At 61.8% G+C, this 57186-nt stretch carries 51 protein-coding genes and 1 tRNA gene (2 of these 52 running past the window's edge); 12 read left to right on the top strand and 40 right to left on the bottom strand.

Translation table 11 applies throughout. From position 1 onward, the window contains the following. The 5 genes from gldG to BEN47_RS05335 form a co-directional block, all read right to left on the bottom strand. Positions 1-1204 carry the 5' portion of a gliding motility-associated ABC transporter substrate-binding protein GldG gene (gldG, locus tag BEN47_RS05355; RefSeq protein ID WP_070725841.1) on the bottom strand. It extends 527 nt beyond the left edge of the window, so 1204 of the gene's 1731 nt are visible here — the first part of the coding sequence; its start codon is at positions 1202-1204; its stop codon lies beyond the left edge, outside the window. Then, a complete protein-coding gene (gene gldF, locus BEN47_RS05350; protein WP_070725839.1) occupies positions 1204-1929 on the bottom strand; it encodes a gliding motility-associated ABC transporter permease subunit GldF in 726 nt (241 codons plus the stop codon). Before gldF ends, gldG begins: the two co-directional genes overlap by 1 nt. A 155-nt stretch (positions 1930-2084) precedes the next feature. Then, complete coding sequence (gldA, locus tag BEN47_RS05345) at positions 2085-2993, bottom strand: gliding motility-associated ABC transporter ATP-binding subunit GldA (protein ID WP_083322135.1); 909 nt, start codon at positions 2991-2993, stop codon at positions 2085-2087. A 26-nt stretch (positions 2994-3019) separates the two neighbouring features. Continuing rightward, entirely contained in the window at positions 3020-4141 is a 1122-nt protein-coding gene (locus BEN47_RS05340; protein ID WP_083322134.1) for a TlpA family protein disulfide reductase, read from the bottom strand. A gap of 42 nt (positions 4142-4183) precedes the next feature. Continuing rightward, complete coding sequence (locus tag BEN47_RS05335) at positions 4184-4879, bottom strand: SDR family oxidoreductase (RefSeq protein ID WP_070725832.1); 696 nt, start codon at positions 4877-4879, stop codon at positions 4184-4186. Between the two features lie 27 nt (positions 4880-4906). Here BEN47_RS05335 and BEN47_RS05330 point away from each other — a divergent pair, with 27 nt between their 5' ends. Continuing rightward, positions 4907-5704: a GIN domain-containing protein gene (locus BEN47_RS05330; protein WP_125921511.1), complete on the top strand. Its 798-nt coding sequence runs from the start codon at positions 4907-4909 to the stop codon at positions 5702-5704. A gap of 4 nt (positions 5705-5708) precedes the next feature. Here the strand turns inward: BEN47_RS05330 and BEN47_RS05325 are convergent, their stop codons facing one another. After that, on the bottom strand, positions 5709-6431 hold the full coding sequence (locus BEN47_RS05325; RefSeq protein ID WP_070725829.1) for an SDR family oxidoreductase: 723 nt from the start codon (positions 6429-6431) through the stop codon (positions 5709-5711). A 101-nt stretch (positions 6432-6532) separates the two neighbouring features. Between BEN47_RS05325 and BEN47_RS05320 the strand changes: the two genes are divergently transcribed. Together BEN47_RS05320 and BEN47_RS05315 are read left to right on the top strand one after the other, a co-directional pair. Continuing rightward, entirely contained in the window at positions 6533-7264 is a 732-nt protein-coding gene (locus BEN47_RS05320; protein WP_070725827.1) for an MlaE family ABC transporter permease, read from the top strand. A 101-nt stretch (positions 7265-7365) separates the two neighbouring features. Then, complete coding sequence (locus tag BEN47_RS05315) at positions 7366-8181, top strand: ABC transporter ATP-binding protein (protein ID WP_070725825.1); 816 nt, start codon at positions 7366-7368, stop codon at positions 8179-8181. A gap of 199 nt (positions 8182-8380) precedes the next feature. On the opposite strand, the gene BEN47_RS05310 is transcribed toward BEN47_RS05315, so the two are convergent. The 4 genes from BEN47_RS05310 to BEN47_RS05295 all read right to left on the bottom strand — a co-directional run bounded on the left by BEN47_RS05310 (position 8381) and on the right by BEN47_RS05295 (position 11654). Beyond that, positions 8381-8911 (bottom strand): YfiT family bacillithiol transferase, encoded by a 531-nt coding sequence (locus BEN47_RS05310; protein ID WP_070725823.1) that lies wholly within the window; start codon positions 8909-8911, stop codon positions 8381-8383. A 78-nt stretch (positions 8912-8989) separates the two neighbouring features. Beyond that, positions 8990-9625 (bottom strand): bifunctional nuclease family protein, encoded by a 636-nt coding sequence (locus tag BEN47_RS05305; protein ID WP_070725820.1) that lies wholly within the window; start codon positions 9623-9625, stop codon positions 8990-8992. Between the two features lie 214 nt (positions 9626-9839). After that, a complete protein-coding gene (locus BEN47_RS05300; RefSeq protein ID WP_070725819.1) occupies positions 9840-10817 on the bottom strand; it encodes an electron transfer flavoprotein subunit alpha/FixB family protein in 978 nt (325 codons plus the stop codon). 96 nt (positions 10818-10913) lie between these two features. Then, positions 10914-11654 (bottom strand): electron transfer flavoprotein subunit beta/FixA family protein, encoded by a 741-nt coding sequence (locus BEN47_RS05295; protein WP_070725816.1) that lies wholly within the window; start codon positions 11652-11654, stop codon positions 10914-10916. 85 nt (positions 11655-11739) lie between these two features. Between BEN47_RS05295 and BEN47_RS05290 the strand changes: the two genes are divergently transcribed. Beyond that, positions 11740-12078 carry a tetratricopeptide repeat protein gene (locus BEN47_RS05290; RefSeq protein WP_070725814.1) on the top strand — a complete coding sequence of 113 codons (339 nt, stop codon included), beginning with the start codon at positions 11740-11742 and terminating at the stop codon, positions 12076-12078. A 374-nt stretch (positions 12079-12452) separates the two neighbouring features. Here BEN47_RS05290 and BEN47_RS05285 read toward each other — a convergent pair whose 3' ends face one another. From BEN47_RS05285 to pseB, 14 genes are all read right to left on the bottom strand, one after another. Next, positions 12453-13946, bottom strand: coding sequence for a lipopolysaccharide biosynthesis protein (locus BEN47_RS05285; protein ID WP_070725812.1), 1494 nt, complete (start codon positions 13944-13946; stop codon positions 12453-12455). Between the two features lie 83 nt (positions 13947-14029). Next, positions 14030-15403: a DUF7033 domain-containing protein gene (locus BEN47_RS05280; protein ID WP_125921510.1), complete on the bottom strand. Its 1374-nt coding sequence runs from the start codon at positions 15401-15403 to the stop codon at positions 14030-14032. 42 nt (positions 15404-15445) lie between these two features. After that, a complete protein-coding gene (locus BEN47_RS05275; protein WP_239691505.1) occupies positions 15446-16744 on the bottom strand; it encodes a glycosyltransferase family protein in 1299 nt (432 codons plus the stop codon). Then, positions 16744-17787, bottom strand: coding sequence for a pseudaminic acid synthase (gene pseI, locus BEN47_RS05270; RefSeq protein ID WP_070725806.1), 1044 nt, complete (start codon positions 17785-17787; stop codon positions 16744-16746). Before pseI ends, BEN47_RS05275 begins: the two co-directional genes overlap by 1 nt. Before the next feature lie 314 nt (positions 17788-18101). After that, entirely contained in the window at positions 18102-18995 is an 894-nt protein-coding gene (locus tag BEN47_RS05265; protein WP_125921509.1) for a hypothetical protein, read from the bottom strand. A 30-nt stretch (positions 18996-19025) separates the two neighbouring features. Continuing rightward, positions 19026-19700: an HAD family hydrolase gene (locus BEN47_RS05260; RefSeq protein ID WP_070725802.1), complete on the bottom strand. Its 675-nt coding sequence runs from the start codon at positions 19698-19700 to the stop codon at positions 19026-19028. Between the two features lie 94 nt (positions 19701-19794). Further along, positions 19795-21741 carry an NAD-dependent epimerase/dehydratase family protein gene (locus BEN47_RS20105; protein WP_204378280.1) on the bottom strand — a complete coding sequence of 649 codons (1947 nt, stop codon included), beginning with the start codon at positions 21739-21741 and terminating at the stop codon, positions 19795-19797. Continuing rightward, complete coding sequence (locus tag BEN47_RS05250) at positions 21725-22318, bottom strand: GNAT family N-acetyltransferase (protein WP_070725799.1); 594 nt, start codon at positions 22316-22318, stop codon at positions 21725-21727. Before BEN47_RS05250 ends, BEN47_RS20105 begins: the two co-directional genes overlap by 17 nt. Before the next feature lie 158 nt (positions 22319-22476). Further along, entirely contained in the window at positions 22477-23220 is a 744-nt protein-coding gene (locus BEN47_RS05245; RefSeq protein WP_070725796.1) for a class I SAM-dependent methyltransferase, read from the bottom strand. Between the two features lie 89 nt (positions 23221-23309). Next, entirely contained in the window at positions 23310-24233 is a 924-nt protein-coding gene (locus BEN47_RS05240) for a class I SAM-dependent methyltransferase (RefSeq protein WP_070725795.1), read from the bottom strand. Further along, positions 24230-24964, bottom strand: coding sequence for a cytidylyltransferase domain-containing protein (locus BEN47_RS05235; RefSeq protein WP_070725793.1), 735 nt, complete (start codon positions 24962-24964; stop codon positions 24230-24232). Before BEN47_RS05235 ends, BEN47_RS05240 begins: the two co-directional genes overlap by 4 nt. Further along, positions 24964-25617: a pseudaminic acid biosynthesis-associated methylase gene (locus BEN47_RS05230; RefSeq protein ID WP_070725791.1), complete on the bottom strand. Its 654-nt coding sequence runs from the start codon at positions 25615-25617 to the stop codon at positions 24964-24966. Before BEN47_RS05230 ends, BEN47_RS05235 begins: the two co-directional genes overlap by 1 nt. A 131-nt stretch (positions 25618-25748) precedes the next feature. After that, positions 25749-26939, bottom strand: coding sequence for a UDP-4-amino-4,6-dideoxy-N-acetyl-beta-L-altrosamine transaminase (gene pseC, locus BEN47_RS05225; protein ID WP_070725789.1), 1191 nt, complete (start codon positions 26937-26939; stop codon positions 25749-25751). A gap of 16 nt (positions 26940-26955) precedes the next feature. Continuing rightward, on the bottom strand, positions 26956-27975 hold the full coding sequence (pseB, locus tag BEN47_RS05220; protein ID WP_070725899.1) for a UDP-N-acetylglucosamine 4,6-dehydratase (inverting): 1020 nt from the start codon (positions 27973-27975) through the stop codon (positions 26956-26958). 117 nt (positions 27976-28092) lie between these two features. On the opposite strand from pseB, the gene BEN47_RS05215 reads away from it, so the two are divergent. Then, positions 28093-29562 carry an MBOAT family O-acyltransferase gene (locus BEN47_RS05215; protein ID WP_070725786.1) on the top strand — a complete coding sequence of 490 codons (1470 nt, stop codon included), beginning with the start codon at positions 28093-28095 and terminating at the stop codon, positions 29560-29562. Between the two features lie 8 nt (positions 29563-29570). Beyond that, entirely contained in the window at positions 29571-30533 is a 963-nt protein-coding gene (locus BEN47_RS05210) for a hypothetical protein (protein ID WP_070725784.1), read from the top strand. A 16-nt stretch (positions 30534-30549) separates the two neighbouring features. On the opposite strand, the gene BEN47_RS05205 is transcribed toward BEN47_RS05210, so the two are convergent. Continuing rightward, positions 30550-31863 (bottom strand): glycosyltransferase family 4 protein, encoded by a 1314-nt coding sequence (locus BEN47_RS05205; protein WP_239691504.1) that lies wholly within the window; start codon positions 31861-31863, stop codon positions 30550-30552. 156 nt (positions 31864-32019) lie between these two features. Here BEN47_RS05205 and ffh point away from each other — a divergent pair, with 156 nt between their 5' ends. Continuing rightward, positions 32020-33378 carry a signal recognition particle protein gene (gene ffh, locus BEN47_RS05200; protein WP_070725782.1) on the top strand — a complete coding sequence of 453 codons (1359 nt, stop codon included), beginning with the start codon at positions 32020-32022 and terminating at the stop codon, positions 33376-33378. A 697-nt stretch (positions 33379-34075) separates the two neighbouring features. Here the strand turns inward: ffh and BEN47_RS05195 are convergent. Beyond that, positions 34076-34441, bottom strand: a complete 366-nt coding sequence (locus BEN47_RS05195; protein WP_070725778.1) for a hypothetical protein — start codon at positions 34439-34441, stop codon at positions 34076-34078. A gap of 78 nt (positions 34442-34519) precedes the next feature. Beyond that, positions 34520-34711, bottom strand: a complete 192-nt coding sequence (locus tag BEN47_RS05190) for a DUF2256 domain-containing protein (protein WP_070725776.1) — start codon at positions 34709-34711, stop codon at positions 34520-34522. Positions 34712-34854: 143 nt separating this feature from the next. On the opposite strand from BEN47_RS05190, the gene BEN47_RS05185 reads away from it, so the two are divergent. Together BEN47_RS05185 and BEN47_RS05180 are read left to right on the top strand one after the other, a co-directional pair. Next, positions 34855-35601, top strand: coding sequence for a class I SAM-dependent methyltransferase (locus tag BEN47_RS05185; protein ID WP_070725774.1), 747 nt, complete (start codon positions 34855-34857; stop codon positions 35599-35601). Positions 35602-35671: 70 nt separating this feature from the next. Next, positions 35672-36100: an acyl-CoA thioesterase gene (locus BEN47_RS05180; protein ID WP_070725771.1), complete on the top strand. Its 429-nt coding sequence runs from the start codon at positions 35672-35674 to the stop codon at positions 36098-36100. Between the two features lies 1 nt (position 36101). Here BEN47_RS05180 and BEN47_RS05175 read toward each other — a convergent pair whose 3' ends face one another. Continuing rightward, positions 36102-36668, bottom strand: coding sequence for a DinB family protein (locus tag BEN47_RS05175; protein ID WP_070725768.1), 567 nt, complete (start codon positions 36666-36668; stop codon positions 36102-36104). A 160-nt stretch (positions 36669-36828) separates the two neighbouring features. Here BEN47_RS05175 and BEN47_RS05170 point away from each other — a divergent pair, with 160 nt between their 5' ends. Further along, positions 36829-38241 carry a hypothetical protein gene (locus BEN47_RS05170; protein WP_125921508.1) on the top strand — a complete coding sequence of 471 codons (1413 nt, stop codon included), beginning with the start codon at positions 36829-36831 and terminating at the stop codon, positions 38239-38241. Between the two features lie 74 nt (positions 38242-38315). Here BEN47_RS05170 and BEN47_RS05165 read toward each other — a convergent pair whose 3' ends face one another. Both BEN47_RS05165 and BEN47_RS05160 read right to left on the bottom strand, forming a co-directional pair. Continuing rightward, positions 38316-39368, bottom strand: coding sequence for a pyruvate dehydrogenase complex E1 component subunit beta (locus BEN47_RS05165; protein WP_262490379.1), 1053 nt, complete (start codon positions 39366-39368; stop codon positions 38316-38318). A gap of 83 nt (positions 39369-39451) precedes the next feature. Further along, positions 39452-41260, bottom strand: coding sequence for a tetratricopeptide repeat protein (locus BEN47_RS05160; RefSeq protein ID WP_125921507.1), 1809 nt, complete (start codon positions 41258-41260; stop codon positions 39452-39454). 162 nt (positions 41261-41422) lie between these two features. Here BEN47_RS05160 and BEN47_RS05155 point away from each other — a divergent pair, with 162 nt between their 5' ends. After that, positions 41423-41641 carry a PspC domain-containing protein gene (locus tag BEN47_RS05155; RefSeq protein WP_070725759.1) on the top strand — a complete coding sequence of 73 codons (219 nt, stop codon included), beginning with the start codon at positions 41423-41425 and terminating at the stop codon, positions 41639-41641. A gap of 159 nt (positions 41642-41800) precedes the next feature. Here the strand turns inward: BEN47_RS05155 and BEN47_RS05150 are convergent, their stop codons facing one another. The 10 genes from BEN47_RS05150 to BEN47_RS05105 all read right to left on the bottom strand — a co-directional run bounded on the left by BEN47_RS05150 (position 41801) and on the right by BEN47_RS05105 (position 56921). Further along, positions 41801-42850 carry a glycosyltransferase family 2 protein gene (locus BEN47_RS05150; protein WP_239691503.1) on the bottom strand — a complete coding sequence of 350 codons (1050 nt, stop codon included), beginning with the start codon at positions 42848-42850 and terminating at the stop codon, positions 41801-41803. Then, positions 42840-43178 carry a YbaB/EbfC family nucleoid-associated protein gene (locus BEN47_RS05145; protein WP_070725757.1) on the bottom strand — a complete coding sequence of 113 codons (339 nt, stop codon included), beginning with the start codon at positions 43176-43178 and terminating at the stop codon, positions 42840-42842. Before BEN47_RS05145 ends, BEN47_RS05150 begins: the two co-directional genes overlap by 11 nt. Before the next feature lie 149 nt (positions 43179-43327). Beyond that, the gene (locus tag BEN47_RS05140) at positions 43328-45322 is read right to left on the bottom strand and encodes a T9SS type B sorting domain-containing protein (protein WP_158010857.1); all 1995 of its coding nucleotides are present in this window, start codon (positions 45320-45322) and stop codon (positions 43328-43330) included. Positions 45323-45444: 122 nt separating this feature from the next. After that, positions 45445-46938 carry a histidine ammonia-lyase gene (gene hutH, locus BEN47_RS05135; RefSeq protein ID WP_070725753.1) on the bottom strand — a complete coding sequence of 498 codons (1494 nt, stop codon included), beginning with the start codon at positions 46936-46938 and terminating at the stop codon, positions 45445-45447. A 228-nt stretch (positions 46939-47166) separates the two neighbouring features. After that, positions 47167-48585, bottom strand: a complete 1419-nt coding sequence (gene hisS / locus BEN47_RS05130; protein ID WP_070725750.1) for a histidine--tRNA ligase — start codon at positions 48583-48585, stop codon at positions 47167-47169. Positions 48586-48938: 353 nt separating this feature from the next. Then, on the bottom strand, positions 48939-51488 hold the full coding sequence (locus tag BEN47_RS05125) for a TonB-dependent receptor domain-containing protein (RefSeq protein WP_083322132.1): 2550 nt from the start codon (positions 51486-51488) through the stop codon (positions 48939-48941). Between the two features lie 581 nt (positions 51489-52069). Continuing rightward, entirely contained in the window at positions 52070-53515 is a 1446-nt protein-coding gene (locus BEN47_RS05120; protein ID WP_070725745.1) for a toxin-antitoxin system YwqK family antitoxin, read from the bottom strand. A 119-nt stretch (positions 53516-53634) separates the two neighbouring features. Further along, positions 53635-54819, bottom strand: coding sequence for an acetyl-CoA C-acyltransferase (locus BEN47_RS05115; RefSeq protein ID WP_317039460.1), 1185 nt, complete (start codon positions 54817-54819; stop codon positions 53635-53637). A 137-nt stretch (positions 54820-54956) separates the two neighbouring features. Continuing rightward, complete coding sequence (locus BEN47_RS05110; protein ID WP_070725742.1) at positions 54957-55316, bottom strand: hypothetical protein; 360 nt, start codon at positions 55314-55316, stop codon at positions 54957-54959. A gap of 651 nt (positions 55317-55967) precedes the next feature. After that, complete coding sequence (locus tag BEN47_RS05105) at positions 55968-56921, bottom strand: VWA domain-containing protein (protein ID WP_125921505.1); 954 nt, start codon at positions 56919-56921, stop codon at positions 55968-55970. Between the two features lie 184 nt (positions 56922-57105). Between BEN47_RS05105 and BEN47_RS05100 the strand changes: the two genes are divergently transcribed. Then, positions 57106-57186 (top strand) — tRNA-Ser (locus BEN47_RS05100); it runs 7 nt beyond the window's last position.

Genomic DNA, 57186 nt, shown 5'->3' with positions numbered 1-57186 from the left:
GGGTGTAGCGCGAGGTGGTGAGCAAGGCCGTTTTGCGGATGCCAGTGGCCTTCACCGTATCGAGGCTGCCCGTGAACTTCAGGTACACCGCGTCGAGGTTGCGGGTGATGGGATGGGCGCTGAATTTGTTGATGAGCGGGTAGAGCTGCCAGGGCATAGGCTCAATTTTGGGCTTGTTGCCGTCCATGCCAGTCACTAGCGGGATTTGGCCGCTGTTGAGGTCAAGCAGCAGGTTCTGGTTCAGACGCAGGCCGTACTTGAAAAAAAGGTCGTCGAGGTTAAGGTCGTAGGGCGTGGCCAGGGCCACGCCATTGCGGCTCACGCTGTCCAGGTCCACGCGCAGGGCATCGACGAAAAACAGCGCCCGGCCGCCCTGGGTGATAAACTGGTCGAGCTTGAATTTTTCATCCTCCGAATACGGGGTTTTGGGCTGGGCAATTACTATGGCGTCGAGGGCGCTCAGGTCCTTTACCTTGCTAAGCGTGACGCGGAACACGTCGTACTGCTGCTGCCAGGAGCCGAGCATGTCGCCGGCCTGTACGTTAGTGAGCTCGCCGTGGCCTTCCACCACGCCAATGCGCTTGCGCAGCGCGGGTACCAGCGCGCGAACGGTGCTGGCCAACTCATATTCCAGCCCCTCAATGCTTTGGTTGAGGCGCACGTCGGCCGGGGCGGCCTGGTTGCCGCGTAGCAGCAGCACGTTGCGGTCCTGGCCGCCCACGCTCACCACGGCGTAGGGGAAGATGATTTTCTCTACGCGCTTGCCGTTTTCGGTGGCGCCGAGGTTGGTGGGTTTCAGCCCTTTTTTGAGCAACGACTGATAGAAGGCGTCGCGGGCGGCGGGCGTGCTGGCCGCGCTGGGGTCGATGAAAATGTAGTTCAGGTTGGCGCCGCCGTACACCTGGAACTCGGTCAGGGTTTCGCGCACGCCCTGTTCCAGGCGGCGGAAAGCGGGCGGGAAGTCACCGGTGAGGTACACCGTGATGGTGACGGGCTGCTTAAGGTCACGCAGCAGCGTTTTGGTAGCCGGCGACATGGTGTAGCGCTTTTCCTCGGTCAAATCGAGGCGAAAGAAAAAGCGTTGGGCAACGAAATTGAACAGCAGCAAGCCCCCCAGCACCGCCGCAAAAAACAACAAGTCCTGCCGCTTGCGGGAAGCCGGAACCGGGGCCGCCACCGGCCACTCTGTGAGCGTATTTTCCATTACCAATTCCGGCTCCGTAGTACCAGGCGGGTTGCTTGCAGGGCCACCGCAACCACGCTGAAGAAATAAACCAAGTCCCGCGAATCAACCAGCCCCTTGCTCAAGTCGCGGTAGTGCGCCGCAATGCCCAGCTGGCCCACGTAGTACGCCGCGCTGCCTTCCAGCACCGAGGCCAGGGAGTCGAAGCCGGAGTAAATGAGAAAGCACCCCACCACGGCCACCAGAAACGCAATAATCTGGTCGCGCGTGAGGGCCGAGGCCAGCACGCCAATGGCCGCAAACACCGCCGCCAACAACGCCAGGCCCACGTACGAGCCCACCGTGGCCGCCGAGTCGATGTTGCCTTCCGGATTACCCAGCTTATACACAGAATAGTAGTACAGGAGCGTGGGTACCAGCGCCAGCAGAGCCAGCAGGAGGCAGGCCAGGTACTTACCGCCGATTATCTGACCATCGGTAAGCGGCCGGGTCAGGAGCAGCTCAATGGTGCCGGCTTTCTTTTCCTCCGCAAACGTGCGCATAGTGATGGCCGGAATCAGGAACAGGAATATCCACGGGGCCAGGTTGAACAGCGTTTGCAGGTCGGCATACCCGTAGTCCAGCACGCTGCTGTCGGGAAACACCCAGACGAACAAGCCGGTCGCAATCAGAAAAACCCCCAGCACCACGTAGGCCACAGGGGAGTTCAGAAAAGCGTTGAATTCTTTTTGGAGGATGGTTAGCATAGGGCGTTAATACCAATAAAAGGACGTCATGCTCATCTGGCGTCCGCGCAGCCGAAGCATCTCTACCGAGAGAGTAAATAATTACTATTGCGGTAGAGATGCTTCGGCTGCGCTCAGCATGACGTTCCTGTTTGTCATTCTCTGTCTGGTCGTTCTTACTTCGTCAATTCCCCGAATACCTCCTCCAGGCTCTGCTGCTCCTGGCGCAGGCCCAGCAGAATCCAGCCTTCCTGGCCGGCCAGGCGCGATACGGCGGCGCGCACGTCGGTGCCCGGTGCGGTGCGCAGCAGTACCGCGCCATCGGGGGCGGTTTCGACGTGGCGCACGTTGGGCAACTGGGCCAGCTTGGCGGTGTCCACTGGGCCTTCAAACTCGGCGCGCACCACGGTTTCGCCGGCGGCGCGGGCGGCCAGCTCGGCCACGGGGCTGTCGGCCACCAGCTTGCCCCGGCTGATGATGAGCACGCGGGAGCACAGCGCCGTGACTTCGGGCAGAATGTGGGTACTGAAAATGACGGTCTTATCCTCGCCTACCTCGCGGATGAGCTGGCGGATTTCCAGAATCTGGTTGGGGTCGAGGCCGGTGGTGGGCTCGTCGAGAATGAGCACGTCGGGGTCGTGAATGAGGGCCTGGGCCAGGCCCACGCGCTGCCGGTAGCCTTTGCTCAACGCGCCAATCTGCTTGTTTTGCTCGCGGCTCAGGCCCACGCGGCGCACCAGCTCGCCCACGCGGTTGCGCAGGCCCGCGCCCCGCAGCCCGTGCACCGACCCGATGAATTCGAGGTACTCGTGCACGTACATGTCCAGGTACAGCGGGTTGTGCTCGGGCAGGTAGCCTACGTGGCGGCGCACGTCGAGGCTGTGGGTGAGCACATCGAACCCGGCCACGCGCACAGTGCCGGCAGTGGGCGGAAGGTAGCCGGTGGCAACCTTCATGGTGGTGCTTTTGCCCGCGCCATTCGGCCCCAGAAAGCCCACTATTTCCCCCTTGCCAGCGGTGAAGCTGATGTTGTCCACGGCGTTTTGGGCGCCGTAGGTCTTGGTCAGGTTTTCTATTTCTACCATCAGAAGAGCAGTGTTGGCTCGCTAAATTATTCTTTCAAGGCTGCTTTGATGGCCGCTTCAAGTTGAGGAGTATACCCGGATTCATCAAGAACTACTTTGCCGTTTTTGCCAATGAGCACATAGCGGGGAAAGGAGTTTAGTTGGTACGCCGCTTCCACCGCCTCGCTGCCCAGCACGGTGGCGTAGCGGGCTCGCTGCCGCTTCATGATTCCCTGCGCTCGTTCCGCACTTTTCGGGTCCATCAACACGCCCAGAACGACGAATCCCTGTTTGGCGTATTCGTCCTGCAAGTGTTGTATTTCAGGCATCGCCGCAATGCAAGGGCTGCAGGAAGTGGTCCAGAAGTCAAGCAGCACAGTTTTGCCGCGGTAGCTGCTAAGCTGAACCGGCGCTTTAGCAAAGTTGACCAGCTTGAACGCCGGCGCAGGCTTCCCCACAAGTGCCAACGCCTTGCGCGGCTCTTCGGCCACGACGGGAGCGGCCGTGTGGGTCGTCAGAAACGACTTGCTTGCCAGGACTTGCTCGTCAAGGGGATTATTGACTCGGGTTTCAGACAAAATCTTGATGATACTCGACTGGCCCCCGGCTTTTTGGCTTACCGTGCGCACCATTTTCGGGCGTTTGGTAGCTTCGTCCAGCACGAGGTAGGTGTAGCGGTTCCGCTCGTCAACGTTGGGAAGGTCGGGGTAGTGCAGCCGTAGGATGGCTCCCTGTGGCCCGGTTTGGTAGGTCACGGATTCGTAGCCCGGCTCAATGGCCAGAAGTTCCGGAACCAGCATCTGTCCGCCGGGGCTACCTGGTAGGCCGGGGGCATAAGGGTTGTTTTCTAGTCTGAAAGTCTTGGCTTTATCATCCAACTCGTAGCCGACTTTGCCGTCGTACCAGTACCCTCGTGCCGCGTCGAAGCGGGTGCCCAGAAACCGCGCTCCGAGGACACTGCTCGCGGCGTCGCGCTGCATAATGGCCTGCCCCTTGCGGTTCCAAACAGATTTGTTGGGGAACGTATCAATTCGCTGCACGTGGTAGGCCACCGTATTGAGCGTGCCCAGGGCAGCCCGGTACTGCGCCAGCGCCTGCTCGCCGGTTTGGGCGTGGCCAATTTCGGCAACGCCAAGAACGGCTACAACGGCGGCGAACATTCTTTTCATGGGTAGAAAACGAAGTATTTAAAAGGACTAGGCGATGCCGGGTTACTTCTTTGGTTGGAGTGGCCGCATTTCCACTTCCACCACGTGAAAGTTAAAAGGCGTTTCCAAAGAGTAGATAATAAAACCGGCAATGTCGGCCGGGCTCATCATCGAGTCGTTGGGCGTGGCACCCGGAATGTCGTCGAAGAAGTTGGTCTGCGTCGAGCCCGGACTAACACACGTGACTTTGATGCCATCGTTGCGCACCTCCTTAAATAAGGACTGCGAAAAGCCGCGCACCGCAAATTTGGTGGCGCAGTAGCCGGCCATGTTCTCGATGCCGGTGGTACCCGCAATGCTGGCAATGTTGATGATGTGGCCCAGCTGCTGGCGCTTCATCTGCGGCAGCACGGCGCGTGAGCAGAAAAAAGTGCCGTGCACGTTGGTGTCGAACATCAGCTTCCAGTCTTCGGACTTAAACCCGTCAACAGCTCCCGCAATGCCCAGGCCCGCGTTGTTCACCAGCACGTGAATGTCGGGGCCCAGCTCGCGCAGGGTGTTGGTCAGGGCTTCGGCCACGGCCACTTCGTCGCGCACGTCGCACTCAAAAAACTGAAACCGCTCATGCACCAGGCCTTCGGGGGCGGTGCGGCCCCAGCCGGCTACGGCGGCACCGCGGGCCAGCAGCGCTTCCACGGTGGCGCGGCCTATTCCTTTGCTTGCGCCGGTAACGATGGCGACTTTGCCGGTAAGGTCCATTTATCTTTGATAAAATTTGAAAAGCAAATGCGTGATACGAGTTTGCGGCCGCAAGTTAGCCGCGCCGGAGGGTTTGGGGGGCGGGCTCTGGTGGGTCGGGCCATAGCGGGCCTGGCGTTGCTGGCGGGCCTGAGCGCCTGCGGGCCCGGCCACGGCGGCGACTGCCTGAAAAGCACCGGCCCCATCATCACCGAACGCCGTGCCGTGGAAGCCGGCCTCGTCACCGTAACGGCCTACGACAACGTGGACCTGCGCCTGGTGCAGGACACCCAAACCTATGCCGAGGTGCGCGCCGGCAAAAACCTGATTGGCGACATCGAATTCACCCGCAAGGGCAACAGCCTGGAAATTGCCAACACCAGCCGCTGCAACTGGGCCCGCCGCTACGACTCGCCCCGGGTGGTCACGCTGCACCTGCCCAGCATCACCAACGTGTTTTTGCGGGGGCAGGGCAACGGCAGCACTGTGGGCCAGTTCGTGCAGGACACTATTTTCTTCCACAACATCGGCTCCGGCGATTACGACATCGACGTGAAAGCCAAGCTGCTCTTCCTCGACCAGTACGAGCTGGGCGACATCAATGTGCGCGGCACTGCCGAGGAAATGAACTTCACCCTGGGCGGCATCGGCCGGCTGTTTGCCCAAAATCTGGCCCTGCGCCGCTGCTATTTCACGATGACACGCGACAGCGGCGGCGATGCCCACGTGCGCGCTTCCGACGCCGTGGCCGGTACCCACGCCGGCACCGGCACGCTCTACTATGGCGGCAACCCGGCCTTTACCGAAATTAGGATTACGGGCAAGGGGAGCCAAAAAACCGAGTAAAACCCTACAAATCTCCCAGTTGGGGCCGAATCAACAACTCCTCAATCACAGCCTGGGGCGAGAGGGAATACGCCGCAAACAAGGCCTCGGCTACGTCTTCGGATTTCACGAACCGGTCGGCGGGCAGGTCTATGCCCTCCCAACTAGCCGTCAGGGTGGGGCCGGGGAGCACGGCCGTCACACGCACCCCGCTGGGTTTGAGCTCCTCGCGCAGGTTTTTGGTGAAGCCCAGCAGCGCGTGCTTGGCAATGCCGTAGGAGCCGCCGTTGGGGTAGGCCGTGATGCTGGCTGTGGAGCAAATGGTAAAAATGTGCCCGCGGCGCCGGCCAATTAAGCCCGGCAGCAGGGGCAAGGTCACGTCGTAGGCACTCAGCAGGTTCACGGCCAGCATCTGGCGGAGCTGCGAGCCGTCAGCGGGCTCGTCCTGGAGGCGGCCGGGGACGAAGGCGCCGGCGTTGTTCACCAGCACTTCCACGGGCAGGCCCAGCGCCAGCACGAAAGCCGCGAAACGCGCGCAGTCTTCGGCCCGGCTGAGGTCGGCCGGCAGGGTATGAAGTATGGCGCCGGGAATAACGTCCCGCATGGCGGTTGTAAGGGCAGCCAAATCGTCGGCCGACCGGGCGCAGGTGGCCACTGGGTAGCCCGCCTGCAGAAAGCGCGACACTACGGCGCGGCCAATACCTTTGCTGCCGCCGGTGACGACAATTAATTTTTCGTTCGTTTGCACTTTTTGCTTCTGATTTTACGTAAGGTGCCGCATTGCACCGCCTCTCGCTAGCAGCAACACGGCCGCCCAAACTTCGGTTTTTATTCCCCAACTCCTGCCCAATGCTCAAAACTTTTGGTACGTTCGTCCTTTTTCTACGTGGCATGGTCACGCGCACCGAGAGTTTTCGGGTGCTCTGGAACCGCACCATGGAAGAGGCCATGCTCATCGGGGTCGACTCCATCGTCATTGTCTCCATCGTTTCGGCGTTCATCGGGGCCGTTACCTGCGTGCAGATTGCCTACAACCTCACCAACCCGCTCATACCGCAGTCCACCATCGGCTTCATGGTGCGCGAAATGACCATTCTGGAGCTTGCCCCCACCATCACCAGCATCGTGCTGGCCGGCAAAGTGGGCAGCAGCATTGCGGGCGGCTTGGGCACCATGCGCATCACCGAGCAGGTGTCGGCGCTCGAAGTAATGGGCATCAACTCCACGTCTTACCTGGTGCTGCCGCGCATCATTGCGGCCTTGCTCATGTTCCCGTTGCTGGTTATTTTGGCCATGATGCTATCCATGGTGGGCGGGTTCTTGGCGGGCACCCTCACGGGCGTGATGACCTCGCAGGATTACATTGAGGGCATTCGCACGGATTTCATTCCGTACAACATCTTGTTTGCCCTCATCAAAGCAGTAGTATTCGCTTTTCTAGTCTCCGGCATTTCGGCTTTCAAGGGCTACTACACCACTGGCGGCGCCCTCGAAGTAGGCGCAGCCAGCACCGGCGCGGTAACCAACTCCATCATTGCCATTCTGCTTGCTGACTTTGCGTTGGCGGCGTTGCTGCTATGATTTAGTTGTCTGTTGCTCGTTGTTCGTTGTCAGGCAGTACCTGACGGGCAACGGTGCAACGCTGGCAACCAATAACGAGCAACTATCAACGGACAACTAACATGATTGAAGTATCCAATATTGAAAAGTCCTTCGACGGCACGCCCGTGCTCAAGGGGATTTCATGCGTGTTCGAAACCGGCAAGTGCAACCTGCTGCTGGGCGGTTCCGGCACCGGCAAAAGCGTGCTGCTCCAGTGCATTGTGGGCCTGATGAAGCCCGACATCGGCTCCATCACCTTCGATGGCACAATATACACCAACAGCAAGGTCGATATCCGGCAGGAAATCCGGCGCAAAATCGGGATGCTCTTCCAGGGCTCGGCTCTGTTCGACTCCATGACGGTGGCCCAGAACGTAGAATTCCCGCTACAAATGCTGACGCCCGAAATGACCCCTGAAGAGCGGCGCGACCGGGTAGAATTCTGCCTGAAGCGCGTGGGCCTGGAAAACGCCGGTAACAAGATGCCCGCCGAGATTTCGGGCGGCATGAAGAAGCGCGTGGGCATTGCCCGGGCCATTGCCCCGCAGTGTACCTACCTGTTTTGCGACGAACCCAACTCCGGCCTCGACCCCGCCACGAGCATCAAAATCGACCAGCTCATTCACGAAATCACCCACGAATACGATATTACCACCGTCATCGTGACGCACGATATGAACTCCGTGATTGAGATTGGGGAGCACATCATTTTCCTGCACCAAGGCAAAAAACTCTGGGACGGTACCAAGGAAGAAATTCTGAACGCCACGGTTCCCGAGTTGAGAGACTTCATCTTCAGCAGCAGCCTGGTGCGGGCAGCCAAGCGCATCGACGACGAAACCGAAGGCGGCATCGCCGCCTTCGCGGAAGAAGGCGACGCCGGCGCCGGCATCTAGTCCCCGCCAGAGCGTATCCAAAAAGCAGCGCCCTCTGAGTTGAGCACGCAGGGGGCGCTGCTTTTTGCGTTGCTAAACAGCCGTACAACCGGCGCAAGTGCACGCCTCACTCCCCCTCTCTTTCTTGGAGAGGAAGCCGGGGGGGGAGGCGTCTGATTAATCGACCAGCTAAAGCATTTTGAAAGCTGCTACGAAACCCCTACTCCAGCAACAGTTTCAGGTGGCCCAAGTGGTGCTGACCGTGCCAAGCATACATCGCCAGGGCTTGGTCGAGGGTAAAATCGCGCTTGGTGCCCGGATGGTAGAACGTGCGCTGCCACTGCTCGGCGCTCATGTGGTGCAGCAGCGTCACCCAGCGTGTGTGCAGGGGTTCCAGCAGCGTTAGTGACACCGTGATGGGCGTGGCCGCTACATCGGGCAGCTCGGCCCAGGCTTGCTCGTCGTAGGGGCGCACGGTGGGGTTGTCCTCCGTCAGAGCCAGGCGGAAACGGAAGTAGCAGTTCATGTGCGAGTCGGCCAGGTGGTGAATTACCTGCCGGCCGTTCCAGCCGCCGGGGCGGTAGGGGCGCTCCAGGCCCGTGCCGCCTATGGCCTTGGCCACGGCCGTGAGCTGCGCCGGCAGGTCGGCAATCTGTTGAATAAGGGCCGTGCGCTCGGCCGGGTTAAGGGCGCCTTCGGGCAGCTGCGCGCGGCCAATGGGAAAGCTGAGGGATTCGGTGGTTGGGTTCATGACGGTAAAGAAAGCAAAAACGCTGCTCCCGGGCTGGGAGCAACGTTTTTAGTAATGGTTCGGGGACGAAAGCAATGTTTAGCCGTTGCGCTTGTTCAACTCGTCGCGGATTTTGGCGGCTTTCTCATAGTCTTCTTTCTCCAGGGCCTGGGCGAGCATCTTGGTGAGCTCATCCAGCGAGACCTGGCCGCTCGGGTCGCGGGGCTCTGGCTGCGCGCGGCTGGGCCGCGGCGAGTCCGAATCAGTGTCGTCTTCGTCGTCATCCTCGTCTTCATCGTCGGTTTCGCCTTCAGCTTCGTCAAGGTCAGAGAGAATGATGCCGGCTTCGCTGAGCACGCTTTCAACCGTGAAAATGGGCACCCCAAACCGCAGGCCAATGGCAATGGCATCGGAGGGGCGGGCGTCGATATCGAAAGTCGTGGCCCCATCGGAGCACACAATGCGGGAATAAAAGACGCCCTCTTTCAAATCAGAAATCACCACTTCCAAAATCACCACGTGCACGTGCTCGGCAAAGGATTTGAACAAGTCGTGGGTAAGCGGCCGGTTGGGGCTGATTTTTTCGATTTGGATGGCAATGCTTTGCGCTTCGAACATGCCAATGATGATGGGCAAACGGCGGTTGCCGCCCTTCTCGCCCAAAATCAGCGCAAAGGAGCCAGATTGTGACTGGCTGGACGAAAGGCCCAGGATTTCAAGCTGGATTTTTTTCAAGGGAATGGGGAAGTTGGGTCTTGGTGCTGGGGAAGGGTGGGCGGTGCGCCGTGGCGGCGGGGCCAGGAGATGTACGTGCAAATAAAGAAAAGTCCGGTTACCAAGCGCGGAAATCTTCCTTCGGCGGCCGCTTATCAAAACATTTGGGGACTCAGGCCCCTGGTTTTCCTGCGAAAACCAGCCCCCCGAGTCCCCAAATGATTGAAAAAAAATATTAGCCTAGCGCTTTTACGGCGGCAGTCAGCTTGGGCAGCACGTCGAATACGTCGCCCACAATGCCGTAGTCGGCCGCTTTGAAGAAAGGCGCTTCGGGGTCTTTGTTGATGACCACAATCACCTTGCTGCTGTTCACACCGGCCAGGTGCTGGATAGCGCCCGAAATGCCGCAGGCAATGTATAAGTTAGGCGAAACCGTGATGCCGGTCTGGCCCACGTGCTCGTGGTGAGGGCGCCAATCGACGTCCGACACCGGCTTGGAGCAGGCCGTAGCCGCGCCCAGGGCCTTAGCTAGTTCCTCAATTAGGCCCCAGTTCTCGGGGCCTTTCATGCCGCGGCCACCGGATACCACCAAGTCAGCCTCGGGCAGCAGCACGCCGCCGGCTTGGTCCTGCATCACCACCTGGGTGGGGGCATCGGCGAAGTCAGCGTCCGTGAGCTGGGCCGAGAAGCTGGTTACTTCCGCCGTTTTGCCGGCTTCGTGCTTGGCTTCGGTCGAGTTCTTTTTCACGGCGATGATTTTACGGTCGCCGCTCAGCACCACGTCCGAAAACGCCTTGCCCGAGAAAGCACCGCGCCGCACCACAAACTGGCCGTCGGCCGTTTTGGGCAGCTCCACCACGTTGGTGGCTAGGCTGGCTTTGAGCCGCACCGACAGGCGCGAACCCACTGCCGCGCCAATGTTGGAGTTGGCGAGGATGATGATTTTAGCCTGCTCCTGCTCGGTCGCCGTGGCGATGAGCTTGGTGTAGGCATTGTTGACAAAGTCTTTCAGGCGCGGCTCAGCGTCATAAAGCACCTTGCTGATGCCCTGCTCGCCCAGCGTGGCCAGATTGGCCGTGGTGGCTTCGCCCACCGCAATTGCGGTGGCGGTGGTGCCCAGCATGGCGGCCACCTCGGCCCCGTAGGAGGCCACTTCCAGCGAGGACTTTTTTACTTCGCCGTCGGCGCATTCAACTACTACTAATACTGACATTTCTTTTTAATGAAGAATGAGGAATTAAGAATGAAGAATGAGAAAATTGAAGTCAGGCTTACTAGCAATTCTTCATTCCTCATTCTTCATTCTTCATTAAATAACCTTGGCTTCGTTGCGCAGCAGCTTGATGAGCTCGCCGGCGTTTTCGGCATCAATGAGCTTCACGCCCTGCTTCTTCGCGGGCAGCGCAAACTCGGCCACGGCGGTGCGGGCGGGTTCGCCCACGGGCTCTACCACTTTCAGGGGCTTGGTGCGGGCCGTCATAATACCGCGCATGTTGGGGATGCGGGGCTCGCACATGGGCTGCTGGCAGGAGGCCACGAAGGGCGTGTTGACGCTCACAATCTCCTTGCCGCCTTCAATTTCGCGCTCCAACGTGGCGGTGTTGCCGCTCAGGTCCAGCTTCATGGCCGGGGCCACCGTGGGAATGCCCAGCATTTCGCCCACCATGCCGTGCACCTGAAAGCCGTTGTAGTCGATGCTCTCTTTGCCCATCAAAATCACGTCGTAGGCGCCTTCTTTGGCGATGGCCGCAATCTGCTCGGCTACGAAGTAGGCGTCCTGCGGAGCAGCATTCACGCGAATGGCGTCGTCGGCGCCAATGGCCAGGGCCTTGCGGATGTTCGGCTCGGTGTCGGCTTCGCCCACGTTGAGCACGGTGACGGTGCCGCTGCCGGCGGCCTCTTTCAGCTCAATGGCGCGGGTGAGGGCGTATTCGTCCCAAGGGTTAATTACGAACTGCACCCCGGCCTTGTTAAACTCCTTGTTATCGGGCGTGAAGGTGATTTTGGTGGTCGTGTCGGGCACGTTACTGATGCAAACGAGAAATTTCATGCAAGCGGGCTGAAACGAAAGAAAATGAGATGCTACGCGGAAAAACCGCAAATTTGGCGCAAAGATAACCCGAAACCACCCCCGAATGAACACACCGCCCACCCGTTTGCAGCAACTGCTGGCCTTCTACGACGCCGACCCCAACGATGCCTTTACCATTTATGCCCTGGCTACCGAATACCGGGCGCAGGAGCCGGAAAAGGCCTGGGGGTATTATGAAAAACTACTTGCCGAGCATCCTGATTACGTGGGCACCTATTACCACGCGGGCAAGCTACTCGAGCAGTTTGATAAGAAAAACGAAGCCGAAAAAGTTTACCGCACCGGTTTGGTGGTGGCCCGCAAAGCCGGCCAGCAGCACGCAGCCAGCGAACTCATGCAAGCCTTGAACGCCTGCCTGGGCCTGGATTATGAGGACGACTAGCGCATTGGGCCTTAAAAAACGCATGTATCAAGCCGGATAAAGTGTGCTCAGCGGTTACTTGACTTGGCCAGAACAGATTAGGAGCCAGGGCGTAGTAGCGCGTGCTTTCGCTGCAGAACCTGAAAAGTGTCGTGTGTGGCGTGCTTCCCTTTGGCTTCCATGCCTTGCCAAATTGGTACGGCCGGGAGGCATTGGAACGGCCGCCGCCCACAGCGCCTGGGGCAGATTCCGGCTGAGCACTTCTTCTAGGAAGGCACCGGTACCAGCCCGCCTGCGGTGGTATCAAACCCCACTGGCACTGGCCAGATTCGTTTTTTTGCTGACTCTCATGCTGAGCTATGCATTGCACGAACAAGACAATAAATCCGCCGGCATCAGCTTTTTACTAAGCGCGCCTTCAGGCTGCCGAGCATGCCGGTGAGCTCGGGGGCGGTGCGCGTGAGCAGCACTCCGGCGGCGTAGAGCACCGTGAGGGTGCCTCCCCGCAATAACAGGTTGAGCCAGGCATTGGCCAGGTCGGGCATCAGCCAGGCGGTGGTGCCGGCTACGGCAGCCACTATCAGAATCCTCAGGATGCGGCCATCGAAGGGCTGCAGGCCGTAGTGGCGCCACACAAACCACGTGCGGGCGATGTTGATGCTGACCAGAGCCGCGCAGTACGCCAGGGCCGCGCCCTCCAGCTGCATGCGCGGAATCAGTATCCAGTTTAGGGCCACCACGGCGGCGGCCAGGGAGATGTTGAACACCAAATCGAAGCGGTAGCGGGGCGAGGTAGCCACGATGATGCCATTCACGCCCGTGATGCCATCTACCAGCCGCCCGGCCAGCAGCAGCAGCACCGCGCTGGTGCCCACCGCGTATTCGGGGCGGTCAATCAGCCCGTAGATGAAATCCAGATTCAGCCCAATGCCCAGCGCCAGGTAGCAGCCCAGCAGGGTGTTGATGCGGGTGCTGCGGCGGTAAAAATCGGCCATCTTGCCCATGTTGCCTTCCTTCCAATATTCGGCAATGAGTGAAAAGGCGGTTTTGTAGAGCGCCCGAAAGGGCAGGACCAGCGCCGTGCTGATGTTGGTGGCAATGAGGTAGACGCCGGCGGCGGCTAGGCTGAGCTTGGTGCCCACCAGCAGGGTGTCAATGTTGAGCAGCACAGTGCCCGAAATGTTGCTCAGCAGCATAAACCCGCCGAAGCCCAGCATCTCGCGCAGGGGTTTGATGCGCAGCGCCGCCCTAGTGGGCCGCAGGTGTAGCTCGCCAATGGCGGCCAGGTAGCAGGCCAGCAGCACCGCCACCACCGCATAGGCCCCGGTGTAGGCCAGCACAAACTCGTGGAAACTGATGTAGTGCCGGCTGTAGGCCACCGCCGCCCCCACGAGCATGAGCCGCAGCAGAATTTCCTGCGCGAAAGACGAGAAAGACGTGTGAAACAGTGACTTGAGGTACGCATCCTGCAGTGAGCCCAGCATGATGCAGCCCGCCAGGCCAATGGCCACCGTGTAGTGCGCGGCCAGCAGGGCCGCATCGGCGCCCGAGGCGTACCACTGAATAACCAACGGCTTGCCAACCCACATGAGAAGCGCCACCACCACAAACCCGAGCAGCGGCGGCCCCAGCAGCAGCGGAAAAAAGCCGCCGTGGTTGCGCCCTTGGTTCCGGAAAAACGGGAAGTAGCGCATGCCCGCGCTGGCAAATCCAAAGGCCGCCACCTGCGCGCCAATGGTGGCCAGGGGCACCAGCACGCCGGCCGTCAAACCAATCTGGCTCGACGACAGCAGCCGGGGCAGTATCAGGATGGTGTTGGCAAAGCCAATGGCCAGGCCGATGTAGGAAATCAGGGTATTACGAATGCCCTGGCGCTGAACGATACCCAATTGGAGGGAGGAGTAAAGGAATGTAGCACATGCATTAGCTTGTGCATCGTACAAAGGCACAAGTTAAAGCATGTGCCACGAGCTCAAAGTTCGGCCACAATCTGGCTTCCGGTCAGAAAAACCGCGCCGTGCTGCTGCAAGTAGCGCATGATTTCGGCGAACTGGCGCGGGCCGTTGATGGTATTGGCCGGGTCGAAGTGGTTGTTGTGCCAGAGCAGGGTGGCCACGCCCCCAAACTTCTCGATTTCCGCGAACATCGGCCGCAGGGCCGGTAGGATGTCGGCGGCCTGCAGCTGTAGGTAATGCGGGTGGTGCAAGGTGGTGTCCATCACGTTAAGCGGGATTTCGAGGAAGCCAAGCTCGCCGCCGGTGGCAAAATTAAAGGGGTAAAACGGGTGGCAATAGGAATTCCGAAAGCCGAAATGCTCGGCAAAGCCCAGGCTCGAATCGTAGCGAAAGCACCTGGCCGCATCCACCAGCGCCGGGGTGCGGCGCGGTTCCCAGCGCAGGTAGTGAAAGCGCAGCCCCGGGGGGCCGGGTTGATGGCGCCCCACTTCCGCCAGCAGGTGCGGCGCCTCCGTGGCGGTGCCGATGCTGCCGTGCAGGCTGATTTCGCAGCCCTGCCGCTTCAGGGCATCGAGGCGCCCCTGTAGCGCCTCCGAAACGGAGTAATCGGCGTTGGGCGTGCCGTCGGCGCCGGGCCGGTGCTCGGGAAGGATGAAAAAAGTGGACCTGGCCCCGTAGGCGGCCACCGCGGCGGCTACCGCTTCCAGGTTATCCCAGGCATCGGGCCGGGTGAGATGATGCCACAGCTGGTGCCCGAACTGCAGCAGGCGGCCCCGTTGCAGCGCAGCTTTGGCGGACCCTTTCCAACCGCCGCGCAGGTTGTCGATGTCGTGGGTGACAAAGGCTGCGAGCGGCGCGCCTCCCCGCCAGGTCTGGGGCTTCAACGCCTGCCCGCTGACGTGCTCCACGGCCGTTTTCAAGACCTCAAAGTAGTAGTTCACCACCGGCAACGCCACAAAGCCGTACTGGTGCTGCACGCTGGCCGCGTAGGGAAAGCGCCCGTGCCGGTCACGGGCATCCGAAAAATATTCCTGCCAGCCACTAAGCAGATAGAAAGCCGCCGAGATAATGTCGGCGCCGATTATGACTTGCCCCGCGTGCAGCTCCAGCAGAGGCGCATCCGGTTCCGAATCAAAAAAAAATGGCACCCGTTGGCCCTTCCATTCCCGGAAACTGGGCGCTGGCGGGTAGGGTGTGAGCTGCTGAAAGAAGTCCGCGGAGCCCGCTGCTACCCGAATGGAAAGGGACTTGTCATGGTAGCCAATGGATACCGCCGGCACATTGGTATACGCCAGCTGGAAGTGCCGTAGCACATACGCCAGCCGCATTTCCTCAGAGACGGGTGCGGCCACTGGCGGCGGCAGGGCAGATGAATGGGCAGGGGAAGGCATAGCAGTAAAAGTACAGCGGTGCCTGCTGGCCTCCGCAGGGGGCTAGCGCGGCGCCTGGAGCCACTCGTTGAGCAGGGCCAGGGTACGGGGCTGGCTGCGGCCCTCGTCGGGGGTGCCGAGCGTGGCATTGTAGTAAGCGGCGCGGCGGTACAGGTCGGCGGGCTTGCTGGCGGCGTACCGGCGCAGGCAGGCAGCCAGCTCTGCCGGGGTATCGGCCCGCGCTACCAGGCCGCGGGCCGCGTACCCGTAGTAGTCATCGGTCAGCGGATTGGTGCCGAAACGGTAGTACACGCTGGCCACATTCAGGAGGGTGGCTTCCAGGTGCGTGGAGGTGTCGGCGGCCACTAGGGCATCCTGCTGCAGGAGAAAGTCGAACACGTTTTCGGTGCGGGCACTCGACCATTGCAGACCGGGCACCAGCTGCCGCAACGGCGCAAAATCGCGGCCGTCGCTGGGGTGGGGGCGCAGGGTGAAGGTGAGCTCCGGCAGCTCCCTGGCCAGGAACGCCACGGTGGCGGTCAGGGCCGGCAGGGGGTCGTGCACGTTGCAGGCAATGCCCACGCGGCGCACGGCCGGAACGGTATTGCGGCGGGCCAGGTAGGTATCGGCTTTGGGCATGCCCACCAACTCCACTCGTCCGTGCACCGGGCCGCACAGGCGGTATTTGTCGAGGGCATCCTGGCCTTCCAGCAAGCTGAGGTCGAAGCCGAGCGGCGGGAAATTGGCGCTCACGCTGGCGTGCTGCACGTAGGCGGTGGGCACGCCCTCGGCCCGGCAGGCCAGCAGTAGCGAGCGGGTGTCGTCGTTGTGGTCGTTGGAAAACACCACGGCCCGGGGCTGGTGCTGCCGCAGCGCCCGGCGGTACACCTCGTAGTACCCAATGGCGTAAAAAATGAAATCGAAAAACCGCCACGCCCGCCGGCCTTCCGTGCGCAGCAAGCCTGCCAGAGCAACCGGAAATTGCCAGTAGTATAGCAGCTTGCGCCGCAGGGAGAGGCGGTTTACGGCGGCATTGTAGCGCCCAATGTGCTTGGCCTGGCCCGCCACCAGCACCGCATTGGGCCGGGCCTCTTTAATGAAAGCCAGGGCGTCGTAGTTATTGGCGCTCACCACGTACAGCCACACTTTACCCTGCAGCTCTTCCCGGTTATTAATGGGGCTAAAAATATTGCCTATCAGCCGTAGCCCCGCGTAGCCGGCCACCCGCGCCAGCCGCTTCACGGGGTTGGCGGGCGAAATATCAGCCAGCGCCGCTGGGGGCAGCGCCGCAAACACCGCCGTAAATCGCAGCTGCAAAATGTCGCGCAGACGCGCTAGGAGCGGCAGGTTGGGCGCGGGCATTACAATGCTTCCCAGGTGAGCGGGGTGCCGGGCTGGAGGGGCTGGGTGGCCCGGCGGCCCAGCACCACGTCCCAGTGCCGGGGCCAGAGCCCGTCACCGGGGCGGATGATTTTCAGGTTGTCGGTGGTGAATTCCTCGCCCGCCGCTATGGGCTTGGCCACGTAAATGCTGCGCTTGTAGAGGCGGCTTTTCTCTTCGCCGGCCTGAATGCAGAGCTGCACCGTGCCCAGGGCCTGGTGCGCCCGCTCGGTTTCCTCCACCAGGGCTTTCAGCTCGTGCGGCTCCAGGGAAAAGGCGGAATCCACGCCGCCCTCGGCGCGGCTCAGCGTGAAATGCTTCTCGATGACGCAGGCTCCCAGAGCCACGGCCGCCACGCTGGCGCCCACGCCCATGGTATGGTCGCTCAGGCCAATGGGGCAGCCGAAGGTTTCGGCCAGCACCGGGATGGTGCGCAGGTTGGTATTGGCGGGGGAGGCGGGGTAGGTGCTGGTGCATTTTAGCAGCACCAGCTCGCGGCAGCCGGCTTCGCGTAGCACCCGCACGGCATCGTCGATTTCGGCCAGCGTGGCCGCGCCGGTGCTCACAATCACCGGTTTGCCGGTGGCGGCCACCTTGCGCAGTAGCGGCCAGTGCGCGTTTTCAAACGAGGCAATTTTGTAGGCCGGCACATCCAGCTGCTCCAAAAAGTCCACTGCCGTTTCATCAAACGGGGAGCTGAAGGCCAGCATGCCGTGCTGCCGCGCCCGCGCAAACAGCTCGGCATGCCACTCCCAGGGCGTATGGGCTTCCTGGTAGAGCTTATACAGGTTCTTGCCTTCCCACAGCGACTGGCCTTCTTCGTCGATGGCAAAGCCGGTGTCCATGGTGATGGTATCGGCGGTGTAGGTCTGCAGCTTGAGGGCATCGACGCCGGCGGCGGCGGCGGCATCCACTAGGGCCAAAGCGCGGTCCAGGCTCTGGTTGTGGTTGCCCGACATTTCGGCGATGATAAACGGCTTGTGCGCGGGGCCGACGGGCCGGCCGCCGATGGTAATTTCAGTCATGTTCAGGGAAAGCCAATCAGGCCCGCAAAGGTAGGGCTTACGGGTTCCTGGCGGCGCTGCTCGTGGTAAGAGGCTTACGCACTGTATTCTAAAAATCCTCAGTCCCGTTGCATGTGGTTAGAACCAACTTTTTAAGTTTAAGAAACTCATCTGGTTGGTTAGTTTCGTAAACTTTGATTCGTAAACGGGTTTCTGAAACCCGTCCGCGCCTGTATACAGTTGGTATTGGGCAGCTGTTGGTAGTTTAGGGAATAGACCATAATCGCACCCGTACCCGCCAATAGACCACATCCGATTTAACATGCTCACTTGTGTCAACGGCCCCGCCCGATAACCGTCTGCAGGTTGGCGGTGGTGCGGCGTCCGTTCTGATAAGCTGGGCCCCACGGTGGCGTATTGCGAACGGCTGACTCGAGTGCTTGGCGCCCGGCGTCGTCCAGCGTGAGTTGACCACCAATGGCTTTCACCCGTGCGAAACCCAACGCATCGACTGCAAGCTCCAATTCTAGCGTAGCCCCCCGCTTAAGTTGCTGCCGTTGTGGCGTAGCAGTCAATACCTTTTCCAAATACTGGGTGAATTGAAAATTGTCGTACGCCATAAACTGTGGGGCACGGTCCGTCGGTACGATGCCTGTGGGCTTGGCAACAAACGTCGCCGGCATTTTAGCGGCCACGCGCTTGGCTGCGCCACTAAATGCGCCTTGCTGGGTTCCGAACATGGCGGTGGACTCACTGGCCGCAAACCACACGTGGTTTAAACTGTCGCGAACGGCAAACGTAACCGTTGGGAAGCTGCCGGCATGCTGGTAGCATACTACATCGGCGTAGAGAAAAGGAAAACCGGCACGCTGCTCCAGCAAATGCGCCAGGGTATCCTGCTCCGTCGTGACGCGGTAGCCGTTGGATTGCAACCGCTGCCGCAACGGCGCGAGCACCGCGCTAAAATCCTTGGTAGAATTGATGAGTAACGGGCCAGCCGGATTGGATACGCTGAGGTAAACCACCGGCCGTTGAGCGTGGGCTTCCGATGCGAGTAGCGCGAAAACGCTGATTAGCAGCCCGCTTACCCATTGATAAAGGAAGGCAGGAGTTCTTTTTGGTAGGAGCATGGCGTGATTTATCAACAGAAGGCTGTGCCAGCCGGACGATTGGGTTTCTTGACTTGTTATGGTTGAAAGGTAATTGGGTTCAAGAAAAGGGTAATTCAAACATACACCTCAAGCAGGCAGGCCCAGCGGTTACCCGAACAGTGAGGCCATAAATTCCTCCGTCAGCTCGTCCAGCGAATAAATTCGCCGGTGCGCCTCGTGCGCATCATCGGCTTCCGAATGTGCATAATTGCCGCGCAGGATGCGTACGGTTTTAAACCCTAGCGGCTTGATGCCCACGAAGTCCTTGCGGGGGTTGTCGCCCACGTACAACACCTGACCCGGCGCCACGCCCTCGCGTTGGCAAATCAGCTGGAATACGTGTGGGTCGGGCTTGGCGCGGTGGCGGCCGTAGCGGTTGGTGAGGTAGGCGTAGCGCACGCGGTCCGCCAACTGCAAGGCGGCTACTTTGCGGGCCTGCACCTCCTTGTGGCCATCTGTGACGAGGTACTGCGGCAGGGCCGCAAAGCGCGAAAGGCACCGCTCGGCATCAGGAAACAGCGTCAATTCGGGCTGGTGCTGGCGGTAGGCGCGCAGGCAGGCTGTTACCAGGGATTTGCTCCAGCGCCCATGCTGGCGCAGCACATTATCAAACACTTGTCCCCGGCCTTGCTCCGCCTCTTCAGCAATCATGCCCGCCGCCAACGTTTCGGCCGGGACTAGGAGTATCGGGCTCAGAAACGCCGCCACGGCCTTGAAACCGCTGTGCACGTAGCTCAGCTCATGATAGAGCGTGTCGTCTAAGTCGAAAACGAGTACGGGCATGGTTTTTTGAGCAGGCGAACAACAAGTGTTAAGTAACGAGCGGATTAACGCAGATTGATTTTGCAACACGCCTGCCGATACTTCCTGCTTTCTTTTACAAAATCACAGGATAAACGACATCGGCTGCGGTACGAACCTGCCGGAGCGGACCGGCCGCGGGCTGGAACGGAAAACCATCTAAATCAGCCCCAGCGGCCTCCTGCAAAAACCAGAAAAAGGAATCGACGCCAGCGGCAATGCCCAGGGTTGAAGCGCCCCCTAACCGGCAGTTGCACTCGATAATCTGTAAGTCACCGTTGTCGTGAAGCAGGGCTTGCAGCACGAGGGGGCCGTACAAGCCGAGCGCCTCCACCATGGGCGTGAGCTTGGCCACCAAGGCCGGGTCGGGTAGCGTGGTGGTTACCTGCGATTCGCCGTGCGCCACCACGTCGCGGGTGCGGGGCACCAGGCCGCGCACGGTGCCCCGGCGGTCCACGTAGGCATCGACACTGATTTCCTGGCCGGTAATAAACGGCTGAAAAATAGGGTCCTGCAGCATGTTGGCGTGGGCCAGGGCCGCCGCTTCGGGTAGGTTCAGCCCCAGGCTGAGGGAGCCTGCGCCGTACTGCTCCTTCACCACAAATCCGGCGGCTGAGTTGGGCTCGTTGCTACCCGGTAGCCCGTCGAGGCTGCGGGCGGTGGGGATGACGGGCAAGCCTTGGGCGGCCCCGAAAAGCGCAAAGTCCAGCTTGTCCAGGCAGCGCTGCACGGCCTCGGGCGCACTCACCAGCACAGCGATGCCGGCTTCGGCCAGCGCCTCCCGGTGGCGGCTCCAAAAGGCCAACTCCCCGTCGCGGGTAGGGATGATGTGCCCGATGCCCTGCTCCTGACAATATTGAACAATGTGGGGCAAGTGCTCGTCGGTGGTGGCGGGCATCTGCCAGAAACCATCGGTGAAATGCTGGGCCAGACAGGCGCCGTTCATGTCCCCACCGATGATTTTGATGTCGGGGTGCAGGCGCTGGGCGGCGGCACGCACGGCGCGCACCAGCGGCACCTTGGCCGCTACGCTGCTGATGAGCACGTGGCCCGGCACGCGGCTCAGCGGCGGGGCGGCTGCGCGCTCCTTTTCGTAAGCAATGATTTCCGGAATGGCTGTTTCCAGCGTAGTCGGGGGTAGCCAGTCTATCTGGCTCGACCACAGCGTCATGTCGGCCTGCGAGGCCTCAAAAGCAATGTCGGAAGCGACGTAGTTGGCACGCATGCCGGGGAAATGCTGGCGTAGTACTTCCACCACATCGGCTACGCGGCGCGCCTGGCCGGTGCCGAAGTTGATGATGCCCGTTACGGTTTCGGCAGCTGCGAGGCGCAGCAGGCCCTCGGCAGTATCGGCGGCGTAGAGGTAGTCGAAGAACGACTCCGCGCCATAGACCGTGATTTCTTCGCCGGCCAGCAGCATGCGCACCCAGCGCGAGGTAATGTCGCGCCCGTTGCGCCCGTAGCCCCGGTAGATGCGCGGAATGGCGGTGCTGAACTGCTCGCCCCGGGACGTTTGCAGGAAGCGCAGCTCAATTTCGTGGGATAGCTTGGCCATGCCCGTCAGGTTGCGGGGCAGGATGGGGTCATCCTCGCGCAGGCTACGGGGCTGGGCGGGCACCTCGGCAAAATTGTACAGCGCCGGGTCGTAAATGAGGTAGCTTGAGGCAAACACCACCCGCCGCAGCGACGGTAGGTCTTTCTGCACCGTCATCAGGTGGTGGCTCAGGCGCACGTTGTGCTGGAAATTCTCTTCCCAAAACCCGTAGGTTTCGGTGGAGCGCTCGAACGTAGCGGCCAAATGAATGAACACGTCCGGGGCAAACGCGCCAATCTCCGATTCGGTCAGGAAGTTCAGGTCGCCCTGGCGGTACCGGAATCGGGCCGGAAAATCGGTGGGACGGGGCTTCAGGTCGCCCACCAGCACCTGAATATCGGCGGGCAGGGCGGCCAGGCGGCGCACCATTTCCTGGCCAATGACGCCGGCCCCGCCGCTGATGAAAATTCGTTTAAACGGCAGAACCAAAGGCTGTGGCATAGTCGGCGGCCAGCTGGCCGTGCATCAGTGAGTCGGCAAAGGTATCCGGAGCCAGGCGCACATGCTGCCGCAAGCGGCCTTCGAGTTGGAAACCGGCTTCTTCCAGAATGGCCACGTGGGCCGGCCGGATGTCGTAGGTCTCGGTAAATAAGCGGTTGAACTTCAGGCCATGAAACGCGGCTTCGCCCAGCAGGCGCAGGTGGGCCCGGAAGTCGTTGCGGTAGGTTTCGGGATCGGCCGCGCGGCGCGGGTCCATCAGGAAAGAAACTTCGGCGCGGCCATCGGGCCAGGAAATGTGCACCAGGCCGCCGTAGGCTATCAATTCCTCGTTTTCCAGGAGTGAAAATAGCAGCTGCCCTGGCTGCTCCTGCTCAAAAAGGGGCATCACTACGCGCTGGAAATAACTTTGCTGCTGCTCGGCCGTGAGCGGCGCGGCTTGCCGCAGCACTTCCAGTTGAGCATTGCGCCAGGCCCGGATGGGCTCCCGGTCCTCGTAGCGAATGGGAACCAGCCGGTAGTCGTTCCAGCGAAATTCGGGCTGTGGGAGGGAGAGGTAGGTTTTCAATTCTGAATAAGCAAAACATAAAATGGCACGTCATGCTCATCTGGCGTCCGCGTAGCCGAAGCATCTCGCGTGGGGTAGTAACCCCAGTCGTAAGATTTACTATTGCACGCGAGATGCCTCGGCTGCGCTCGGCATGACGTTCCTTTTCGGACGTTCAATTACACCACCAGATATGAAATCAGGGGGTTGAGGGGGCTGCGGCGCAGGGCGTAGTTTGCTATGCCGAATACTTCGTCAAACGCCAGGGTTTCGCCCGGGAATTCAGGGCAGTTCAGCTCGTCGAACGCCACGATGGCGCCTTTGGTGAGTCGGGGGCGAATGGCTTCGAGGCAGGCCTTGGTGGGTGCGTAAATGTCAAAATCGAAGTAGGCGAAGGCAATGACCGTTTCGGGGTGGTCCTTCAGGTAGCGGGGCACGGTTTCGGAGGCGTCGCCGGCCACGAGCTCAAACTTGCGCTTGTGCGGAATGGGGCTGTCGGCTTCGTGCAGGGCCAGGATGTGGGCGAGGTACTCCTGGTAGTTTTCAGTCACGCCGTAGTCGCCTTCCTTCACTTTGTCGCCGTCCTTGGCATCCACCGAAGGAAACCCGCCGAAGGTGTCGAACCCAATGATTTTGCGGTTGTAGTTGAACGGCTCGTAGATGCCGCGCAAGGCGTGCATCAGCGCCAGATTCTGGCCCCAGCGCACTCCAAATTCCATGGCCACGCCGTGCACCGGAATGATTTGCTGGTAGAGCTCCGTGAAAAACAAGAGCCGCGAGAACGTTTGCCGGTTCAGGTACAGGCCCAGGTTGTTGAGCAGTTCCGTATTCGGAATCGGCGAGTCGCGCAGGGTTTGGGCAAAACCTTCGCGCCGTGCCTGCTCGGGGGCCGACGCGCCGCTGAGGACGGAAATGGTTGACATCTTAGTTGTTCGTTAGTAATTGTCAGTTGTCAGAATGTTGTCGTCAGTTTTGATACAATCAGAACAACCTGACAACGCGCAACTGACAACTAAATCGGCTGCAAAAATGCGACAATGCTGCGGCCCAGCCCAACGGCCGCCAGGCTTTCGTAGTAGGCGGCCACCGCCGGCACGGATGCCGTGTGCAGCAGAAAATTATCCTTCTCGATGCGGGCGCGGTGGGCGGCCTGGCCGGCTTCTCGGTTCATCACGTAGTTGGTGGCAGGGTTTAGTAGGTTGAGGTCAATGGGCTGGTCCCCAAGCACTTTATCTACGCTCCAGCCCGTGGCTTCGGCTAGGTTGCGCAGCCCGGCCTGGTTGAAGTAGGAGAGGTGGTCGGGCAGCACCACCCAGAACGGGCGGTCTATTTTGCCGGTGTCCAGCAGGTGCTGCTGCAGGCTCGAAAAATCGTTGGGCACGTCCACCACCAGCACCCCGTTGAGCTTCACTAGGGTGCGGCAGAGGCGCAGCAGCTCGGCAGGGTCCAGCACGTGCTCCAGCACGTTGTCCAGCCACAGCACGTCGAATTTAAGGCCCTCGTGGGCGAGCTGCCGCACCTGCTCGTACAGGTCGCCGGTGCGAAGCTGGCCGCGCAGCTCCGGGTTGAATTTTTCGAGGGCAAAGCTGCTGAAATCCAGGCCCAACACGTCCCAGCCCTGCCGCTGGAAGTAGGCCAGCGCCCAGCCTTCGCCGCAGCCAATATCCAGAAACGAGCCGGGGCTGTCCCACTCCGGGGAGGCCGAAGCGCCGTGCTGCTGGCCCGCCAGGCGGAGCTGGGCCAGCACCCAGTGCCGCAGCCGCAGCTTGCCGTTGAGGTGCTCCAGCTCTTCCAGCGGGTACTCGGCCTGGTAGGTGGTCAGGTTTTCCTGGTAGTAGCGCTGGGCGTAGTAGTCCCGCAGCTCCTCAGGGCCGGGTTTATCCTTGATTTCGTAGTAGCCAAACTCGTTCAGGCACAGGGTATCGGGCAGGTTCATGTGGTTTTCTGCTCAACGTGGGCGTTCAACGCCATGATTTCCGGATGGGATTCCAGCAAAGAAAGCAATTCCGGAATCGAAAGCCCGGCCGCGCCGTGCTGCTCAATGAGGGTGCGCAGCACCTCGTAGTCCTCGGCGGTGTCGAGGGTGATGCGGAACCGGCTGAAATCGCCGCCGGGCCATACTTCGTCGCGGTACACCACGCGCCCGGCCGTGGCCGCATTGCCCTTGAGGTAGGGCGTGACGTGCTCCCGCTCATAGGGCAAGGTGGCGTTGGCATGGGCTTCGGCCAGCAGCTCCATCGAGAAAATCTCGAAATCCAGGCCGCGGGGAAAGGTGCGCACCATGGAATTGGAGCGGTACACCAGCGGGTTGTTTTCGGCCAAAAACCGCTGCACGGCGTCCCCAATCAGGGGACCATCCACCAGCGGGCAGTCGCTGGTGACCCGCACAATGGCGTCCAGGCCAAACTTCCGGGCCGTTTCGTAGTAGCGGGCCAGCACGTCGGCTTCGCTGCCGCGGTGGCAGGGCAGGCCGCGGGCTTCAGCATAGTCGGCCAGCACGTCATCCGCGGGCTCGGTGGTGGTGGCCAGCAGCACGGGCAGGCCGCTTAGCTGCAGGCGGGCTACGTGGTAGTCGAGCAGGGGCCGGCTCGCTGCCGGCAGCAGCACCTTGCTCGGGAGCCGCGTGCTGCCCATGCGCACCTGGGAGATAATGCCGGCGTGCTGCATCAGCTGGCGGTTTTTTCGAGCAGGTACACCACGTCCCGGTTGCCGCGCTCGGCGTCGTTGATGTAGGGGTAGAGCTGCTGCTTCACCAGGCGCAGCTCCGGGAAATTGTCGATAAACACCTGCGCAAAGTCCGTCTTCCACAGGAAGCCTTCGTTGCCCCGGTACTTGATGGAGGTGGTTTCGGGGGCGTAGTACTCGTAGCCCATGATGTAGCGGCCCGAGCAGCGCACCATTTCGCCCATGATGCGCGGCAAGTCGGCCGGCGCGATGTGAATGAGCACGCCGTTGGTGCACACCACGTCGAAGTAGTTGTCCTTGAAAGGCAGGTCGAAACCGCTGCCTTGCAGGATGTTGACCCCGCGCACAAAATCGCGGGCTTTCTCCACGGCGTATTGTTGCAGCTCAACGCCGTAGAGGTTGGTGAAGCCCGCCGCCTGCAGGCCCACCAGCTGCATGCCGGTGTTGCAGCCCACTTCCAGAATGCGGGCGTCGTGGGCGAGGTTGCCGAGGAATTCGGCGTTTATTTCCAGCTTGGTGTGGCCGTAGAGGTCGCGGTAAAACGTGTTCCACTCTTCCAGCGGGCGGGAGTTGCGGTCGGTGTATTCGCGGCCGAAGTCGCCGGCCCAGAAATCCTCTTGTTGGGTGTGCTGCAAAATGTGGGGAATTAGAAAAGGTGTTTATGCCCGCGTCATGCTGAGCGCAGCCGAAGCATCTCTACTGCTGTAGTAAAATCATATAGTTACGCAGTAGAGATGCTTCGGCTGCGCTCAGCATGACGGGTTTTTTATTGCTTGTCGGCAACTACAAATTCCTGAATGCACGCCACTACGTAGTCCTGCTCCTCATCGGTGAGCGTTGGGAAAAGCGGGATACTGAGGCAGTGCTCGTAGTAGGCTTCGGCCAGGGGGAAATCGCCGGCTCTCCAACCCAGGCCTTCGTAATACGGCATGCGGTGCACCGGAATGTAGTGCACCTGCGCAAAAATCTGCCTGGTTCTGAGGAAGTCGTAGAGGCCCTTGCGGTCGGCTACTTCGATGACGTAGAGGTGGTAGGCGTGGCCGGGGCGGCCGGGGGCCAGTATTTGCACGCCGGCGGCGTGGGCGAAGGCGGCGTCGTAGCGGGCGGCCAGGGCGCGGCGGCGGGCCAGGCCCTGGTCGGCGCGGGCGAGCTGGCTCAGGCCCAGGGCGCAGTTCAGGTCGGCCAGGCGGTAGTTGTAGCCCAGCTCCTGCATTTCCATGTACCAGCCGCCTTCCGACTCGCGGATGAGGTCGGCCGGGTCGCGGGTAATGCCATGGGTGCGCAGGCGCAGCAGGCGCTGGAACAGCTGCTCGTCGTTGGTGGTAATCATGCCGCCCTCGCCCGTGGCGATGTGCTTGACAGGATGAAAGCTGAAGATGGCCAAATCGGCAAAGCGGCCGTTGCCGCACTGCTGCTCCTGGCCGTTAGAATCGATAAAAAAGCCGCCGGGGGAATGGCAGGAGTCCTCAATTATCCAAAGGCCAAACTCGTCGGCCAGTTGCCGGGCCGCTTCCAAGTCCACGGCCAGCCCGGCGAAATCGACGGGAATCAGGCCCGCGAAATGGCCCTTGGGGTGGGCTTCGAGCAAGGTCCGGACCTTTGCCAAATCAATCAAACCCGTGGCCGGGTCAATGTCGGCAAACTGCACCTCACCGCCGCAGTAGCGCACGCAGTTGGCCGACGCCGCAAAGGTGAGCGGCGTGGTGATAACCCGCTGGCCCGGCTGCACATCCAACGCCAGCGCGCATAGGTGCAGCGCCGCCGTGCCGTTGCTCACCGCCACCGCATACCGGGCGCCCACGTAGGCGGCAAACTGCTTTTCAAACGCGGCCACCGCCGGCCCCTGCGTCAGAAAATCGGCCTGCAATGCTGCCGTCACCGCGGCCACGTCGGCGTCGGTGATGTTTTGGCGGCCGTAGGGCAGGGGGCGAGTGGGCTGAAAGGCAGTTTCGGACATGGAACGGGTGTCGGTTTTAGGCCTCAAAGTCAGCGTCGACGTGCAGCCGGATTTCTTCCCGAATCTGTTCGGCATCCAGCCACTCCGCGTTGTTGGCCGAGTCGTACTGGAAGCCCAGTGGCACGCGCTGGCCGTTGAAATGGCTCACGAACTTATCCACGTCCCAGGTGGGCATCGAGGGCAGGATGACGTAGTAGCGGTCCAGTTCGACGGTGCTCAGCGCGTCGGTTTCCGTTATCATGGCTTCGTGCAGCTTCTCGCCGGGGCGGATACCCACAATCTTCTGCTCGCACTCCGGCCCAATGGCGCGGGCCACTTCCGTGATTTTGTAGCTCGGGATTTTAGGCACAAAGATTTCGCCGCCCCACGCGTGCTCCAGCGCATAAAGCACCAAATCCACGCCTTCCTCCAGCGAGATGTTGAAGCGCGTCATGTCGGGGTGGGTGATGGGCAGCACGCCGGTGTGGCGCTGCTGCATGAAGAACGGTACCACCGAGCCGCGCGAGCCAATTACGTTGCCGTAGCGCACCACCGAAAAGCGCAGGTCGCGCGCGCCCTTCATGTTGTTGGCCGCCACAAACAGCTTGTCGGAGCAGAGCTTGGTGGCGCCGTAGAGGTTGATGGGCGCGGCGGCTTTGTCGGTGCTCAGGGCCACCACCTCTTTTACGCCGCAGTCGAGGGCGGCGTTGATGACGTTCTCGGCCCCGAAAATATTGGTTTTGATGCACTCCATCGGGTTGTATTCGGCGGCGGGCACCTGCTTGAGGGCGGCGGCGTGAATCACGATGTCGATGCCCTCGCAGGCGCGGTGTAGCCGCTCGCTGTCGCGCACATCGCCGATGAAGTAGCGGATGGCCGGGTACTGTTGCGGCGAAAACTCCTGGCTCATCTCATACTGCTTCAGCTCATCGCGCGAAAACACCACCAGGCGCTTCACCTGCGGGAATTTTTCGAAAACAGTACGCACGAATTGCTTGCCAAAGGAGCCGGTGCCCCCGGTGACGAGGATGGATTTGTGATTGAGGTCGAGAGCCATGAAAAAAGAAAAGCCGAAATAGAACCACAAAAGTAGTTTGCAGGAATGTAGCGGGGGCGCTGCGAGTCCACGCTCCATTCCCGACCTTTGGCCGGCGGAGCACCTGCCGCGTTGCGAATGCTATTCAATTCCCTTCATTTCCTGGTCTTTTTCCCGGTGGTCGTCGGGCTCTATTATGGCCTGCCGCCCCGGTGGCGCGGCGCCCTGCTGCTGCTGGCCAGCTACTACTTCTACATGAGCTGGCGGGCGGCCTACGCCCTGCTGCTGCTGGGCACCACCCTCGTCGATTATTACAGCGGCTACCGCATGGGCCAGCTGGCCACCAAGCGCGAGCGCCGGCCCTACCTGTACCTGAGCCTGGTGAGCAACCTGGGCACCTTGTTCGTTTTCAAGTACTTCAATTTTTTCCGGGACGCAGCCTTGCAGTTGGCCGGCACCCTGAACCTGCCGCATGCGGCCATTCCGGCATTTGAGCTGCTGCTGCCGGTGGGCGTCTCGTTCTACACGTTTCAGTCCGTGGGCTACATCATTGATGTGTACCAGGGCCGGCTGGAAGCCGAGCGGAATCTGGGCCGTTTCGCCTTGTTTGTGGCCTTCTTCCCGCAGCTGGTGGCCGGGCCCATTGAGCGCGGGGGGCACATGCTGCCTCAGTACCGGCGCACGCACGCGTTCGATTATGCGCGCATCGTGAGCGGCCTGCGGCTCATGGCCTGGGGCCTGTTCAAGAAAGTAGTGGTAGCCGACCGGCTGGCCGCGTTCGTCAATCCCATTTATAATGACCCCCGGCAACACCCCGAAGGGCCCCTGCTGGTGCTGGCTACGCTGGCGTTCACCTTTCAGATTTACGGGGACTTTTCCGGCTACACCGACATGGCTCGGGGGGCGGCGCGGGTGCTGGGCTTCGATTTTAACCTCAACTTCCGGCAGCCCTACTTGTCGGCTTCGGTGCCCGAGTTCTGGCGGCGCTGGCACATTTCGCTCTCCAACTGGTTCCGGGACTACGTGTATATTCCGCTGGGGGGCAGCCGGGTCCAGCCCGCGCGGGCCTATGGTAACCTGCTGGCCGTGTTCCTCATTAGCGGCCTCTGGCACGGCGCCAACTGGACGTTTCTGGTCTGGGGCGGCCTGCACGGGCTGTACCTGGTGGCCAGTACCTGGGCCCGGCCCCTGCGCCAGCAGCTGGCCCAGGCCACGGGGCTGGCCGCGCACCCGCGGCTGCGCCGGGGCCTGGGAGTGCTGGTCACGTTTGGGCTGGTGGCCTACGCTTGGATATTCTTCCGGGCCAATAGTCTCGGCGATGCCGTCTTCATCAGCCAGCACCTGCTGAGCGGGTGGGACCTGAGCAGCCAGAAAACGGCCGGGCTGCTGCTGGAGTTTTCGCAGCACTACCGCCCCGAGCTGGCCGTGGCGGCCTTCGGCGTCCTGCTCATGCTTGGGGTGGAGTACATCGGCCGTGAGCGCAGCCTGCAGGCCTGGGTGGCGGCCCGGCCGGCGGGGGTGCGCTGGGTGGGATACGCCGGGCTGTGCCTGTTGATTCTGTACCTGGGTATTTTCAATAGCACCTCATTCATCTACTTTCAATTCTGATTCGCGCAGTGTCATCGGCTATTTTTCGGCTTATTTCTCGCCTGGGGCTGCTGGTGGGTGCCTGCCTGCTGGGCCTGGCTCTGCTGGGGCCGGTGGTGCTGGGCGGGCACGTCGATGCTTTTTACGGTCGGTTCACCAGCCCATTGGCGGGCAGTCTGATTGTGGGCACGTCGCGGGCCGCGCAGGGCATTCAGCCCGCTGTGCTGGCTGAGCGGCTGGGCAGCCGGTTTGAGGGGCCGTGGCTGAATTATTCCTTCACGCTCACGCACTCGCCCTACGGTCCCGCCTACCTGCGTAGCATCCAGCGCAAGGTGCGCCCGGAGGCAAAAAACGGCCTGTTCATCGTGGCCGTCGACCCGTGGTCGCTGGCCCTGACCGGGTTCGAAGGCACGTATCCCGAAGACAATTCCTTCATCGGCCAGCTCGACCAGGTCAGCCAAAATCCGAACCTGAGCTACCTCACCCGCTTTCAAACCAAGCCGCTCTACCGCCTGCTACTGGACTACGCGACCGCCACCGAGCGCCTGCACCCGGATGGCTGGCTCGAAGTGAAAATCGGCATTGACAGCGCGCAGGTCCGCACCCGCATCGCGCGTAAGCTGCAGGACTACCGCCGCCTGGCGGCCAGCCAGCACTTTTCCCAGGGCCGCCTCCAGGCACTGCAGCAAACCGTTGCTTTTCTAAAGCAGCACGGCCAGGTGGTAATGGTGCGGCTGCCCGTAGGCGCCGGCCTGTTGAAGTTGGAGCAGGATTATCAGCCCGCGTTCGACTCCCTGATGCGCGACCTGGCCACCCGCCACGCCGTACCCTACCTCGATTACAGCGCCCAGCCCTACGCCACCACCGACGGCAACCACCTGCAGCGCACCGCCAGCGCGGCGTTCAGCGCCCGGCTTGCTCAGGATTTGCAGCGGCTCAGCTTTCCCAACCCCAGCAGCAAAGCGACCCGAGCTGCGGCAACGCCGCAATAAGGTTTTACGCCGCCAATCAGCCTGCCGAAATTATGCCGGCCAGGCGTCCGGTGAGGGCCTGGCGGGAGTAACGCTCGTGGCTGATTACCGGTAAGTCGAGGTTGGGGTTGATGCGCCACTGCGCCACCAGGCCTTCCAGAGTTTCCTGCATCAGGCCCACGTCTTCGTAGGGGAGGGCGTGGCCGGCGGCGCATTCCTGCAGGAGGTTGTCGGCGTCGGAGCCGGCCGGGCCCACGCACAGAATGGGCTTGTTGGCGGCCAAATATTCGAACACCTTGCCCGGCAGGATACCGAAATTGCGGGGCACATCGGGAATGGCCATCAGCAGGACTGTGGCCGCCATGAGGTGCCGCACCGACTCCTCGTGCGGCACAAAGGCCAGAAACTCGGTAATGGGCAGCAAGCCCGCCCCTTCAATCTGGCGGCGCAGCTCGGCCGACACCTGGCCCACAAAGCGCAGGCGCACCGGCACGTCGGGGTGGCGGCTGGCGCAGGCGGCCACGGCCTCCAGCAGGCGGTTGATGTGGTACAGCTCGGTGATGGTACCGGTGTGCGTGATGCGCAGGCAGTCGGGGGGGGGCTGCGAGGGCAGCCGGAAGTCCGACTCGTCGTACCCGTTGGGCAGCACGTGAAATTTGGGAGTGGGCAAATCCGGCAGTTTGGCCAGAAAGAGGCGCTTGGTTTCGGGCGAAGTCACCAGCACGGCATCGGCCTGGGTTAGCACCCGGCGCTCGTAGCGCGCATCGAGCCAGGCGGCCAGCGGGGTGTGGTGCAGGTCCTTGTAGTAGTAGATGTCCGTCCAGGGGTCGCGCAAATCAGCCAGCCAGCGCAGGCCGTGGCGCTTTTGCAGCTCCAGGCCAATGAGCTGGGTGGAATGCGGCGGCGAGGACGTGAGCACGGCATCAAATTGCTCGCCGGTGGCCAGGAGCCGCTCCACGGCGGCCAGGGCGTGGCGGTTCCAGCCACGGCGCGGGTCGGGGATGAAGAGGTTGCCGCGCACGAAGCGCAGCGCCATCTGCAGCAGTCCGGGCTTGCCCTCGTTGGCGAAGCCGCCGTAGGGAACGGCCCGGCCGGTCAGCTTTTTATAGGACTCAAACGGCTCCGTGGTGCCCGTGCGGATGACCCGCACGCTGGCGGGCACTTCGGCTAGCAGGCTTTCATCGCGCACCGGGTAGGTGGCCTGGGCGGCGTCCACGGTTATCACGGTGGCCTCCACGCCGAAGCTGCCCAGGTGCTTCACAAACTTGAGACAGCGCTGCACCCCGGCCCCGCCCGAGGGCGGCCAGTAGTAGGTGATAACGAGCAGGCGCAGTGGACGAGACGAGGGCACGAAAGCAGGGGGCGACGAGGGGGGCGCGAAGGTACATACTTTGCCGAATTTCGGGCTTTTATGGCTACTTTTGGGGTTCCGGAACTTTCCGATTTGATGCAACGCCACCGCCGCACAATCCGTGAAATCCGCTTAATCCGTCTAAATCCGTGATACATGTTTGACAACCTCCAAACCAAGCTCGACCGGGCCATCAAGACCCTCAAGGGCCAGGGCAGCATCTCCGAAATCAACGTTGCGGCCACCATCAAGGAAATCCGCCGGGCGCTGGTTGATGCCGACGTTAACTACAAGGTTGCCAAGGATGTAACCGACCGCATTAAGGATGCCGCCATGGGCCGCGATGTGCTCACGGCCGTGTCGCCGGGCCAGCTCATGGTCAAAATTGTGTACGATGAGCTGACCGCGCTCATGGGCGGCGAAAAGAAGGACATCGTCATCAAGGGCGAGCCGGCGGTGGTGCTGCTCTCGGGCCTGCAGGGCTCGGGCAAAACCACGTTTGCGGGCAAGCTGGCCAACTTTATCAAGAAGCAAAACCGCACGGTGCTGCTGGTGGCCTGCGACGTGTACCGCCCCGCCGCCATCGACCAGCTCAAGGTGCTGGGCGAGCAGATTGGGGTAGAGGTGTACTCGGAAGTCGAGAACAAAAACCCGGTTGAAATTTCGCGCAACGCCATTGAGTACGCGAAGAAGAACAACAAAAAGGTCGTCATCATCGACACCGCCGGCCGCCTGGCCGTGGACGAGCAGATGATGCGCGAGATTGAAGCCGTTAAAGCGGCCATCAACCCCAGCGAGACGCTGTTTGTGGTGGACTCCATGACCGGCCAGGACGCCGTGAACACCGCCAAGACCTTCAACGACCGGCTGCAGTTCGACGGCGTGGTGCTCACCAAACTCGACGGCGACTCGCGCGGCGGTGCGGCCCTCAGCATCCGGGCCGTGGTGGAGAAGCCCATCAAGTTCATCTCGACGGGCGAGAAAATGGACGCGCTGGACCTGTTCTACCCCGACCGCATGGCCCAGCGCATCCTGGGCATGGGCGACGTTATTTCGCTGGTGGAACGGGCGCAAATGCAGTTCGACGAGGACGAAGCCAAGCGCATCAACGCCAAAATCCGCAAGAACCAGTTCAACTTCGACGACTTCCTCTCGCAGCTGGAGCAAATCAAGAAGATGGGCAACATCAAGGACTTGATGGGTATGATTCCGGGCGTGAGCAAGGCCATGAAGGACGTGGAAATCGACGACGATGCCTTCAAGCCCGTGGAGGCCATCATCAAGAGCATGACCAAAAAGGAGCGGGCCAACCCCGACATCCTCGACGCCTCGCGTAAGCGCCGCCTGGCCAAAGGCTCTGGCACCGACATTCAGCAGGTAAATGCGCTGATGAAGCAGTTTGACCAGATGCGCCAGATGATGCGCCAGATGAACAAGATGAGCCAGACCAAAGGCGGCATGGCCCAGATGCAGAAAATGATGGGCGGCATGGGCAAAGGCGCCCCGGCGGCATGATGCGCTAAGCGCGCCCGCCCCCAGGCCAAGAAAAAACCCAGCCGTTGGGGGCTGGGTTTTTTCTTGGCCCTGGGGCGGCTACGGGGCCGTATATGGCACCCTCAGTTAACGACGGTCAGCGCCGGCCAGCACAGGAACAAAACGTATGAAGCTGGGGGTTCGAAAAATTCTTCTAAGGCTACGGAATCTTTTGGTTCAGTTGTTGTTAGCCCTAACGTGAAAGAATAGTTTTTTAAGGTGTTTTGGTATGGAGAGCTGACGGGGTTTCCCTGTCAGCTCTTTTTCCGTTTGGGCATCAGTGCGTTACCTGGGTGTGGGCATGTAGTTATTGCCCGCAGGTTCGGAGGATTATTCGTAGCCCCCGGACAAGTGCAAAAAGACGAGGCAAGCGTTGGCTACGAAGGGCAACACCGGAAAACTGTGCTTCTGAAATGGTTGTACCAGGACCGCGTGATGGGCGTTGGTTACGCTTTACAGTCTTATCTGCTTCGTCTAGGTTGTACTACCCGTTTTTAATGTTCAGGCCGGTTACGGGCAAATTCGAAAGTGTGCGGGAATACACGGCTTTAACGCGAGTCAAGGTCACTAACCACCACGACTGCTGTCATGCTGAGCGTAACAAAGCATTCTATCAGGGCCGAACAAGTTGTGCAGCGGTGATAGGATGCTTCGCTGCGCTCAGCATGACAAGAGGCTCCTAATGCACCACGCGCAGCTCAACCCGTTCTGCTGCGCCATCTTGCGCCGGGATGTGCCAGGCGCCTACGCGGCTTGGGCCGTAGCCCAGGTTCACTTTCAGCCACTCGTTGCGCGTGGGCAGCATTCCGATTATTTCGCGTTCCAAGTGGTCTATTTTCTTCTGCAGGCTTTCTGCTTCCTGCTTGATTTCATCGGCTCCCTGGGTGTAGCTGCTGGGGGCTGCAGCTTGTTGGTGATGAGGTAGCAGGGCGTTTTTGAGCGCTAATCTGGCGCGGCTCAGTTCCTTCTGAGCTTCCAGAAAGTCATTTACTTTGTCCTCCAGCGGCAGGAAGGCGGGGTTGAGATAATCGAGGTTGGAGGCCATGGAAGGGTGAAAGCGGTTAAAAAATATAGGCAGATTCGCCGCAAGGCAGGCTAAAGTACCGTGAAACGGGCCAATATGCTACAAAGGTTGCGCGGATGCCGGGCCTCCTGAGGCCGCGCTGGCGGCGTTGCGGTTGCGCTGGCATTTTTCGCCGCAGTATTTCACCTCCTCCCAGTTGGCGCGCCACTTTTTGCGGTACTCGAAGGGGCGGCCGCACGTAGCGCAGATTTTGGTGGGCAGCTGGCCTTTACGTAGCTTGTTGGGGAGCATGGAGCGAATGTGAACGGGGACTTCCCTGCAAACGCACGGCCCCACCGCGAAGTTTTGGGTACTTTTCGGGCCTCAAGCCTAATTTGACTTCCGGGGCCACGGCGCAGATACTTCAGTCTGGGCCAGCCGCTCTGCTTTTTTTCATGACCACAACCACCGCTCCCGACGTGCTGGGCCAAGCCCTGCTGGCCTACCACCGTGGCGACTCCGACGCCCAGCTCACCGTGCACTGCGACGTGGCCGACGACGAGTCGTTGCTCGACGAGACCTTGCCCGCCGCTTATTTCTTCCGGACCCTGCTGCAAATGCCCGAGCTGGAACGGCTGGCCCTTGACGAAACCCGCGGCCGGGTGCTCGACCTTGGGGCCGGGGCCGGCTGCCACTCGCTGGAGCTGCAAAGCCGCGGGTTTGAAGTGAAGGCCGTGGACGTATCGGGCGGCGCCGCACAGGTGATGACCGAGCGCGGCGTGCGCACCGTGGCCCGCCACGACCTGTTCGACCCACTGCCCGCCAACGAGCTACCCTACGATACCATTCTGCTGCTGATGAACGGCATCGGTCTGGCCGGCACCTTGGAAGGGCTGGACAAATTCCTGGCCCACGCTCGCACCTTGCTCGCGCCCGGCGGCCAAATCCTGGCCACTTCCTCCGATGTTCGCTACCTCTACGAGGACGAAGAAGGTGCCTTGCGCATCAACCTAAACGGGCCGTACTACGGCGAAGTCCGGTACTCAATGAGCTTCAACGGCCATACCGGCGCTACTTTCCCCTGGCTCTTCGTGGATGCCGCGCTGCTCAACGACGCGGCCGAAACCGCCGGCTACATAGCCGAATTCCTGGGCGAGGACGACGACGAGCAGTACCTCGTGCGCCTGACGCCAGTAGGCTAAACCAGCCGGCCGGGAGAGCACCGTTTTGCGCGAACCGTTAGTCCGCCTTTTACTAAAATCCTTTGTTGCAATGACCGATACCGTCACGTACCGCACCCGCTGGGCCGACATGGACCCCAACGGCCACATGCGCCACTCTGCTTACGCCGACTACGCCGCCGACCAGCGCGTGGTGCTCCTGGCCAAATGGGGCTACGGGGTAGCCCGCTTCGCCAAGCTGCGCCTGGGCCCGATTCTGTTTCGGGAAGAAACTAAGTACCTCAAAGAAATCAGCATCGGCGAGGAAATACAGGTGGACGGACGGCTGGCCGCTGCCGCCGCCGACGGCTCCCGCTGGACTATTGTACACACCATCTACAAGGCCGATGGCCGCGTGGCTGCCACCGTGACCGTAGACGGCGCCTGGCTGGACCTGGACCACCGCAAACTCACCATACCGCCCGCCGAGCTGGCCGCCGCGTTCAGCGCCATGCCGGCCTACGAGGGTAAAAGCCAGTAACCTAGCTTTTCGGCGCTGCCGACGCGGTGGGGCGCAGTACTTTGGTAATGCGCCCCATCTGCTGCTGGTGGTGCAGCAGGTGGTCGAGCAGAAAGTCCATTACCTGCCCAATGGTAATCCGGCCCGAGCGGGGGTGCGGGAAAATAGCCCGGTTCATCAGCCGGCCCGGGTACTCGTTGAGCAGGCGCTCCAGCTGGCGGCGTGACGCCTCCCAGATTTGCCGCAGCTCGGGCAGGGAGGGTACCTCACCGGTGTTGGTGAGGGTGGCCACCCCGCGCGGCGCCTTAAACTTCATGCCCGGTAGCCGGAGCAGCAGCCGCACAAACCGGGCCCGCAGCCGGGTAAAGAGGTCCACCTTGGGCAGGGCCTCGTCGGCGCGCAGCTTTTTCTCTACGTACTGAATGATGTTGCCTTCGATGAACAGCAAGTGGTGCACCACCTGCGTAGCCGACCAGTGCCCCGGTGCCGGCGCCTTGGCTTGGTCGGGCCCCAGGGCCTCCGCCGAGGACAGCAGCCGCTCCGTGGCCCGTTCCAGTTGTTCAAATTTGAGATGAAGGCGATGATTCATGGGGATGGGAGCGGTGAAGTAAATGCCTGCGATGAGCTATGGGCGAAAGGTACACGCAGCAAGCGAGACGCCCGGCCGCGCGCCGCTGCAACTTCAGTGCCACGCCTTAATTAGCGGCAAAAGAACCAAGTGTTGGCGGGCGCATCTAGTTTTGCCTGATATGTCCCAATTATCTACCGCATTACGTGCGCCGTGGCCTGCGGGCTGGCGGGTAGTGGCCGTTGTGGCCCTGTATGCGCTGTACCTGCCCCTGAGCGGCTACGCAGTCGGAGATTTTGGCTTCGATGCGGCCGAGTACTGGGAGCTTTCGCTCAAGTTTACCCAGCAGGGCGGGTTCTCACTGTTAGGATACGATGACCCGGTGCGTGGGTACCTGGGGCCGCTGCTCATTCTGCCGGCCCGGGTACTTTGCCATTTCACCGGGTGGTCCATGCTGGCCGGGGCGCAGGTGCTGGGGGCTGCGTGGGCCGCACTGCTCATGGGCATTGCTATTCCGGCGCTGGTGGCGCAGGTCACGGGCCGGGCATTGGCAGCAGGCCGCTGGCTGGCGCTGCTGGGCCTGATGTTTGTTTTCTGGCGCGACTATTTCAACTTCACGCTGAGCGACATGCCGGCCCTCACGCTGCTGGTTTTGGCACTGGTGGCGTTGCGGCGCTCCCAATGGATGTGGGCCGTAGCGGCGGGGGTATTTTTGGCGGCGGCTATCAACATCCGGCCCATCTACATTGCCAGCCTGCCGGGGTGCCTATGGCTGTTTTTTCGCAACGCACCGCCCGGCCGGCGGGGCATTGCGCGTGCCGGTTTGCTGGTGGTGGGCGCCGCCTTGTTGCTCCTGCCGCAGTGGCGCATCAACAGGCACCATTTCCAGCGCAACACCCCGCTGGTGATGGCCGGGGCACCCCAGACGCGACCTCTCTACCTCAAACAGCTTACTTGGGGCACGGCGTTTCAGCGCTACGAAACCAGCCTGATTCCAGAAATCCCGCGGTCGCTGGTGTACGCCGACCCTGCCGGCCAGCTGGTGCTGGCCCGGCAGCCGGCCGGCCGCTTTGCCAGTTACGGGGCTTACCTGAAGTTTGCCGCCCTGCACCCCGTGGCTACCGGCATGCGCTACCTTCGGCACTTGTTCAATGGCTTGGATATCCGCTTTCCAACGCCCTACCCCAGGCACCTGCACCCCCCCGGCCAGGAGACGTTGCGGCTGTTGAATTATGCCCTGCTGGGGCTGGGAACCTGGCTGGCGCTGGCTGCCTGGTGGCGCAGCCGCCAGTCGCAGCAGGCCCGGGGCGTGTGGCGCGCGCCGGTGGCGCCGGTGCTGCTGGCCCTGCTGCTGCCGTGCCTGCTGGTGCTGCCCACGCTCATCGAGTGCCGTTTTTTGCTGCCGCTGCACATGCTCCTGCTAGCCGCCATTGCCACCTGCTGGCATCCGCGCACCTGGTGGCGCAAGCTGGGCGGCCCGGCCAGGCGAGTGGCGTTCCTCGTGCTGGCCACGGGCTGGCTGTGGGGCTGCTGGCAGCTATCGGAAGATACCGCCCGGCACCTGCGCCCGTCCAGGGAAGCGCCGCAGGAGTAACGCCGCAACCTGTACTGCGTAAAAAAGCCCCACTGGTGCAAACCAATGGGGCTTTCCTCTATAAACTTCCGGACTTACATCTTAGCGTAGGTCACTTCCTTCACCGCTTTCACCACGCGGGCCACGTTGGGCAGCGAGGCTTCGATAAGCGTGGGCGCGTAGGGCAGGGGCACGTCGGCGCAGTTGATGCGGATAACGGGCGCATCGAGGAAATCGAAGGCGCGGCGCTGCACGATGTAGGCCAGCTCGCCCGAGATGCTGGCCAGGGGCCAGGCTTCCTCGATAACCACCATGCGGTTGGTTTTCTTCACAGAGGCAATCATCGTGTCGTAGTCAATCGGCCGCACCGAGCGCAGGTCGATTACTTCGGCTTCGATGCCTTCCTTGGCCAGCTCGTCGGCGGCGGCGTACGCTATTTTCATCATCTTGCCGAAGCTCACCAGGGTCACGTGCTTGCCTTCGCGCACCACGTTGGCCTTGCCGATTTCAAGAAGGTATTCTTCTTCGGGCACTTCGCCTTTGTCGCCGTACATCAGTTCCGACTCCATAAAAATCACCGGGTCGGGGTCGCGGATGGCGGCTTTGAGCAGGCCTTTGGCGTCGTAGGGGTTGCTGGGCACTACCACTTTCAAACCGGGACAGTTGGCGTACCAGCTTTCGAAGTTCTGCGAGTGCTGGCTGCTGAGCATGCCCGCGTTGCCGGTAGGGCCGCGGAACACGATGGGGCAGGAGTACTGGCCGCCAGACATCGAATATATCTTGGCTGCCGAGTTGATGACCTGGTCGATGGCAACCAACGAGAAGTTGAAGGTCATGAATTCGATGACCGGAATCAGGCCGTTGGCCGCGGCGCCCACGCCAATGCCCGCAAAACCCAGCTCGGCAATCGGCGTGTCTATCACGCGCTCCGGCCCGAACTCGTCGAGCATTCCTTGGCTCACTTTGTAGGCGCCGTTGTATTCGGCCACCTCTTCGCCCATCAGGAACACGCGCGGGTCGCGGCGCATTTCCTCGGACAGGGCCTCGCGCAAGGCCTCACGAAATTGAATTTGACGCATGGTATTCTTTAGGTAAACAGCGGTTTTGAGCCGTTGGGCAAAGCTACGACAAGCGCGGGCGTTGGGCAAGTCCAGGGTTGGGAGGTAGGAGGGGACGGGAGTGGGGGGGGTTACGTTCCTACTATTTCCTACTTCCTCCTACCCTGATAACCCTACCGCAGCGCGTCGCGGAATACGGTGCCCTGCGCATAATCCTGAAACTCCAGGTCTTCCACGGCGCGCTGGGCGTAGGTGCGGTCGAGCGCCACGGCCTGTTTCAGCAATTGGCCCAGGGCAGCCTCGTCTTTTTGGCGGGCCGCTACCACGGCCATGCCGTAGACGGGCGCGGCGGCGGTGGGCCGTAGCTGCTGGGCGTAGCGGTATTGCTCCAGGGCCGATTCGTAGCCCTCCCGGCCCACCAGAATCAGGCCGCGGTTGAGGGCGTTCTGGTAGGAGGGGCCGGCATATTCCAGGCTGCGCAGGGCTTCGTCGGGTTGTCCGACTTCGATTTCGAGCGCTGCGCGGTCCGAGAAAATCTTACGCAGCAAAGGGCGCTCACCGCCGAGTTTGATGGCGTAATCGTAGTTCTGCAGGGCTTCGAGGCGGTCGCCGGCCCGGTGGTAGGCCGTGGCGGCGTGGTAGAAGAATTCCGCCGTGGGGTTGCGGTGGGCCGCCAGCGTGAAATTGACGCCGGCACGGCGGTAATAGGCCTTGCGAATTTTGTCGGTGGGCTCCTTTTCGGCGCGTTGCAGGAGGACCACGCCCAGGTTGTGGAAGGCTTCCCAGCTATTGGTGTTGGCCGCTGCCGTTTCGTAAATACGCTGCTTTTCGGCCAGCAGCGGCGTGAGCGTAGCGGAATAGCGCAGCTCCTCCGGCGTCAGGGCATCGGCTTCCACCTGCTTATCCATAATTTTTTTCGACAGCAGGTACACTTCCGAATCGAAGCGCTTGGGCGCGGAGTACGTGACGGCCACGGTGCCAAAACGCAGCACCGGGTAGATGTACTGCTCCAGATAATCGAAAAAGGTGAGGCGGTGCAAGGCCTTTTCTTTCTGCTCAAACGTGCCCTTGGTGTCGTTGATGATGGTCACGACGGAGTCCATCTGTTCGGGTTTGAGCGCCGAGGTCATCACCTTGCCCAGGAACGTGTCCCACTTGCGCGTGTGAGCCAATGTATCGAACTTAATCTCCTCAACCCGATTGAGATAAGAGAAATTTTTGACGCGCTGCTTGTAGTAGTACAGCAGCATGCGCACGCGCTTGCTGGCCAGCAGGCGGTTGTGCGCGTCCAGGGAATCGGGCGAGTGGCCGGCGATGATGAGGACCTGCTTGGTTTCCTGGTTGGCGTCAATCAGGTCTTCCAGCGCCTGCACGTTGGTGCCCAGGTAACCGCGGATAAACCACTGGTTTTCATCGAAGAAGAAGGGCAGCACGCGGGTGCCGCTCATGGTGTTGTTGGCCCGCTCGGGCAGGAAGGTGAGCACGGTGTCTTCGCGGGTCACGAGGCGGGCGGGGTCGGCAATGCCGCGGGCTACGCGTACATCGTCCGTGGCCCGCAGCACGCGGCCGTTCTTTTTCAATTCCCGCACTTGGGCGTGGGCCAGCAGCTCGCCGGGGTTGCGGCCGGGCGTGTTGGGAATAATGAATTTTTGGATGGCAACGAGCTGGCCTTTCTTCTCGTCGTCGTACACGTAGTTGCCCGAGGTGAACGTGATGCGGCCCAGCGTGTCCTCGCGCAAGCCGTGCTCGTAGCGGTAGCGTAGCAGCAGCTCATATGCTATGCCTTTGTGCAGGTGCTGGGCCGGTACCTTGGCTATCACCTCAAACGGCACCGACTCGCCCGAGGCCATGAGCGGCGTGGGGCGGGCCGTTACCGTGCGGCCGGTTTCGGCCTGCTTCAGCACCCGCGGCAGGGCGCACGCCGAAAGCAACAAGGTGGTAAATAAGAGACTATGGGCGAAGGGCCGCGAAAAATTTATCATCAAAAAGCGCAACTCAGAAGAACGAAAACCACCCCTACCAACGTAAAAGTCCCCAAAATAGTCGGACCCCAGCTGGCGAAATTACGATAGGACACTTGCCTTGCCTTGGTTCAGGCCTTATCTTAGCACAGACTATTCGTTTTCCGTTAGCCGCTACCGCCCATGAAACGCTTCACCGACTACCTCGAAACGCAGTCTTTTGGCTTGTGCTCCACCCTCGCTCAGAAGTGGGGGTTTAGCACCCGGAGCGTCCGGCTCTCCTTTGTCTATGCTTCCTTCTTCACTTTTGGCTCCCCCGTTGTGCTCTATTTCGCGGGAGCTTTTTGGATGAACGTACGCCGCGCCATGCGCCAGCAGCGCAGCACGGTGTGGGACTTGTAAACGATTTTCGCAACTGCGTCCCGACGTTGCACATCAGTAGCGCCTGTTCCCATAAGAAAGCCCCGACTCAGGAGTGAGCCGGGGCTTTCTTATGGGAAATTCGTTTGGAGCAATTCTCAGGTTTCGTCTCTACCTCGTTCACAGGCCCATCACTATTCCTTACCTGAGCCCCAGCTCGCTGAATTTCCGCCTGCCTTTTGCAAAATAAGCCCAGACCAGGCTGCCGTCGTAAACGCCTGGCCGCGCTGCCACCGTCAGCCGTGGGCGGGCGGCGCGGCGCTGCTGCTGCCAATAGCCAAACTTGCCGTAAAAACTGAAATGCGCCCGCAACACGGCCCAAAAATCAGCAAATTGCCCACCAAGTAGAAAACGGATGCCTGCCACGCCGTCCAACACCAGCCGCTGGAACATGCTGGCTAATAACTCGCTCGGGGCCGCATTCTTGTACAACATGGCCAGGCCGTTGCGGAAGTTGAGGTAGGTTTTTCGGGGGTTGGTTTTGGGGAGGGTGCCGCCGCCTACGTGGTGCACCGCGCTGATGCCGTGGTACCACACTTCGTGGCCGGCATTCCATAGGCGCCAGCAAAAGTCGATTTCCTCCATGTGGGCAAAAAAGGCGGGTTCCAGTCCGCCCAGGGCGCGCCACGCCGTTTTGCGGACCATGAAGCACGCGCCGCTAGCCCACGCCACGGGCCGGGAGTCGTCGTACTGGCCCTGGTCTTTTTCCAGTGTATCGAAAAAGCGGCCGCGGCAAAAGGGGTACGCGAGGCGGTCGAGGTAGCCGCCGCCAGCGCCGGCGTACTCAAAATACGTAGGGTCGGCGTGGGCCAGGATTTTGGGCTGCACCGCCGCGATGCGCGGGCTGGCTTCCAGCAGGCTCCGTAGCGGACGCAGCCAGCCCAGGGTCACTTCCACATCGGAATTGAGCAGGACATAGAACGCGCTATCGATCTGGGCCAGGGCTTGATTGTAGCCTTCGCAAAAGCCAAAATTGCGGTCAAGCAGCAACAACTCAACCGAGGGAAACTCCCGCGCCAGCAGCTCCACCGAATCGTCGGTGGAAGCGTTATCGGCCACGATTACGCGGGCGCCATCGGCGTGGGTGAGCACGCCGGGCAGGAAGCGGCGCAGAAAATGAGCCCCGTTCCAGTTCAGAATCACAATGGCAACATCGGCGCAGGCGCCGGCTCGCCCCGCGCTAGACTCCAAAGCCGCTCAGGTCGAGGCCCGGTACGTTGGGCATCAGGCCGCTGGTTTTGCGCTGCAGCTCCTGGCGGGCCAGCTCGGCGGCTTCGTCCAGGGCCTTGTTCACAGCGGCCACTACCAAATCGGCCAGCATTTCGCGGTCCTGTGGCGTGAGCAGTGATTCGTCAATTTCGAGCTTGATGAGCTTGCGGTGGCCGCTGGCCGTGGCGCGCACCAGGCCGCCGCCCGATTCGCCGGTGGCGGTAATGTGCTGAATTTCCTGCTGGGCCTGCTGCATTTTATCCTGCAGCTCTTTCACTTTGCCCATCATGCCGGTGATGTCGAATGCCATAATAATTAAGGTCGAATGTCAGGTGGTGAGAATCGGTAGGGGTATAACACGGGAAGGGTGGGAAAGTGCTCAGAACAAGCTCCCAGGTTGCCCAGCAGCCGCAGTTGGTTTACCGGCCGCAGCGCCCCCAGGTTGTGTAATCCACCGAATTATTTAAGTATTGAGACCGAGCCGGTGGCTGTAAACGGGTTGCCGTCTTCGTTTTGCTGCTGAAAACGCCAGGCGTAGGTGCCCGGTACCGGCGCGCGTCCTTTAATGGTGCCGTCCCAGGTTTCGGCGCGCTGGGTGCTGCGGAATACCACTTGCCCGTTGCGGTCCACTACCAGAAAAGTGTAGTTCTGCAGGTACCGGCCTTTCACTTCCAGCACGTCGTTGAGGCCGTCGCCATTGGGTGTGAAAGCCGTGGGCAGGGTCACGGCCGGCTGCCGCACCACGATGGCCACATTCGAGTAGCTGAACGTGCCCGGTGGCAGCCCGGCCCCGCTAATCTGCAAACGGTAGCGCAGCACCTGCCGTTCGGTGGGCGGCGTGAGGTCGGTGAAGCTGTTGCCCGTCACGGGAACGCTGCTGAGTACGGTGCCATCGGGGAGAAGGCGCTGAATGGTATAAACCGCGGGCGCCGTGGCCGAGGGCCCGCTGAAGGCCGTCCAGGTCAGGGAGGTGGTGGTGCCGGTGGGGTCGGCTGCGGTAGCGGTGAGTAGCGCCGGGCAGGCCGCCAGGCTCTCGGGCGAGGCGTTGCCGCACACGTCCAGCAGGCGCACCGAGTAGCACGGGGTTTGGGCGAGTAACTCCGCAAAAGCCGTGGAGTCGCGCTGCACCCCGCTGCTGCTGGCGGTGCGAAAGTTGGTGGGCAGCTGCCCCGCCGCCGTGCGGCGGTAGCGCAGGCTGCTGCCGGGCGCGAGCACCGGGCCATTGGCCAGAAGCGGAGTAAGCTCCACCACATTGCGCAGGTTGAAGCTGGCCAGCAGCTGGGGCTGGGCCGGCGGCAGGGTCGATTGGGTGGTGATGGATACTTCGTTGGAGACCGAAGTGCCGCCGCCCGGCTGGGTGGCCGTTACGCGGTAAGTGTACGTGGTGCCGCACTCCACATTCGGGTCTTCCAGGCCTCCCACTACCACGGTGAATGCCCCCAGGGGCGCATTGTTGCGGGTAACGCTGTACGCCCTGGCGGTGCCGGCATCGCTGAGCAGTAGTTGGTTGCGGTTCTGGGTGGAAGTGCCCGTGAGGCTGAGGGTGCAAAGGAGCGGCGAAAACGCAACCGCCACCTCGCACGGGTCGGAGCGGCGCAGGCGGTAGCAGCCGGCCCCGGCGTTTGTCAGGGTGAAGCTGGTGCTGTTGGCCGGCACCGGGGCCACATCACGGAAGCCGCCGGGTGCGCTGCCGTCGGCGCGCTGCAAGGTGTAGCGGTAGCCCGCTGGCAGCTGGCCCAGCGTGAGCGTGGCCGTGCCGCCGGGGAGCGGCCCTTGCAGGCTCAGCCGCGACAACACCGGAACCTGGGGCGGCAGGAGCGGGGCGATGGTTTGAGTGGCCTCGCCCGTGCAGACGCCCGTGCCCGAGTACTGCCCCATCACCGTAACGGCCGTTGCGCCGGCGGGCACGCTCACCACCGTGGGCTGATTGCGGGCAATGGGCTGGGCCAGGCCGCTGCCCACGCGCACCGTGTAGCTATCGTACACCGCATCGGTGACGGTAACCAGGGCCGAATTGCTGGGACAGGGCACCACAGTGAAAGCGGGCGGGGCATTATCATATACCCGGAACGTGCGCACGTAGTACGTGGAAGGCGCCGAGCCCACCCCTACGGCATTGGCCAGCTCCGAAACCGTCACTTCACCCACTTCGGCCCGGGTGGGCGTGTATTGGTAAGTAAACGGGTTAGGTGGAATGCAGGAGGGGAAAAACGTAGTGCCTGAACCGGGCAGCACCCCGTAAAAAAGCAGGGAAGGGGGAATGTTGCGGCCAGGGCATTGCTCAAACCGCACCGACTGGCCCACGCAAAAGGCATTAACCGGCTGGTTGGTAGCAACATCGATGGCCGTGAAGGTACATGTGGGCTGATTGGGCGACGCGCAGGTGGTTTGAGCCCGCGCTCCGGCCAAGCCAGCTCCCAGCCACAGGCAGAAAAGCAACAGACAACGGTTCATTACCTTCATAAACACCAGTTCAAACACGGCTCCGGCTCTTCTGTTCTTGACCAGTTATCACAGTGGACTGGTGGCCGGCGGGCAGCCATTGTCCCGGCTGCTTCTACGCCAGCCCCAAGCTTTTATTGCCAGTCAAACTTACGGACGAAGGCCGCGGCTTTATGTAAATCCGGGTACAGTACTCGGTCCTGGCCCACAAATTTTACTTCCTGGCCAAAGGCTTCTACTATCTTTTCCAGCGCGGCCGAGGTGCGTCCTGGCCGCCGAAAGGCCAACGCCTGCACGGCCGTCATCAGTTCGATGGCCAGCACCTGTTCCACGTTTTCAACTACGCGGCGGGCCTTGGTGGCGGCGTTGGCGCCCATGCTCACGTGGTCCTCCTGGCCGTTGCTGCTCACAATGCTATCCACCGAGGCGGGCGTGCACAGCTGCTTGTTCTGGCTCACGATGCTGGCGGCCGTGTACTGCGGAATCATGAGGCCGGAGTTAAGGCCGGGCTCGGCCACCAGGTACTGGGGGAGGCCGCGCTGGCCGGAAATAAGCTGGTAGGTCCGTCGCTCCGAAATGCTGCCCAGCTCGGCCACGGCCACGGCCAGGTGGTCGAGGGCCAGGGCCAGGGGCTGGCCGTGGAAGTTGCCGCCGCTCAGAATCTGGTCGTCGTCGGGGAAAATGTTGGGGTTGTCGGTCACGGAATTGCACTCGGTTTCCACCACCTGGGCCACGTAGGCCAAGGCGTCGCGCGAGGCTCCGTGCACCTGGGGCTGGCAGCGGAAGGAATACGGGTCCTGCACGGCCAGCCGGGGTTGGGTCTGCAGCTCGGAGCCGGACAGCAGCTCGCGCAGGCGCCGGGCCACCAGCACCTGCCCGGCGTGGGGCCGGATGCGGTGCAGGTTTTCGCTAAACGGGTCGGCGCAGCCCCCGAATGCCTCCGTCGAGAGTGCCCCAATTACATCAGCGGCGTTGGCCAGGCGCTGGGCGCGCAGCACGCCGTCCACCGCGTAGGCCAGCATAAATTGCGTGCCATTGAGCAGGGCCAATCCTTCCTTGGCCTGCAGCGCAAGCGGTGTCCAGCTGAACAGGCTCATGGCGTCGGCCGCACTCAGCCGGTAGCCCTGGTAGTTGACTTCGCCCAGGCCCAGCAGCGGCAGGCACAGGTGCGCGAGCGGGGCCAGGTCGCCGCTGGCGCCCAGGGAGCCCTGCTCGTACACCACGGGCAGCATTTCGCGGTTGTACATGGCCACCAGCCGTTCGGCGGTGGCAGTTTGCACGCCGCTGTGGCCGTAGCTCAGGCTTTGGGCTTTGAGGAAAAGCATGAGGCGCACGAGGTTGCCGGGCACTTCAGCGCCGGTGCCGCAGGCGTGCGACATCATCAGGTTGATTTGCAGCTGGGCACGGGCCTCAAACGGAATGCTCACGTTGCAGAGCGAGCCAAACCCGGTGTTGATGCCGTAAACCGGGCCATTATTGTGGGAGAGGCGCTGGTGCAGATAGTGGTGGCAGGCCGCGATGCGCGCTTTGGCATCGTCGCCGAGCGCCACGGGCCGGCCATCAGCCAGCAGGGCAGCCAGCGCCGCCAAGGTGAGGGGCTGGGCAGGCGAAATAGTATGGGTGGGCATTCGAGGGGGTGGGGGTGAAGCGGGTGGGCAAAGAACGAAAAAACTCCCCTCCTTTTTCAGGAGGGGAGTTTTCGCGCAGTGAAAATGGGGGTGAGGCAGTCGTGAAAAGATGGGCGAACGAATTCAGGTGAGGTCGTTCAGCCATCGTGCAACGACTTTACCACCCCAATTTCAGCGTTGCTGAAATGTCCCCTCCTTAAAAAAGGAGGGGAGTTTGTCGTTCGGGGGCTACTCTGCCGTCAGGGCCGTCACTACTTCGGCCAGCGGCAGCACGCGCTCTGTGCCCGAGGCCATGATTTTAATCTTGGCCAAGCCGGCCGCCAGCTCTTCCGGCCCCAGCACGATGACCAGCGGAATGCCCTTGGCATCGGCGTACTTGAACTGCTTCTGTAGCTTGCTCACGTCCGGGTACAGCTCGCTGGGGATGCCGGCGGCGCGCAGCTGCGCCAGCAGCGGCAATGCCGCCCGGCCGCTGGCCGCGTCGAAGTGCGTGATGAGGCAGCGGGTGGGCGTTTCGGCCGTGGCCGTGAACAGGTCCAGCGCCTCCAGGCAGTCGTAGAGGCGGTCCACGCCAAAGGAGAAGCCCACGCCCGACACACCCGGCAGCCCGAAGCTGCCCGTGAGGTTGTCGTAGCGCCCGCCGCCGCTCACGCTGCCCATCAGCACGTTGTTGATTTTAACTTCAAAAATGCAACCGGTGTAGTAGGAGAGGCCCCGCGCCAGGGTGGGGTCAAACTCCAGCCGGTCGAACTGTTTGAAGCCGGAGGCTACGAGCAAGTCGCGCACCGTGGCCAGCTCGGCCAAGCCGCGGTAGCTGGCGGCGGCTTCCTCGTCGGCACCATCGGGGCGGGGACCGTCGGGCTCCACGCCGGCCGTCACGAAGCCCGCCACCAGGCGTTCCAGCTTCTCTTCGTAGCTGCCCGCCACGGTCAGCAACTCAAACAGCGTTTCGACGGTGGCATTGGCAAAACCGCGCTCTAGCAGCTCTTTGGTCACGCCGTCGCGCCCAATCTTGTCGAGCTTATCAATGGCCACAAACAAATCCGACTCCCGGCCTTCGCCGCCCAGCGCCTGGTAAATGTTGCGCAGCACGCCGCGGTGGTTGATTTTGATGGTGAAATCGTCGAGCCCCAGGCCGTTCAGTACCTGGGCCATCATCAGCACGATTTCGGCTTCGCAAAGCAGCGAGTCGGTGCCCACCACGTCGGCGTCGCACTGGTAAAACTCGCGGTAGCGGCCGCGCTGGGGGCGGTCGGCGCGCCACACGGGCTGCATCTGGTAGCGCTTGAAGGGAAAGGTGAGCGTGCCGCGGTTCATGGCCACGTACCGGGCAAAAGGCACGGTGAGGTCGTAGCGCAGGCCTTTTTCGGCTACCTTGGGCAGCAGGGCCTTGCTACCGATTTCCAAATCAGCGCCTGTTACATCTTTGGCGAAGTCGCCGGAGTTCAATACTTTAAATAGCAGCTGGTCGCCCTCATCACCGTACTTGCCCGTCAGCACGGAGAGGTTTTCGAGCGTAGGCGTCTCAAGCGGCGCAAAGCCGAACGACTCAAACGTGCGGCGAATGACGTTGAAAATGTGCTGGCGGCGCGCCACCTGGGCCGGGCCAAAGTCGCGGGTGCCTTTCGGGATACTGGGTTTCTGCATGACGGGTGCAAAGGTAAGCGGCCAGCCGAACGGCAAACTCCCCTCCTTTTTTAAGGAGGGGACATTTCAGCAACGCTGAAATTGGGGTGGTAAAGTCGTTGTACGATACCCGAACAAAAAGTTAGACCATCTTGCCAAGCCACCCGGCTTGGCGCACGCGGCGAGTTAAAAACTCGCCCCACCAGCGGCTCGCAGTTACGCGCTGCGCGCTAAACTGCAGCCAGTTTCGCCCGCACGCTCCCCACTCACCCTTGCTCACTCAAAAACACAAACCCCGCCGCCGGAATAACCGGCGACGGGGCTGTTTGCAGAAAGGAAGACGAGAAAAGCGGGGTGGCAAACAAAAATTAAAATCAGCCGCCGAAGCCGCCACCGCCTTGGGGCGCGGCCTCGATGCGGCCCGGCTTGGCCTTGCTGGCGCCGATGTACCAGGTGAAACCCAGCCAGCCCACGCGGCTTTCGTCCTTGCTGTAGCGGTAGCTGCGCAGGGCATCGGTTTCCACTTCGCTGCGGTAGTTGAGGGTGTTAAATAGGTCGGAAACGCGGAGCGTGAGGGCGGCGCGGTCCGAGAACAGGCGCTGGCGCAGGGCCACGTCTACCTGCCCCTGGGCCAGCTGCCGGCCCTGGGCCGTGAGCGAGGCAGAGCGCAGGTTGCCGCTCAACTGCATTTCCAGGGTGGGACGGATGGTGAAGTTGTTGTTCAGGCGCACGGTGCCCACCAGGGCCTGGCGGTTGCTGCCAAAGGCATTTGCCGCAATCTGGGCGCGGTAGAGGCTGGTGCTGGCGTTCAGGCGCCACCACTTGGCCAGGGGCTGGTTGAGGCTGAACTCGGCGCCGATGTTGGTGGTAGTACCCAGGTTGTTGTACGTCTCGGCTGTTACGAGGCCGGCGCCGGGGCCCGCCAGGCGGGTGGCCGTTGTGTCGATGAAGCGCAGGCGCTGAATGGAATTGGTGGTGATGCGGGCGAAGACCGTGCTGGTGAGCGTAGCCGCGCCCAGGCTCAGCTGGTGGCCCAGCTCCATATTGTGGCTGAATTCGGCCTGCAGGCGCGGGTTGCCAAGGCGGTAGCTGCGCGGGTCCTGGTAAATGGCCAGCGGCATCTGCTGCATGAAATTGGGCCGGTTCAGGCGGCGGGCGTAGCTCAGTTGCAGGCGGTTCTGGCCGGGCTCCTTGCCAAACTCCCGGTTAATGTTGGCCGAAGGGAAGAAGTTGAGGTAGTCCTGGTCGAGGCTGCCGCGCTGGGCGATGCCCGCGCCGCCTTCCACGCTGCCGCTGATGCGGGTGTATTCCGAGCGCAGGCCCACCTGGGCGTTCCACTTGGGGCCCAGGGGCCGCTGCACGGTCACGTAGCCGGCGGGCACCAGCTGCTCAAATGTGTAGGTGAGGGAGCGGGCGGGGTCGTCCTGAAAGCTATTGGGTGCGGTTTCGCTGTTGGCATAGCCGAATTTATTGGAGCCGGCATTCGACTGGCGTTCAAACTTTGCGCCCATCTCCAGGCGGCCTTTGCCTTCGGCGAAGGGGTGCGTGTAGTCAATTTTGCTGAACTGGATGTTGGCCACCACGTCCAGCTGCTGCCGCGTGCCGGGCTGCGCTACCTGCCCCGAGCCGGCCTCCACGTACTGGCGCTGCACCACCGGCACAGTGGCATCAATGCGCACCCCGCCGAGGTTAGCCGAGAGCTCGCGGCCCTTGTGCGCGGCCCAGGTGCGGCGGTAGTCGCCACCGTATTGCATCACGCTCACGCTCACGTCGAGGTCCTGCCGGCCGCGGGCGCGCTGCACGGCGCCGCTGTTGGTTTGCTGGGTCAGGTCCTGGCTTTCGCCCTCTAGGTTCCGCTCCGTGCCCGCCGAGGCGCTGAAGCTAAGGTGCTGGTCTTTGGGTAATTCCAGCTGCACACCCGCTTCCAGCTCCTGGTTACGGTGAATTTCGCGGCCCACGCCCACTTGGGTGGTGCGCACCGTTTGGGGGTTGTCGGCGGTGCCGAGGAAGGCGGTCTGCTGCGAGCGTCCGCGGCTGCCGTAGGTCACGTCGCGGCCGTCGTAGCCCGCCGTCCAGGTGGCCTTGCCCACCTTGCGGGTCAGGTTCAGGCTGCCGCTGTACTTGTCCTTCGTGCCCAGGTTGAAGGCAGCGGTGCCGTTGGTGCCATTCCGGGTCTCTTTTTTGGTAATGAGGTTGATGACCCCGCCGCCGCCCGAGGCGTCGTACTTCGCCGAGGGGTTGGTGATGACTTCGACCTGCGCAATGCGCGAAGCCGGAATCTGGTCGAGGCGCGGGCCGCCCGCGCCGCCGCCGTTGCCCGTGCCAGCAGGCTTGCCGTCAATGAGAATGGTGAGGGTGGAGGAGCCGCGCATCGTGACCGTACCGTTTACATCCACGTTCACCGAGGGCACGTTTTGCAGCACGTTGGCCGCCGTGCCGCCGATGCTGCCCAGGTCTTTTTCCACGTTTATCACGCGCTTGCCCAGCTCTTCCACCACGGTGGCTTTCTGGCCCGTTACCACCACTTCGCCTAGCTTGGTAGCCGAGGCGGCGGTCATTTGCAGGCCCATAAAGCTGAGGTTGGGCGCGGCCTCCGTCAGGGTAAAGCGGCGACGCAGGGCCTGGTAGTTCAGGTCTTGCACCCGCATCAGGTAGGTGCCCAGCGGGAGCGAAGTGGCCTGAAACGTGCCCTGCTCGGTGGTTTGCGCCACGGCCACAAACGTGGAGTCGGCGGCGCGCAGGAAGAGAACATCGGAGAATGGAACGGCTTTGCCATTGCTGGCTTCCAGCAGGCTGCCGCTCACGCGGCCCGGTCCTGTAGTTTGGGCCATGGCACCCAAAGGCAGCAGCAGCGAAGCGAATGCCCACCCACGCAGGGCGCGACCAAAGCGGGAACGAGTGGGACGAGTGACGAAACTTTTCATGGTGCAGAGGTGAGAGTGGAGGCGGGCAGGGGAGCGGCTCAGGTCATCCAGCGGCCGCGGTTCCGCTGGAAGGGGAGTTGCTCGGCGGCCCTTACTCCGGTGAGTGAGGTGGAAGCAGTTGGGTAGCGGGCCATCTTTGGTACACGCTAAGCTCAGCTACTATGCTTTGAACAGAACAAAAGTAAAGCAGGTACTTTGTAAAGCAAGGTACTGTTGCAATATATTTTCAGTAAGCTATGCTTTGTGGACTCTTACCATTTGATTGTTAGGATGTAGCGTGTTGAAAAAAATATTCAACTTGCGCTGGCATTGAGCCGCTAAGCTTCGCGCGCTCGATTATTCAGATGCGTCCCCTAGGTTTCGGGTTGCCTGAGAGCACGCATTTATGGCAAAAACAAAAAAGCCCTGGCAATTGGCCAGGGCGGGAGTTGCTGAATTCGAAGTAAAACTTCTGATATTCTAAGTCCCTATCTGAACAGGGCATGTCATGCTGACAACGGAAGCATCTTACCAGGGTTGAACCCGTCGTTCCTCGGCAATAAGATGCTTCGTAAGCTCAGCATGACAGGGATTAGCGCCTATTACTTGCGTTTTGGCGCTGGCTTGGGCTTGGCGGCCGCTTTTTTCACCGGGTCCACCAGTTCGCCGTTGCGGTAGGTCACGGAACGCGCTTCGGTTTGGCCGTCCTCTTTGAAATACGTCCACACGCCGCTCTGCTTGTTGTTGCGGTACTGCCCGCTCACGGCCACTGTGCCGTCTTCCCGCAACTCCCGGAAGGGGCCCAGCAGCACGCTACGCACGTAGGTAGTTTGCTTGTGCAGCTTGCCCGAGGGGTAGAACTCCTGCGCCACGCCGGCCATAAAACCGTTGAGAAACGGTTGGCGGCTCTGCACTACGCCGTTCTCGAAATAGGTGATTTTGTCGCCCAGCAAGCGGCCGATGGGGCCGTAGGTTTCGGCCTTGCGCGGGGTCTTGCCGTCGGGATAAAACTCTTTCCAGGTGCCGGCGGGCTTATTATTCTTGTACTGCAGCTCGGCCTGGGCCAGCTTGCCGGCCGCGTCATGAAACCGCGTGATTTTGCGGTCGCGCCCGTTGTTACTGTAGTCGGTTTCCTCGCGCAGGTTGCCATTTTCGAAGTATTCCAAGACGTTGCCGGTGGGCACGCCGCCGCGGTAGGTCATCTTGGTTTTCACCTGCCCGCTCTCGTAATAGCTGGTCGAGGCGCCGTCGAGGTTGTTGGTGCCGGTGAGCGGGGCCACGCGTTTGGTCAGGTCGTCGCCGAGGGGGTTTTTCACCGGGCGCTGCACGAGAGGGGCAGGGGCGTAGGTGCTTTCGGTCTGGAGCTTGCCGCTTTGGTAGTAGCTGCGGTAGCGCCCGCGGCCGTTTTTATCGGCCAGCACTTCGTTCTCAATCTGGCCGTTGGGATAGTATGTCTTATAGGGTCCCGACAACAGCCCGCGCGTGAACACGCCCTCGCTCTGCACCGCGCCATTGGGGTAGAAAAACTTCACCGCCCCGTTGGGCTGCCCGTCCACGTAGCTGATTTCGGCCTGGGTCTTGCCATCGGGGTACAGCGCTTTCAGCGCGCCGTTGGGCTGGCCTTTGGCGAGCGTGGTACGCAGCTTTACCTCCCCGCTGGGGTGGTAAAAGGTCAGCTCGCCGTTGGGCTCGTCGTTCTCAAACATGCCTTCCTGGGCCACCTTGCCGTTGTCGTAGTAGGTTTTGAAGGGGCCCTGGCGAATGCCGTCGCGGTAAGTAGTCTCCAGCCGCCGGTTGCCAGTAGGGTGGAATTCCACGTAGGCCGAGTCGCGCTTGCCCTGCCGGAAGCTGGTTTGCTGCTCCAGCTTGCCGTTGCGGTAAAAGCGCTTGTAGGTGCCCTGAGGCACGGTATCGGCGGCCACCAGTGCGGTGTACACTTCCCGCTTGTTCACCTTCATGGAGTCATAAAACGTCGTGAATCGACGCACTTTCTGGCCATACGAAGGCAGGGCCAGCAGCAACAGAAAAAAAGGCACTAGGTATTTCATAGGCGCAAGAACGCAGGGAAAGGCTTTTCCGTGCAGTGAGCAAGGTATTCTAAAATTCGAGCCAAAAAAAAGCCCCGCTAATTGCTCGGCGGGGCTTGAAAGAAACCGTCGGCAAGGACCTAGAAAGCCTCCACCACAATGGCGCTGGCGCCACCGCCACCGTTGCAGATGCCGGTCACGCCAATTTTGCCGCCCTCGTTTTTCAGCACGTTCATCAACGTGGTCACGATGCGCGCGCCCGAAGCCCCCAGCGGGTGGCCCAGACTCACGGCGCCGCCGTACACGTTTACCTTGGTGCCTTCCAGGTTCAGCAGCTTATTGTTAGCCAAGCTCACCACCGAAAACGCCTCGTTGATTTCGTAGAAATCCACATCGGCAGCCGTCTTGCCAGCGTTTTTCAACGCCTTGGGAATGGCCAGCGCGGGCGAGGTAGTGAACCACTCCGGCGCCTGCTCGGCATCGGCGAAGCCCAGAATGCGGCCAATGGGCGTAAGGCCCAGGGCGTCGGCCTTCTCGCGGCTCATCAGCAGCACGGCGGCGGCGCCGTCGTTCAGCGTGGAGGCGTTGGCGGCCGTGACGGTGCCGTTTTCCTTGATGAAGGCAGGCTTCAGGCCGGGCACTTTGGCGAAATCCACTTTCAGGTACTCCTCGTCGTCGGAAATTACTGTGGTTTTGCCGCGGCTCTCGATGGTTACGGGAATAATTTCGTCCTTCTTTTTGCCAGCCTTGGCCGCGGCAGCGCTGCGGGTGTAGCTCTCAACGGCGAAAGCATCCTGCTGCTCGCGGGTGATGCCCATTTCCTTGGCCGTGTTTTCGGCCGCGTTGCCCATGGCGTAATCGTTGTAGGGGTCCCAGAGGCCGTCGCGCACCAGGCCATCTATCATCTGGCCATGGCCGTACTTGGCCCCGAAACGGGCTTTGTCGAGGTAATATGGCACGTTGCTCATGCTCTCCATGCCGCCGGCCAGCACCACGTCGGCCTGCCCCAGCATAATGGCCTGGGAGGCATACATAATGGCCTTCGTGCCCGAGGCACACACCTTGTTCACGGTGGTGCATTCCACGGTGTCGGGCAGGCCCGCTTTTTTGGCTGCCTGCCGGGCCGGGGCCTGGCCCAGGTTGGCCGAAATCACGTTGCCCATAATTACCTGCTCAACTTCCGAGGCGGCTACGCCGGCTTTCTCCAGGGCCCCCTTCAGGGCAATGGCGCCCAGCTCGGTGGCCGACAGCGACGCGAGTGCACCGCCAAATGAGCCAATCGGCGTGCGAACGGCAGATATAATGACAACTTCCTTGATTTGCATACGAGCTATGATAAGAGTGTTGAGTGGGAGGTGAAATCAGGTCGCAAAAGTACGGATTTAACCGCCCCCAAGCCGCCCCTTGCTTGGCAGCCATTTAGCGGGGCTTGGTTGACGCCGCTGTGCCCTCGCCCCAATAATCACCAGGTTGGCTTGCTGGGGTCCGGCTTCTGTGTGGCGGGCCGGGTGAGCTGCTGTAGGTATTGCTGCTCCTGGGCCCGGAGCGTTTCGAGCAGCTGCCGGGCCTGGGCCGGGCTCAGGTTCATGGCTTTTAGCCGCTCCCGCTGGGTTTGCAGCTGCGCATCGCCCGCCGTGGCCGCTTCCGTTCCCAGGCCGATGTTGCGCCCGTTGCCGGGGCTGCCAGCGGCAGGGCTGCTCCGGTCCAGCCCGCGCTGGGTGCCGGGCGTGGCCCCGCTCGCTACCGCTTGCGGCGTGCCGGGCCCGGGCGTGCGGCCCCCGGCCGCGCCCCTGGCCTGGTGGACCTGCGGGCGGCGGGCCACCCGGTTGGCCGGCGGGGTCGGGCCGGCGTTCGGGGGGCGTGTTGGGAGCCGGCGGGGCTGGCTTTTGCTCGTTTACTTCCCCCTTGCGGGTTGTGCCCTCGTTTTCAGCGGGCTGGTTTTTCTCGGCACCGTTTTTTTCTTTTTCCGGCGAAGGCGTTGGTACCCCGGCTGGTGGTGCCGGCTGCGGCTCCGCAATCCTGGGCGCGTTGGGCCGGCTGGCCAGGTACTCACTTAGTACTTCATAATTGTAGCGGGCCCCGCTGTTGCGGGGGTTAAGCAGCAACGCCTGCCGCAGCAAAGCCAGCGCTTGGGCAATCTCGCCTTTCTGAGCGGCCTGCACTGCCAGTTGCTGCCGTGCCACGCTGCTCAGGGCTTTCGGGCCTGTCGCCAGTAGCTGAGCATAACTGGCCTGCGCTGCGGCCACCTGCCCGGCCCGGGTTTGGGCGTGCGCCAGATTCAGTACCAGGCGCGGGTCGGGCGTACGGAGGGCCCTCACTGCCAAGGCTGTTTTAAACGAAGTGGCCGCCCGCGCTGCCTCCCCGCGGGCATAGGCCGCGGTGCCCTCCGCCACGGCCACGTTCCGGTCGCGGGCCCAGGTCAGCAGCTGCCACGTGGGCGTCCAAAAGGTCAAAGCCAGGAATACCAGGTATTTCATGGGCGAATGATGGTAACGGTAAGTACAATATCGAGCACCAGCAGCAGCACGGCCGCCGCCAGCGGGTAGCGGTAGCGGTTGTCGGCCACGGCCACCGTGCGCACCTGCTCCGTGGTGCCCTGCATGGTGCGCAACGACCGGAGCACCGTGCCAAAACCATTCTGCTGGTTGTTTAGCTCCGCGTACAGCCCGCCGGTTTGGGCGGCCAGCTGCAACAGCGGGGCTTCCTGCAAGCGGGTTTGCACCACTTGCCCCTTCGCGTCTTTCACAAAGCCTCCTGCTGCAGTCGGGATTTTGGCGCCTCCGCTCGTGCCCACGCCCACCGTGTACACCCGCGCCCCGCTGCGGGCTATTTCCCGAAGCGGCTGTTCCAGGTTCTCGCCAAAATCTTCCCCGTCGCTCACCACTACCACCGCCGTCGCGCGTGGCAATGTGCCAGTGGAGCCAGTAGAAGCGGGAGCCAGGCGGCTTAATATCAACTCCAACGGGGCCCGCAGAGTGGTGGGCCCGCTGGGCAGCAGGCTGGTGCGCAGCGTGCTGATAAACACCTGCACCGCTTGCTGGTCATAAGTGAGGGGGCACTGCACCACCGCCTCAGCCCCAAATACCACCAGCCCCAGCCGGTCGGCCGGAAACTGCGCCACCAGTTCCTGCAGTTCGGCCTGCGCGCGCAGCAGCCGGGTAGGGGCTACGTCCGGGGCGTCCATGGAGCGCGACACGTCTACCAGCAGCCACACGTCTTTGCCTACGGTGCGCACCGGCTGCTGGCTCACACCAATAGCCGGGCCCAGCGCCGCCGCCAGCAGCGCGGCCCCCATCAGCAGGCGCAGGGCCGCCTTCCAGCCGCGGTGCCGGGGCCGGGTGCCCAGGGCCCGGCCCAGCCGGCCGGCCCGGCGCCAGTGCAGCAGCACCAGGAGCAGGGAAATAGCCAGCGCAAGGGCGGCGGCCAAAAAAGTAGGGTAGGCCCAGGTTATCAAATTGCAGAACAAGGAGAAAGCAAAGCACAAAGAAGTCACCGCCGCGCCGGTTGCTCAGAATTATTAGCCCTCAAAGATAATTTTTTCGCTCAAAGTGTGGGTTTCTGAGTTCTGCTTGTATATTTGCACCCGCTTCGGACGGGAGCGAAACCAACCTGGAGAGGTGGGTGAGTGGCTGAAACCAGTAGTTTGCTAAACTGCCGTAGCTCTAAAGGTTACCGGGGGTTCGAATCCCCCC

It is taken from the genome of Hymenobacter lapidarius (genome assembly GCF_001816145.1).
GTDB lineage: Bacteria > Bacteroidota > Bacteroidia > Cytophagales > Hymenobacteraceae > Hymenobacter > Hymenobacter lapidarius.
This window is presented reverse-complemented; position numbering and strand designations above follow the sequence as displayed.

Bases quoted from the DNA above. Each gene is read 5' to 3' on its own strand.
- gldF (WP_070725839.1), bottom strand. From the start codon at position 1,929: ATGCTAACCATCCTCCAAAAAGAATTCAACGCTTTTCTGAACTCCCCT.
- gldA (WP_083322135.1), bottom strand. From the start codon at position 2,993: ATGGTAGAAATAGAAAACCTGACCAAGACCTACGGCGCCCAAAACGCC.
- BEN47_RS05340 (WP_083322134.1), bottom strand. From the start codon at position 4,141: ATGAAAAGAATGTTCGCCGCCGTTGTAGCCGTTCTTGGCGTTGCCGAA.
- BEN47_RS05335 (WP_070725832.1), bottom strand. From the start codon at position 4,879: ATGGACCTTACCGGCAAAGTCGCCATCGTTACCGGCGCAAGCAAAGGA.
- BEN47_RS05330 (WP_125921511.1), top strand. From the start codon at position 4,907: ATGCGTGATACGAGTTTGCGGCCGCAAGTTAGCCGCGCCGGAGGGTTT.
- BEN47_RS05320 (WP_070725827.1), top strand. From the start codon at position 6,533: ATGCTCAAAACTTTTGGTACGTTCGTCCTTTTTCTACGTGGCATGGTC.
- BEN47_RS05315 (WP_070725825.1), top strand. From the start codon at position 7,366: ATGATTGAAGTATCCAATATTGAAAAGTCCTTCGACGGCACGCCCGTG.
- BEN47_RS05310 (WP_070725823.1), bottom strand. From the start codon at position 8,911: ATGAACCCAACCACCGAATCCCTCAGCTTTCCCATTGGCCGCGCGCAG.
- BEN47_RS05300 (WP_070725819.1), bottom strand. From the start codon at position 10,817: ATGTCAGTATTAGTAGTAGTTGAATGCGCCGACGGCGAAGTAAAAAAG.
- BEN47_RS05295 (WP_070725816.1), bottom strand. From the start codon at position 11,654: ATGAAATTTCTCGTTTGCATCAGTAACGTGCCCGACACGACCACCAAA.
- BEN47_RS05290 (WP_070725814.1), top strand. From the start codon at position 11,740: ATGAACACACCGCCCACCCGTTTGCAGCAACTGCTGGCCTTCTACGAC.
- BEN47_RS05280 (WP_125921510.1), bottom strand. From the start codon at position 15,403: ATGCCTTCCCCTGCCCATTCATCTGCCCTGCCGCCGCCAGTGGCCGCA.
- BEN47_RS05275 (WP_239691505.1), bottom strand. From the start codon at position 16,744: ATGCCCGCGCCCAACCTGCCGCTCCTAGCGCGTCTGCGCGACATTTTG.
- pseI (WP_070725806.1), bottom strand. From the start codon at position 17,787: ATGACTGAAATTACCATCGGCGGCCGGCCCGTCGGCCCCGCGCACAAG.
- BEN47_RS05260 (WP_070725802.1), bottom strand. From the start codon at position 19,700: ATGCCCGTACTCGTTTTCGACTTAGACGACACGCTCTATCATGAGCTG.
- BEN47_RS05245 (WP_070725796.1), bottom strand. From the start codon at position 23,220: ATGTCAACCATTTCCGTCCTCAGCGGCGCGTCGGCCCCCGAGCAGGCA.
- BEN47_RS05240 (WP_070725795.1), bottom strand. From the start codon at position 24,233: ATGAACCTGCCCGATACCCTGTGCCTGAACGAGTTTGGCTACTACGAA.
- BEN47_RS05235 (WP_070725793.1), bottom strand. From the start codon at position 24,964: ATGCAGCACGCCGGCATTATCTCCCAGGTGCGCATGGGCAGCACGCGG.
- pseC (WP_070725789.1), bottom strand. From the start codon at position 26,939: ATGTCCGAAACTGCCTTTCAGCCCACTCGCCCCCTGCCCTACGGCCGC.
- pseB (WP_070725899.1), bottom strand. From the start codon at position 27,975: ATGGCTCTCGACCTCAATCACAAATCCATCCTCGTCACCGGGGGCACC.
- BEN47_RS05215 (WP_070725786.1), top strand. From the start codon at position 28,093: ATGCTATTCAATTCCCTTCATTTCCTGGTCTTTTTCCCGGTGGTCGTC.
- ffh (WP_070725782.1), top strand. From the start codon at position 32,020: ATGTTTGACAACCTCCAAACCAAGCTCGACCGGGCCATCAAGACCCTC.
- BEN47_RS05195 (WP_070725778.1), bottom strand. From the start codon at position 34,441: ATGGCCTCCAACCTCGATTATCTCAACCCCGCCTTCCTGCCGCTGGAG.
- BEN47_RS05190 (WP_070725776.1), bottom strand. From the start codon at position 34,711: ATGCTCCCCAACAAGCTACGTAAAGGCCAGCTGCCCACCAAAATCTGC.
- BEN47_RS05185 (WP_070725774.1), top strand. From the start codon at position 34,855: ATGACCACAACCACCGCTCCCGACGTGCTGGGCCAAGCCCTGCTGGCC.
- BEN47_RS05180 (WP_070725771.1), top strand. From the start codon at position 35,672: ATGACCGATACCGTCACGTACCGCACCCGCTGGGCCGACATGGACCCC.
- BEN47_RS05175 (WP_070725768.1), bottom strand. From the start codon at position 36,668: ATGAATCATCGCCTTCATCTCAAATTTGAACAACTGGAACGGGCCACG.
- BEN47_RS05170 (WP_125921508.1), top strand. From the start codon at position 36,829: ATGTCCCAATTATCTACCGCATTACGTGCGCCGTGGCCTGCGGGCTGG.
- BEN47_RS05160 (WP_125921507.1), bottom strand. From the start codon at position 41,260: ATGATAAATTTTTCGCGGCCCTTCGCCCATAGTCTCTTATTTACCACC.
- BEN47_RS05155 (WP_070725759.1), top strand. From the start codon at position 41,423: ATGAAACGCTTCACCGACTACCTCGAAACGCAGTCTTTTGGCTTGTGC.
- BEN47_RS05145 (WP_070725757.1), bottom strand. From the start codon at position 43,178: ATGGCATTCGACATCACCGGCATGATGGGCAAAGTGAAAGAGCTGCAG.
- BEN47_RS05140 (WP_158010857.1), bottom strand. From the start codon at position 45,322: ATGAACCGTTGTCTGTTGCTTTTCTGCCTGTGGCTGGGAGCTGGCTTG.
- hutH (WP_070725753.1), bottom strand. From the start codon at position 46,938: ATGCCCACCCATACTATTTCGCCTGCCCAGCCCCTCACCTTGGCGGCG.
- hisS (WP_070725750.1), bottom strand. From the start codon at position 48,585: ATGCAGAAACCCAGTATCCCGAAAGGCACCCGCGACTTTGGCCCGGCC.
- BEN47_RS05125 (WP_083322132.1), bottom strand. From the start codon at position 51,488: ATGAAAAGTTTCGTCACTCGTCCCACTCGTTCCCGCTTTGGTCGCGCC.
- BEN47_RS05120 (WP_070725745.1), bottom strand. From the start codon at position 53,515: ATGAAATACCTAGTGCCTTTTTTTCTGTTGCTGCTGGCCCTGCCTTCG.
- BEN47_RS05115 (WP_317039460.1), bottom strand. From the start codon at position 54,819: ATGCAAATCAAGGAAGTTGTCATTATATCTGCCGTTCGCACGCCGATT.